The organism is Demequina subtropica, assembly GCF_000971235.1.
Classification (GTDB): Bacteria; Actinomycetota; Actinomycetes; order Actinomycetales; family Demequinaceae; genus Demequina; species Demequina subtropica.
In genome coordinates, this window is sequence record NZ_BBMB01000001.1 from 54,723 (window position 1) to 109,035 (window position 54,313).

59 protein-coding genes (2 of these 59 only partly in view) are annotated in these 54,313 nt (G+C 72.4%); 39 read left to right on the forward strand and 20 right to left on the reverse strand.

Features of this window, described 5'->3' with window-relative positions; genetic code table 11:
* On the reverse strand, window positions 1–11 hold the start of the coding sequence (locus AOM06_RS00270) for a hypothetical protein (protein ID WP_062301108.1). It extends 283 nt beyond the left edge of the window; 11 of the gene's 294 nt are visible here — the first part of the coding sequence; its start codon is at window positions 9–11; its stop codon lies beyond the left edge, outside the window.
* A gap of 58 nt (window positions 12–69) precedes the next feature.
* Window positions 70–546 carry a CoA-binding protein gene (locus AOM06_RS00275; protein ID WP_062301110.1) on the reverse strand — a complete coding sequence of 159 codons (477 nt, stop codon included), beginning with the start codon at window positions 544–546 and terminating at the stop codon, window positions 70–72.
* A gap of 383 nt (window positions 547–929) precedes the next feature.
* On the opposite strand from AOM06_RS00275, the gene AOM06_RS00280 reads away from it, so the two are divergent.
* Window positions 930–1,127 carry a hypothetical protein gene (locus tag AOM06_RS00280; protein WP_062301112.1) on the forward strand — a complete coding sequence of 66 codons (198 nt, stop codon included), beginning with the start codon at window positions 930–932 and terminating at the stop codon, window positions 1,125–1,127.
* A 96-nt stretch (window positions 1,128–1,223) separates the two neighbouring features.
* The gene (glpK, locus tag AOM06_RS00285; protein WP_062301114.1) at window positions 1,224–2,741 is read left to right on the forward strand and encodes a glycerol kinase GlpK; all 1,518 of its coding nucleotides are present in this window, start codon (window positions 1,224–1,226) and stop codon (window positions 2,739–2,741) included.
* A 7-nt stretch (window positions 2,742–2,748) separates the two neighbouring features.
* Here the strand turns inward: glpK and AOM06_RS00290 are convergent, their stop codons facing one another.
* On the reverse strand, window positions 2,749–3,324 hold the full coding sequence (locus tag AOM06_RS00290; RefSeq protein WP_062301116.1) for an LbetaH domain-containing protein: 576 nt from the start codon (window positions 3,322–3,324) through the stop codon (window positions 2,749–2,751).
* 202 nt (window positions 3,325–3,526) lie between these two features.
* Here AOM06_RS00290 and AOM06_RS00295 point away from each other — a divergent pair, with 202 nt between their 5' ends.
* The 4 genes from AOM06_RS00295 to AOM06_RS00310 are packed head-to-tail and all read left to right on the forward strand — an operon-like array spanning window position 3,527 to window position 5,754.
* On the forward strand, window positions 3,527–3,937 hold the full coding sequence (locus AOM06_RS00295; protein ID WP_156163513.1) for a hypothetical protein: 411 nt from the start codon (window positions 3,527–3,529) through the stop codon (window positions 3,935–3,937).
* A 55-nt stretch (window positions 3,938–3,992) separates the two neighbouring features.
* Window positions 3,993–4,454, forward strand: a complete 462-nt coding sequence (locus AOM06_RS00300) for a heme-degrading domain-containing protein (protein ID WP_062301120.1) — start codon at window positions 3,993–3,995, stop codon at window positions 4,452–4,454.
* Window positions 4,454–4,963: an aminoacyl-tRNA deacylase gene (locus AOM06_RS00305; RefSeq protein ID WP_062301122.1), complete on the forward strand. Its 510-nt coding sequence runs from the start codon at window positions 4,454–4,456 to the stop codon at window positions 4,961–4,963. The genes AOM06_RS00300 and AOM06_RS00305 overlap by 1 nt, the downstream gene beginning before the upstream one ends.
* A 20-nt stretch (window positions 4,964–4,983) precedes the next feature.
* On the forward strand, window positions 4,984–5,754 hold the full coding sequence (locus AOM06_RS00310) for a DUF6226 family protein (protein ID WP_156163514.1): 771 nt from the start codon (window positions 4,984–4,986) through the stop codon (window positions 5,752–5,754).
* Window positions 5,755–5,775: 21 nt separating this feature from the next.
* Here AOM06_RS00310 and AOM06_RS00315 read toward each other — a convergent pair whose 3' ends face one another.
* Window positions 5,776–6,369: a dienelactone hydrolase family protein gene (locus tag AOM06_RS00315; RefSeq protein ID WP_062301127.1), complete on the reverse strand. Its 594-nt coding sequence runs from the start codon at window positions 6,367–6,369 to the stop codon at window positions 5,776–5,778.
* Between the two features lie 120 nt (window positions 6,370–6,489).
* On the opposite strand from AOM06_RS00315, the gene AOM06_RS00320 reads away from it, so the two are divergent.
* Window positions 6,490–8,190 carry a cation:proton antiporter gene (locus tag AOM06_RS00320; protein WP_228372796.1) on the forward strand — a complete coding sequence of 567 codons (1,701 nt, stop codon included), beginning with the start codon at window positions 6,490–6,492 and terminating at the stop codon, window positions 8,188–8,190.
* A 9-nt stretch (window positions 8,191–8,199) separates the two neighbouring features.
* On the opposite strand, the gene AOM06_RS00325 is transcribed toward AOM06_RS00320, so the two are convergent.
* From AOM06_RS00325 to AOM06_RS00340, 4 genes are all read right to left on the reverse strand, one after another.
* The gene (locus tag AOM06_RS00325; protein ID WP_062301129.1) at window positions 8,200–8,955 is read right to left on the reverse strand and encodes an anti-sigma factor; all 756 of its coding nucleotides are present in this window, start codon (window positions 8,953–8,955) and stop codon (window positions 8,200–8,202) included.
* Window positions 8,952–9,590: a sigma-70 family RNA polymerase sigma factor gene (locus tag AOM06_RS00330; RefSeq protein WP_082105205.1), complete on the reverse strand. Its 639-nt coding sequence runs from the start codon at window positions 9,588–9,590 to the stop codon at window positions 8,952–8,954. Before AOM06_RS00330 ends, AOM06_RS00325 begins: the two co-directional genes overlap by 4 nt.
* Before the next feature lie 31 nt (window positions 9,591–9,621).
* Window positions 9,622–9,918: a hypothetical protein gene (locus AOM06_RS00335; RefSeq protein WP_062301132.1), complete on the reverse strand. Its 297-nt coding sequence runs from the start codon at window positions 9,916–9,918 to the stop codon at window positions 9,622–9,624.
* Between the two features lie 83 nt (window positions 9,919–10,001).
* The gene (locus tag AOM06_RS00340) at window positions 10,002–11,687 is read right to left on the reverse strand and encodes a cytochrome c biogenesis protein DipZ (protein WP_169747698.1); all 1,686 of its coding nucleotides are present in this window, start codon (window positions 11,685–11,687) and stop codon (window positions 10,002–10,004) included.
* A gap of 84 nt (window positions 11,688–11,771) precedes the next feature.
* Here AOM06_RS00340 and AOM06_RS00345 point away from each other — a divergent pair, with 84 nt between their 5' ends.
* The 6 genes from AOM06_RS00345 (at window position 11,772) to AOM06_RS00370 (ending at window position 16,347) form a co-directional block, all read left to right on the forward strand.
* Window positions 11,772–12,602, forward strand: coding sequence for a patatin-like phospholipase family protein (locus AOM06_RS00345; RefSeq protein WP_062301137.1), 831 nt, complete (start codon window positions 11,772–11,774; stop codon window positions 12,600–12,602).
* Window positions 12,599–13,726: a 1-acyl-sn-glycerol-3-phosphate acyltransferase gene (locus tag AOM06_RS00350; RefSeq protein WP_228372797.1), complete on the forward strand. Its 1,128-nt coding sequence runs from the start codon at window positions 12,599–12,601 to the stop codon at window positions 13,724–13,726. The genes AOM06_RS00345 and AOM06_RS00350 overlap by 4 nt, the downstream gene beginning before the upstream one ends.
* A gap of 9 nt (window positions 13,727–13,735) precedes the next feature.
* The gene (locus AOM06_RS00355) at window positions 13,736–14,212 is read left to right on the forward strand and encodes a methyltransferase family protein (RefSeq protein ID WP_082105155.1); all 477 of its coding nucleotides are present in this window, start codon (window positions 13,736–13,738) and stop codon (window positions 14,210–14,212) included.
* Window positions 14,213–14,428: 216 nt separating this feature from the next.
* Window positions 14,429–15,094: a DUF6318 family protein gene (locus AOM06_RS00360; RefSeq protein WP_062301140.1), complete on the forward strand. Its 666-nt coding sequence runs from the start codon at window positions 14,429–14,431 to the stop codon at window positions 15,092–15,094.
* Between the two features lie 194 nt (window positions 15,095–15,288).
* The gene (locus AOM06_RS00365) at window positions 15,289–15,927 is read left to right on the forward strand and encodes a hypothetical protein (protein WP_062301143.1); all 639 of its coding nucleotides are present in this window, start codon (window positions 15,289–15,291) and stop codon (window positions 15,925–15,927) included.
* A gap of 51 nt (window positions 15,928–15,978) precedes the next feature.
* Window positions 15,979–16,347 (forward strand): DUF952 domain-containing protein, encoded by a 369-nt coding sequence (locus AOM06_RS00370; RefSeq protein WP_062301145.1) that lies wholly within the window; start codon window positions 15,979–15,981, stop codon window positions 16,345–16,347.
* Between the two features lie 13 nt (window positions 16,348–16,360).
* Here AOM06_RS00370 and AOM06_RS00375 read toward each other — a convergent pair whose 3' ends face one another.
* The 3 genes from AOM06_RS00375 to AOM06_RS00385 form a co-directional block, all read right to left on the reverse strand.
* Window positions 16,361–17,551 (reverse strand): PQQ-dependent sugar dehydrogenase, encoded by a 1,191-nt coding sequence (locus AOM06_RS00375; RefSeq protein WP_062301147.1) that lies wholly within the window; start codon window positions 17,549–17,551, stop codon window positions 16,361–16,363.
* Between the two features lie 98 nt (window positions 17,552–17,649).
* The gene (locus AOM06_RS00380; protein WP_062301149.1) at window positions 17,650–19,287 is read right to left on the reverse strand and encodes a DUF885 domain-containing protein; all 1,638 of its coding nucleotides are present in this window, start codon (window positions 19,285–19,287) and stop codon (window positions 17,650–17,652) included.
* A 32-nt stretch (window positions 19,288–19,319) separates the two neighbouring features.
* On the reverse strand, window positions 19,320–19,718 hold the full coding sequence (locus AOM06_RS00385; RefSeq protein ID WP_062301151.1) for a VOC family protein: 399 nt from the start codon (window positions 19,716–19,718) through the stop codon (window positions 19,320–19,322).
* Between the two features lie 333 nt (window positions 19,719–20,051).
* On the opposite strand from AOM06_RS00385, the gene ileS reads away from it, so the two are divergent.
* Window positions 20,052–23,282: an isoleucine--tRNA ligase gene (gene ileS, locus AOM06_RS00390; protein WP_062301152.1), complete on the forward strand. Its 3,231-nt coding sequence runs from the start codon at window positions 20,052–20,054 to the stop codon at window positions 23,280–23,282.
* Window positions 23,283–23,411: 129 nt separating this feature from the next.
* Here ileS and AOM06_RS00395 read toward each other — a convergent pair whose 3' ends face one another.
* Window positions 23,412–24,080 (reverse strand): DUF2510 domain-containing protein, encoded by a 669-nt coding sequence (locus AOM06_RS00395; protein WP_062301154.1) that lies wholly within the window; start codon window positions 24,078–24,080, stop codon window positions 23,412–23,414.
* A gap of 182 nt (window positions 24,081–24,262) precedes the next feature.
* Here AOM06_RS00395 and AOM06_RS00400 point away from each other — a divergent pair, with 182 nt between their 5' ends.
* Entirely contained in the window at window positions 24,263–25,162 is a 900-nt protein-coding gene (locus AOM06_RS00400) for a sulfurtransferase (protein WP_062301156.1), read from the forward strand.
* Window positions 25,163–25,291: 129 nt separating this feature from the next.
* Here the strand turns inward: AOM06_RS00400 and AOM06_RS00405 are convergent, their stop codons facing one another.
* The 3 genes from AOM06_RS00405 to AOM06_RS00415 all read right to left on the reverse strand — a co-directional run bounded on the left by AOM06_RS00405 (window position 25,292) and on the right by AOM06_RS00415 (window position 27,766).
* Window positions 25,292–26,179 (reverse strand): aminotransferase class IV, encoded by an 888-nt coding sequence (locus tag AOM06_RS00405; RefSeq protein WP_082105156.1) that lies wholly within the window; start codon window positions 26,177–26,179, stop codon window positions 25,292–25,294.
* Between the two features lie 67 nt (window positions 26,180–26,246).
* Window positions 26,247–26,573, reverse strand: coding sequence for a DUF2510 domain-containing protein (locus AOM06_RS00410; protein ID WP_062301158.1), 327 nt, complete (start codon window positions 26,571–26,573; stop codon window positions 26,247–26,249).
* Between the two features lie 116 nt (window positions 26,574–26,689).
* Entirely contained in the window at window positions 26,690–27,766 is a 1,077-nt protein-coding gene (locus AOM06_RS00415) for a hypothetical protein (RefSeq protein ID WP_156163515.1), read from the reverse strand.
* Window positions 27,767–27,960: 194 nt separating this feature from the next.
* On the opposite strand from AOM06_RS00415, the gene AOM06_RS00420 reads away from it, so the two are divergent.
* Entirely contained in the window at window positions 27,961–29,475 is a 1,515-nt protein-coding gene (locus tag AOM06_RS00420) for a bifunctional folylpolyglutamate synthase/dihydrofolate synthase (RefSeq protein ID WP_169747699.1), read from the forward strand.
* Window position 29,476: 1 nt separating this feature from the next.
* Here the strand turns inward: AOM06_RS00420 and AOM06_RS00425 are convergent, their stop codons facing one another.
* Together AOM06_RS00425 and AOM06_RS00430 are read right to left on the reverse strand one after the other, a co-directional pair.
* Entirely contained in the window at window positions 29,477–30,112 is a 636-nt protein-coding gene (locus AOM06_RS00425; protein ID WP_062301162.1) for an NAD(P)H-dependent oxidoreductase, read from the reverse strand.
* Window positions 30,109–30,552, reverse strand: a complete 444-nt coding sequence (locus AOM06_RS00430; RefSeq protein ID WP_062301165.1) for a MarR family winged helix-turn-helix transcriptional regulator — start codon at window positions 30,550–30,552, stop codon at window positions 30,109–30,111. The genes AOM06_RS00425 and AOM06_RS00430 overlap by 4 nt, the downstream gene beginning before the upstream one ends.
* Window positions 30,553–30,643: 91 nt before the next feature.
* Here AOM06_RS00430 and AOM06_RS00435 point away from each other — a divergent pair, with 91 nt between their 5' ends.
* Genes AOM06_RS00435 through AOM06_RS00445 form a run of 3 tightly spaced genes read left to right on the forward strand, consistent with a single transcriptional unit; the run spans window position 30,644 to window position 32,879 of the window.
* Window positions 30,644–32,041: a bifunctional folylpolyglutamate synthase/dihydrofolate synthase gene (locus AOM06_RS00435; protein ID WP_062301167.1), complete on the forward strand. Its 1,398-nt coding sequence runs from the start codon at window positions 30,644–30,646 to the stop codon at window positions 32,039–32,041.
* Complete coding sequence (locus tag AOM06_RS00440; protein ID WP_062301169.1) at window positions 32,038–32,436, forward strand: DUF4233 domain-containing protein; 399 nt, start codon at window positions 32,038–32,040, stop codon at window positions 32,434–32,436. Before AOM06_RS00435 ends, AOM06_RS00440 begins: the two co-directional genes overlap by 4 nt.
* Window positions 32,433–32,879 carry a hypothetical protein gene (locus tag AOM06_RS00445; protein ID WP_062301170.1) on the forward strand — a complete coding sequence of 149 codons (447 nt, stop codon included), beginning with the start codon at window positions 32,433–32,435 and terminating at the stop codon, window positions 32,877–32,879. The genes AOM06_RS00440 and AOM06_RS00445 overlap by 4 nt, the downstream gene beginning before the upstream one ends.
* 4 nt (window positions 32,880–32,883) lie before the next feature.
* On the opposite strand, the gene AOM06_RS00450 is transcribed toward AOM06_RS00445, so the two are convergent.
* Window positions 32,884–33,393, reverse strand: coding sequence for an adenine phosphoribosyltransferase (locus AOM06_RS00450; protein ID WP_062301172.1), 510 nt, complete (start codon window positions 33,391–33,393; stop codon window positions 32,884–32,886).
* Between the two features lie 89 nt (window positions 33,394–33,482).
* Here AOM06_RS00450 and ndk point away from each other — a divergent pair, with 89 nt between their 5' ends.
* From ndk to AOM06_RS00540, 18 genes are all read left to right on the forward strand, one after another.
* Complete coding sequence (ndk, locus tag AOM06_RS00455; protein WP_062301175.1) at window positions 33,483–33,902, forward strand: nucleoside-diphosphate kinase; 420 nt, start codon at window positions 33,483–33,485, stop codon at window positions 33,900–33,902.
* Between the two features lie 80 nt (window positions 33,903–33,982).
* Complete coding sequence (locus AOM06_RS00460) at window positions 33,983–34,576, forward strand: TIGR00645 family protein (protein ID WP_062301177.1); 594 nt, start codon at window positions 33,983–33,985, stop codon at window positions 34,574–34,576.
* Window positions 34,577–34,636: 60 nt separating this feature from the next.
* The gene (gene smc / locus AOM06_RS00465; RefSeq protein ID WP_062301179.1) at window positions 34,637–38,194 is read left to right on the forward strand and encodes a chromosome segregation protein SMC; all 3,558 of its coding nucleotides are present in this window, start codon (window positions 34,637–34,639) and stop codon (window positions 38,192–38,194) included.
* Window positions 38,195–38,361: 167 nt separating this feature from the next.
* Window positions 38,362–38,607 (forward strand): hypothetical protein, encoded by a 246-nt coding sequence (locus tag AOM06_RS00470; RefSeq protein ID WP_156163516.1) that lies wholly within the window; start codon window positions 38,362–38,364, stop codon window positions 38,605–38,607.
* A 53-nt stretch (window positions 38,608–38,660) separates the two neighbouring features.
* The gene (gene ftsY, locus AOM06_RS00475) at window positions 38,661–39,788 is read left to right on the forward strand and encodes a signal recognition particle-docking protein FtsY (RefSeq protein ID WP_228372798.1); all 1,128 of its coding nucleotides are present in this window, start codon (window positions 38,661–38,663) and stop codon (window positions 39,786–39,788) included.
* A gap of 274 nt (window positions 39,789–40,062) precedes the next feature.
* Window positions 40,063–41,346: an ammonium transporter gene (locus AOM06_RS00480; RefSeq protein WP_062301184.1), complete on the forward strand. Its 1,284-nt coding sequence runs from the start codon at window positions 40,063–40,065 to the stop codon at window positions 41,344–41,346.
* A 2-nt stretch (window positions 41,347–41,348) separates the two neighbouring features.
* A complete protein-coding gene (locus AOM06_RS00485) occupies window positions 41,349–41,687 on the forward strand; it encodes a P-II family nitrogen regulator (RefSeq protein ID WP_042215355.1) in 339 nt (112 codons plus the stop codon).
* 17 nt (window positions 41,688–41,704) lie between these two features.
* Window positions 41,705–43,483, forward strand: a complete 1,779-nt coding sequence (locus AOM06_RS00490; protein WP_062301186.1) for a [protein-PII] uridylyltransferase family protein — start codon at window positions 41,705–41,707, stop codon at window positions 43,481–43,483.
* Window positions 43,484–43,512: 29 nt separating this feature from the next.
* Window positions 43,513–45,120, forward strand: a complete 1,608-nt coding sequence (gene ffh / locus AOM06_RS00495; protein WP_062301189.1) for a signal recognition particle protein — start codon at window positions 43,513–43,515, stop codon at window positions 45,118–45,120.
* Window position 45,121: 1 nt separating this feature from the next.
* Entirely contained in the window at window positions 45,122–46,195 is a 1,074-nt protein-coding gene (locus tag AOM06_RS00500) for an amidohydrolase family protein (RefSeq protein ID WP_062301192.1), read from the forward strand.
* 66 nt (window positions 46,196–46,261) lie between these two features.
* The gene (locus AOM06_RS00505) at window positions 46,262–46,783 is read left to right on the forward strand and encodes an FMN-binding protein (protein WP_062301194.1); all 522 of its coding nucleotides are present in this window, start codon (window positions 46,262–46,264) and stop codon (window positions 46,781–46,783) included.
* On the forward strand, window positions 46,780–48,195 hold the full coding sequence (locus tag AOM06_RS00510) for a ferredoxin reductase family protein (RefSeq protein WP_062301197.1): 1,416 nt from the start codon (window positions 46,780–46,782) through the stop codon (window positions 48,193–48,195). The genes AOM06_RS00505 and AOM06_RS00510 overlap by 4 nt, the downstream gene beginning before the upstream one ends.
* Window positions 48,196–48,377: 182 nt before the next feature.
* Entirely contained in the window at window positions 48,378–49,721 is a 1,344-nt protein-coding gene (locus AOM06_RS00515) for a ferredoxin reductase family protein (RefSeq protein WP_062301199.1), read from the forward strand.
* A 24-nt stretch (window positions 49,722–49,745) separates the two neighbouring features.
* Window positions 49,746–50,135 (forward strand): FMN-binding protein, encoded by a 390-nt coding sequence (locus tag AOM06_RS00520; protein ID WP_062301201.1) that lies wholly within the window; start codon window positions 49,746–49,748, stop codon window positions 50,133–50,135.
* A gap of 3 nt (window positions 50,136–50,138) precedes the next feature.
* Entirely contained in the window at window positions 50,139–50,786 is a 648-nt protein-coding gene (locus tag AOM06_RS00525; RefSeq protein ID WP_062301204.1) for an FMN-binding protein, read from the forward strand.
* Window positions 50,783–51,559 carry an FAD:protein FMN transferase gene (locus AOM06_RS00530; protein ID WP_062301206.1) on the forward strand — a complete coding sequence of 259 codons (777 nt, stop codon included), beginning with the start codon at window positions 50,783–50,785 and terminating at the stop codon, window positions 51,557–51,559. The genes AOM06_RS00525 and AOM06_RS00530 overlap by 4 nt, the downstream gene beginning before the upstream one ends.
* 160 nt (window positions 51,560–51,719) lie before the next feature.
* Window positions 51,720–52,178, forward strand: a complete 459-nt coding sequence (gene rpsP, locus AOM06_RS00535) for a 30S ribosomal protein S16 (RefSeq protein WP_062301208.1) — start codon at window positions 51,720–51,722, stop codon at window positions 52,176–52,178.
* Window positions 52,179–52,180: 2 nt separating this feature from the next.
* On the forward strand, window positions 52,181–52,411 hold the full coding sequence (locus AOM06_RS00540; protein ID WP_062301210.1) for a KH domain-containing protein: 231 nt from the start codon (window positions 52,181–52,183) through the stop codon (window positions 52,409–52,411).
* A gap of 77 nt (window positions 52,412–52,488) precedes the next feature.
* Here the strand turns inward: AOM06_RS00540 and AOM06_RS00545 are convergent, their stop codons facing one another.
* The gene (locus AOM06_RS00545) at window positions 52,489–52,899 is read right to left on the reverse strand and encodes a hypothetical protein (protein ID WP_062301213.1); all 411 of its coding nucleotides are present in this window, start codon (window positions 52,897–52,899) and stop codon (window positions 52,489–52,491) included.
* 38 nt (window positions 52,900–52,937) lie between these two features.
* Complete coding sequence (locus tag AOM06_RS00550) at window positions 52,938–53,345, reverse strand: hypothetical protein (RefSeq protein ID WP_062301215.1); 408 nt, start codon at window positions 53,343–53,345, stop codon at window positions 52,938–52,940.
* Window positions 53,346–53,419: 74 nt separating this feature from the next.
* On the opposite strand from AOM06_RS00550, the gene rimM reads away from it, so the two are divergent.
* A complete protein-coding gene (rimM, locus tag AOM06_RS00555) occupies window positions 53,420–53,953 on the forward strand; it encodes a ribosome maturation factor RimM (protein ID WP_062301218.1) in 534 nt (177 codons plus the stop codon).
* A gap of 2 nt (window positions 53,954–53,955) precedes the next feature.
* Window positions 53,956–54,313: the start of a tRNA (guanosine(37)-N1)-methyltransferase TrmD gene (trmD, locus tag AOM06_RS00560; protein ID WP_062301220.1), read on the forward strand. Its footprint extends 365 nt past the window's final position; the window shows 358 of its 723 coding nt (coding positions 1–358); the start codon lies at window positions 53,956–53,958; its stop codon lies beyond the right edge, outside the window.

Consider the following 54,313-nt stretch of genomic DNA (forward strand, 5'->3'; position numbering starts at 1 on the left):
GCTGCGCTCATGGAGCGAACCTATCGACGCGCCGCGCGCGGGGCATGCCCCCACTTCTGGGGACGCGGCTCACACGTTCCGCGGCACGTTCCCGGACAGCTTGAGCATCGCGCACATGAACTTGTGGCCGCCGTCGGCGGTGGGTCCGAACATGCAGGGACAGCCGCCGTCGATCACGCGGATCCCGTGCTCGCGGCCCCAGGCCGCCGCGGCATCGTCCACGCTGCCGCCGCCAGGCCCGCGGTGCATCCAGACGTCCTTGATGCCCAGCTCGGCGGCCTCCTTCATGGTGTCGAGCGCGCGCTCGGGGCGCGTGCCGATCACCACGGCCTCGACGCCGCCGGGCACGGCGGCGAGCGACGGGTACGCGGTCTCGCCCTCGATGGACTCGGCGTTCGGGTTGATGGGGAAGGCCTGGTAGCCGCGCTCGCGCAGGCGCTGGTAGACGGCGTTGGACCCGTGCGATCCGGGCGTGCGGGACACGCCGGTGACGGCGATCCGCTGATGGGCGAGGAAGGCCTCCGCGGCCTCCTTGATGGCAGGCATGATCGACTCCTTCGGAGTTTCAGCGGGGACTGCTCTTCTATGGTCCGCCCGCGCCGCGCTCGCGACAACGGGAACGATGCGCGGCCTCGCTACAGCAGCAGCGCGGCCAGCGCCGCGAGCCCGACCCCCACGAGGCCGCACCAGGCCCACACCAGGATGGCGTAGGTGGGCACAGGGCTGCGCGGGGTGGTGGTCGGAGTCATGCGAGCATCGTGGGCCGCGCCGCGTCGCCTCGCCAGACCCCATTTGTGGGGGTTCGTCCCCGGGTGCCCCCAGAAGAGGGGGCTTGGCCCTCCACGCCGCCCGCGCCAGGGTGGAACTGGAGCGGCCGATGCGTGCCGCAGCTCGTGGGGGATGCAACGCAGGGGGATGCAGTGAAGGGGATGAAGGAGACCACCCGGTCCGCGATCGACGCGACGCTCGCCGCGGTGGTCGCGATCGCGGTGGTCGCGTACTTCGTGTGGATGTTCCGCGACGGCTCGGGGTGGACCGCGTCCGCGGTCCAGGTGCTCATCGCGCTCGGCGTGATCGTGCCCCTGTGGGGCGTCGCGGTGTACCGCGCCTACCGCCCGGCGCGCTGATCGGGGGGCCAGCGCGGCGGGTGGTAGGCGCCACCGCCAGGTGACATCGTCATGCCTGGACGGGCCGCGGGCGCGTCCGCTCGCTACCGTGAGCACATGACCCGGTACGTCCTCGCCATCGATCAGGGCACCACGTCGACGCGCGCGATCGTGTTCGACCACGATGCTCGGGCGGTCGCGCAGGCCCAGCGCGAGCATCGTCAGCTGCTGCCGCGAGCCGGCTGGGTCGAGCACGATCCGCTGGAGATCTGGGCGCACACCCGCCTGGTGGTCGCGGAGGCCTTCGCGCAGGCGAACATCACGCGCCTCGACCTCGCGGCCGTGGGCATCGCCAACCAGCGCGAGACCACCATCGTGTGGGACCGCCGCACCGGCGAGCCGATCCACCCCGCGATCGTGTGGCAGGACACGCGCACGCAGGACCGTATCGACGCGCTCGCGGACGGGGACGGCGTGGACCGCTTCCGCGAGATCACGGGCCTGCCGCTCGCGACGTACTTCAGCGCCAGCAAGATCGCGTGGATCCTCGACAACGTCTCGGGCGCCCGGGACGATGCGGAGGCGGGGCATCTCGCGTTCGGCACGCCGGACACGTGGCTCGCGTGGAACCTCACGGGGGGCGTGGACGGCGGCATCCACGTCACCGACGTCACCAACGCCTCGCGCACGCTGCTCATGGACATCGGCTCCCTCGAGTGGAGCGACGAGGTGCTCGCGGCGTTCGACATCCCGCGCGCGCTGCTGCCGCAGATCCGCTCGAGCTCAGAGGTCTACGGCCACGGCTACATGAACTCCCTGCTGCGCGACGTCCCGATCGCGGGGATCCTGGGCGATCAGCAGGCCGCGATGTTCGGCCAGGCGGCCTTCTACCCGGGCGAGTCGAAGGGCACGTACGGCTCTGGCGCGTTCCTGCTGGTGAACTCCGGCGACGAGGTCATCCACAGCGAGAACGGGCTGCTCGCCACGGTCGCGTACCAGCTCGGCGACGCACCGCCGGCGTACGCGCTCGAGGGCTCGATCGCCGTCACGGGGGCGCTGGTCCAGTGGATGCGCGACAACCTCGGCATCATCGAGGAGGCCGGCGACATCGAGCAGCTCGCGGCGAGCGTCTCCGACAACGGCGGCGCCTACATCGTCCCGGCCTTCTCCGGGCTCTACGCGCCGCTGTGGCGGCCCGACGCCCGCGGGACCATCGTGGGGCTCACCCAGTACGTGACCAAGGCGCACCTCGCGCGCGCCGCGCTCGAGGCGACTGTCTTCCAGACCCGCGACGTGGTCGCCGCGGGCGAGGCCGATGCGGGGGTGCCGCTGCGGGCGCTCAACGTCGACGGCGGGATGGCCGTGGACGGCCTGCTCATGCAGTTCATGGCGGACATCCTCGGCTGCGACGTGGTGCGACCCGAGGTGACCGAGGCGACGGCGCTGGGTGCCGCGCACGCGGCGGGCCTCGCGGTGGGCTACTGGGCGGACCTCGACGAGCTCCGCGACCACTGGCACGAGGACCGGCGCTGGGGCCCTCTCATGCCCCGCGGCGAGGCCGAGCGCCTCTACCGGAACTGGCGCAAGGCCGTCGCGCGCTCGCTCGACTGGGTCGACGAGGACGTCGACGAGTAGGGGGCCCTCACCCCTCGGGGAAGCGCGGCCCCTTGTCCTGCGCCGGGTTCCCGGCGACGATGCGCCCCGCCGGGACGTCGTGCATCACCACGGTGGCGGGGGAGACCAGGCAGGACCGCCCGAGCGTGACGCCGCCGGTGACGATGCACCGCGAGGTCACCCACGCGCCGGGCTCGATCACGAGAGGCCGCGTGATGAGCGCCATGTCGCGGCGGTGCGCGTGGCTGCCGGTGGTGAGGAGCGTCTCCTGCGACACCACCGCATCGTGCCCGATGGTCACCTGATCCTGGTTGTGGATCCACACGCCCTCGCCGATCCAGCAGTGGTCGCCGACCTCGAGCTTCCACGGCAGCTTGACGCGCGTGCGCTGACGGAAGATCACGCCGTCCCCGATCCGCGCGCCGAACGCGCGCAGCGCCGAGACCCTCAGGCGTGACGAGGGCTGGAGCGCATTCGTCACCACGAGCCACTCGACGGCCATCCAGGCGGCGACCACCAGGGGGGAGCGCCCCCACGCGGCGCGCTCGCCCGGCGCCTCGCTCAACGGGATCACCGGCGGTCCGGTGCGCACGTCCTCGTCCATCCCTGAGCCCCCTCCGCTCCGCTTCCTCCGATCATGCCGCCACGGGCGGCGTCACGGGAAGGGCGGTTTCCCCTGTCGCAAGCGGTCTTTGCCCCAACGATCAGGGCGTTGGCTACGTCTTTACCTGTGATTGGAATATTCGTAACCGCGTTCCGGTTGCGGGAAGCAGGCCGAGGGGCTGGACTGTGAAAAGGGGTGAACCGTGACTGTTCCGCACATTTCCGTCAGCACCTGGAGCGCGCGTCGCGGCCGGGAGCTGTTCTCGGACGTGCGGCTCAGCGGGCTCCTGGCGCGGCCCACGCGGGCTCGCACGGCCGTCGCCTCGGGGGCCGGCATCGCATGGGTGGACGTGGTGATCCAGGTGGTCGTCGGCGCGGCGATGCTGTACGCGATGTGGTGGGTGCTCGCGGTCGGCGTGTTCGGTCACGCGGTGCAGGGCGCGGCGAGCTGGTACGTCGACACGATCATCCCCGCCTTCGACACGGGCACCCCCGCGGTCCTCACCGGCACGGACTTCACCGAGGGCTTCTTCGTCCCGGCCCCCGCGCCGCCGGCGATGCTCCAGTACGACGGCCCCGCCGCGGTCGAGTTCGAGCAGGCGATGGGCCTCTGAGCCGCCGCGCGACCGGTCGCGCTAGCGTGGGGAGCACCGGCGGGAGGGAGCCCCCATGTTCAGCGGACTGACGCCCGAGTTGTGCGCGCAGGCCTGGGAGATCGTGAAGCCTGCGATCGAGCGCGCCGCCGAGCACGGAGCGATCCGCGGCGCCGTGGGCGACCTGGTGGTGATGGACCCGGCGCGGCCGGGCACGATGCTGTGGGCGGGGTCGATCGGCGACACCGAGGACAAGACCTACGGCTACGCGGTCGCGAAGGCCAAGGTCGCGGAGCGCACGGGGCTCGACACGTCGCGCGTGCGCATGGAGGCCCCGCACCTCTACACGGCGGGCGACATCGTCTATCCCGGAGGGGTGGCGCGCCACGGGATGGTGGTCGCGTTCTCGGGGGTCGAGGGCGAGGCGGACGAGATGATCGCGGAGTGGTTCATCGCGGCGGTGCGGGGGCTCGCGCGGCTCGCCTTCGTGTCCCCGCATGGCCCGGACGCGACCGGCACGCGCTACCTGGGGGAGTGATGGACGCGCCCGACACCCCGGCGCTGCGGGCGCTCGCGGACACCGGCATCGACGTCGAGGTCACGGTCCACGGCCCGGTGCGCTCGCTCGAGGAGGCCGCCGAGGTCCGCGGCCTCGATCCCCGCCAGATCCTCAAGACGCTGGTGGTGCGTCGCGCGGAGGGCGAGTACCTCTTCGTGCTCGTGCCCGGCGATCGCGAGATCAGCTGGCCCAAGCTGCGCGCGCTGCTGGGCGTCAACCGCATCTCGATGCCCGACAAGGACGTCGCGCGCGAGGTGACCGGCTACGAGCGCGGCACCATCACGCCCTTCGGCGCCCGGCCGGATCCTGCGACCGGCCGTGCCTGGCCCGTCATCGCCGACGCGCTCATCGTCTCGCGCGAGGGCCCCGTCTCGATCGGCGGGGGTGCGCACGGCGTCGCGGCGACCGTGGACACGCAGCAGCTCGTCGAGGTCCTCGACGCGCGAATCGCCGACGTGACCGAGCCCGTCGCTCCCCGTGGAGGCTGAGCCCTTGTAGGGTGTCGCACGTGTACGAGAGGCCTGCGCTGCCGGAGCTCGTCTTCACCGACGCGGACGGCGAACCGATCCCGTACGGATCCCGATGGGGTGACGACGGGCCGCCCGAGCGTACCTACTCGCGCACGCGCCACCCCGAGCGCTTCGCGCCGCTCGTGAAGGTCGCGGACGCCCTGATCGCGCACCTCGAGGCCACGTACGACGTGGACGTGCGTCGCACCGACGGCCTGCCCGAGGACGCCCCCGAGGCGCTGAGGCGCTTCGAGCACGGCGACCTGCGCATCGTGCGCGCTACCACCCTGCTGCCGCGGCACGATGCGTCCGCGCCGCTCGTGATCGCCGAGACCAGCTTCCCGAGCATCGTGGTCGCCATGGGCGCCGCGGGCCTCGAGCGTGCGCCCGACTGCGGCTGCGACGCGTGCGACGAGTCGCTGGAGGCGAGCGCCGACGAGCTCGAGCGCCTGGTCTTCTCGGTGGTCGAGGGTCATTACCAGGAGCGGTACACCTGGACCGACGGCATCGAGATCATCATCGGTGGCGCGGACGGCGCGAGCTACAACCGTCAGCCCCGGCACGCCGCTGACAAGGAACGGGTCGACGCCCTCAAGCAGAGCCAGCGTGAGCGTCACGGCGAGCGCTGGCTGCCCTGGCCTCCCCGCCGCGACGACGAGGACGCCCCCGCGTGGGACGGCCCGCCCCGGCGCATGCGCACGCGCGCCGAGCACGAGGCCGCGATCGAGGAGGCGCTGAGCCGCATCAAGCGCCGCCTGCGCACCGCGTAGCGGCCGCAGGGCCGGAGCGGCCTACGCCATCTGGCGCGAGCGCTGGTGCTCGTCGAGGTCCGCGAGCCACGCGGTCGCACGCTCCTCGAACTGGTCAGCCGCATCGGCGTCGTAGTCGGGCAGCGACGCGTCCATGAACAGGTGCGCCTTGCCGGTGTAGCGGTAGATCCGCGCGTGGGGCGCGTGATAGAGCAGCGCGTCGATCTCGGCGGGCTCGACCCACTCGTCAGGGTCTGCCACGTGGATCTGGAGCGCGACCTCGTGGCGCCACACGCCTCCGAGGGCGGCGGGCGGGAGCGCGCCGCCGACCAGCAGGCACGCGCGGAACCGACGGCGGTCCTGCGCGAGCAGCTGCGCCTGCATGGCGCCCAGCGAGTAGCCGATCACCACATCGGCTCCGCGGTGGCGCCGGGCGGCGGAGTGCGCGGCCTCCTGAAGCGCATCGTGCCCGATGCGTTGGGCGTACGCGACGCCCTCGTCGATGTTGTCGAAGGTCGCGCCCGCGTAGCAGTCGGGGCAGTGGACCGTGTGGCCGTTCGCGCGGAGGCGGTCGGCGAAGGACAGGAGCCCCTCGGTGAGCCCCTTCGCGTGGTGGAACAGCAGAATCTCGGCCATGACTCATCCTCTCGCTGAGAGCGTGTCCGCGCGACCCCAGCGCCGCGTCGGTCGCGCATCCTGGCCCTCAGGTGGTTGGCTGAGGGCGTCGGATGCCGGTCCGTTCCAGGGAGGTCGCGCGTGGGAATCGACGAGGTCCTGCTCATCGGCGTGGTCGCGGTCATCGCGATCGTGGCGGTCCACTCCATCGCGCCGCGCGTGGGCGTCGCGGCGCCGCTGCTGCTCGTGTCGCTCGGCGTGGCGGTGAGCTTCATCCCAGGCTTCCCCGAGATCGAGGTCGAGTCCGAGTTCATCCTGCTGGGGATCATCCCGCCCCTCCTGTACTCCGCGGCGGTGAACCTGCCCTCGACGGAGTTCAGACGCGACTTCCGCTCGATCTCGGGCCTGTCGGTGGTGCTCGTGCTGCTGAGCACGATCCTCATGGGCCTGTTCTTCATGGCGGTGATCCCCGGCATCGGCTTCGCGCTCGGCGCGGCGCTGGGCGCGGTGGTGAGCCCCACCGACGCGGTCGCGGTCCAGATCATCCGCAAGATGGGGGTCTCTCCACGCATCGTCACGGTCCTGGAGGCCGAGTCGATGTTCAACGACGCGACCGCCCTGGTGACGATGCGCACGGCCGTGGCGGCCGCCGGCGCCTCCATGGGGCTAGCCGAGGCGACGTGGGACTTCGCGTCCGCCGTGGTGATCGCCGTGCTCGTCGGCCTGGTGACGGGCGAGCTCAACGTGCGGCTGCGCCGCTGGGTCCCCGGCGCCGCGAACAGCACCGCGATCAGCTTCGTGGCGCCGTTCGCGGCGGCCGTGCCCGCCGAGCTGCTGGGCGCGTCGGGCCTGGTCGCGGCGGTGGTCGCGGGCCTGGTGACGGGCTATCGCGCGCCGCTGTACCTGCGCCCGGCGGACCGGATCTCCGAACGCGCGAACTGGCGCACGGCCGAGCTGCTGCTCGAGGGCGTGGTGTTCCTGCTGCTCGGGCTCGAGCTGCTCACGCTGGTCGACGACGTCGAGGAGACGCACGGCTCGGTGTGGAAGGCCGTGGGCCTGGGCCTCGCGGCGCTCGCGCTGGTCCTGCTCATCCGCATCGCGTACGTCGCGCCGCTGGTGCTCGCCGCGGGCCGGCGTGCGCTACGCGTGCGGGCACGGCACGAGCGTGTCGAGGGGCTCGGACAGGAGGCCGAGTCCCACCCGGACCCCGCGCATCGTGAGGCCGTCGCGCGCCGCGTCGAGCAGCACTCGGCGTACGCCGACTACCTCGAGAACCGCCCGCTCGGCTGGCGCGAGGGCGGCGTGCTCGTGTGGGCGGGCATGCGCGGCGCCATCACGGTCGCCGCCGCGCAGTCCCTGCCCTCCGACACCCCGCTGCGCTCGACGCTCGTGCTCATCGCGTTCGTGGTCGCGGTCGGCTCGCTCATGTCCCAGGGCGCGACGCTGCCGTGGGTGACGCAGCGGCTGGGGATCGCGGGGGAGTCCGTGCACGACGAGCGCGAGCGGGCGGAGCTGCGCGACCTGCTGGCCGGGGTGGCGGACACGGTCCTCGCGGACGTGGCGGCGCGCGGCGCCGAGGTCGGCGACTACGAGCCGGCCGTGGTCGACGCGGTGCGCCGCGCGATGGCGCATGCGCGTGCCGAGGACGAGGAGACCGTGCACCACGGCGAGCGCTTCTACGACCTGCGGCTCGCGATCATCGAAGCGCAGCGCGCGCGGCTGCTCGAGGCACGCGCCGTCGGCACGTTCGGCTCGGAGGCGCTCGGCGACGCGTTGCGCATCCTCGACGCCGAGCAGATCTCGCTCCAGCTCCGCGCCGACCACCCCGACGGCGACGACTGACGCGGGGGCCTACAGCTCGACCGACGCGACCATGTCCGTGGTCGGCTGCTCCGAGCCGCCCATCGGCTCCTCGGTCACGACGAAGCCCGTCGCGCCCTCCATGTCCATCTCCATGAGCGTCATGAAGCTGCCGTCGGAGTCGGGCATGAACGTCGGGCCCGCGTGCTTGGAGCCGTCCGCCATCACCACCCACAGCTGGTACTCCATGCCGTCGTCCGGCTCGGGGCAGTCCTCGCCCATGGCGACCACCGACGACATCTTGTCGCTCATCACCAGGTGCGCGGAGCCCAGCCCCAGGTCCATCGAGTGCGCGTCCGGCGCGCTCGTCACCATCATGACGTCGTGCTCGAGCGCGAGCTCGTCGGTCCGGTCGTCGCGCAGCGACGATCCGACCAGGCCTCCCACCGCGAGCACCGCGGCGGCCGCGGCCGCGACGGCCATCCGGGGCCACCAGGCCCTCCGGGGGGACGATGCGGCGGTCGTGGTCGCAGCCGGTGCCCCCTCGGCGGGCACGGGTGCGTCGTCGGACGTGAGCGGCGCCGCCTGGGGCGTCCTCGCGATCTCGGTCATGACCCGCGCCTTGAGCGCGGCGGGCGGTGCGGCGTGCTCGGCGTCGCCCAGCACCGCGGCGGCCTCGCGGAGGCCGGAGAGCTCGATCCCGCAGTCCTCGCACGCGGCGAGGTGGGACTCGAAGTCCTCGCGCTCGGCGGGCGTGACGGCGTCCACCGCGTAGGCGCCGACCAGGGAGTGCACGTTCTCGTTCATCGCGTCCCCTCCCAGGCGTCCCGCAGCCGGATCATGGCATCCCTGATACGTGCCTTCGCCGTGCCGAGCGGGATGTCGAGCGACTCGGCGAGCTGACGGTTCGTGTAGCCCTTGTAGTACGTGAGCTCGAGCGCCTCGCGCTGGAGCGGGGTGAGGGTGGCGAGCCCGCGGCGCACCCGCGCCGCGCGCCACTGCGCGTCCATCGCGTCGACCACGTGCTCGGGGTGCTCGACGTCGGCGGAGTGGCGGGCCCCATGCGTGAGGAGGCGGTCCGCATGGGACTGCTCCGCCCGCACGCGGTCGACGGCGCGGCGGTGCGCGATGGTGAGCACCCATGCGCGCGCCGAGCCCTGGTCGGGGCGGTAGCGCGCCGCGACGCGCCAGACCTCGACCAGGACCTCCTGCGCGACGTCCTCCGCCAGGTGGGGGTCTCGGACGATGCGGAGGGCGAGCCCGTGGACCGCGCCGGCGAGCGCATCGTAGAGCTGCTCGAACGCCGACGCGTCGCCGCGTCCGGAGCGCACCAGCAGGTCGGCGAGCCGCTCGGCATCCCGCCCGGCGCGGGGCGCGGCGTCCGCGGGGCCGGTGCCGCCGGGCACCGCCCGGAGCCCTCCCTCGCGCCGCTGCGCGCTCATGCCGTCCTCCGCATCGTCCTTCACCGGGGCGTCAGCCCTCGTCCTCCATCATGGCGTCCTCGGACTCCATGGCGTCCGGCGACTCCGACATCATCTCGTCGTCCTCCTCCATCATGGTGTCGTCCTCCGACATCGACTCCTCCGGCTCCATCGTGGAGTCGTCCTCCATCATCGTGTCCTCGGACTCCATGGTGTCCGGGTGCATCGTCTCCTCCATCATCGTGTCGTCCGAGGACGTCGACGCGGGCTCGGTGTCCCCGCATGCCGCGAGCGTGCCGCCCGCGAGCAGGATGAGGGCCGGGACGGCCAGGGTGCGCATTCGGTACATGATTCCTCCCTGTCGCGGACCTCCCCGGGTGGGGGCCCGACGCTGGATGTTCGAGGCGGTGCGGCGACCGGATGGGTCGCGGCTCACCCGAACGTGAAGGCGTAGGCCTCGACCCCGGGGGTGAACTCGAGGATCATGACGTCCTCGTGCGGATCGCCCTCCCACAGGTCGTAGAGGTCCGCGGTGCCGTCGACCTCGACGGTCCGCTCGTACGAGTCGTCGTTCAGGAGCGTCACGCGCACCTCGCCCTCGCCCGCCATCACCAGGTGGGCGTCCGAGGCGTAGAAGTTGAGCATGAGCATCGCGCCCTCGCCGGCGAGCGCGTACTCGTCCGTGACGGTCCATTCGCCCACGTACGCGAAGTGGTCGGGCTGAGGGAACGCGTCGTGGCCGTACGCGACCGGCTCGTCGTGCACCACCTGGCCGCCGTTGTCCGCGTACTGGAGGCGCCCGTAGCCCAGGTAGGTCTCCTGCGTGCGGTCGGTCGTGTGGCCTCCTGTGTCCATGTCGACCACGTCCTGCGGCGCGGCGTCGAGCAGCTGCTGGATGAGCTCCTCGGTCTCGGCGTAGGCGCCCTCGCCGTAGTGGACCTGGCGGACCGTGCCGGTCTGGTCGATGAGGTAGTGCGCGGGCCAGAAGCGCTGGTCCCACTCGCGCCAGGTCTGGTACTCGTTGTCGATCGCGACGGGGTAGTCGATGCCGTAGCGGTCCGTCGCGTCGGCGACGTTGTCCACCACCTTCTCGAAGGCGAACTCCGGCGTGTGGACGCCGATGATGGTGAGCCCCTGGTCGCGGTAGCGCTCGTCCCATGCGGTGAGGTACGGGAAGGTGCGCTGGCAGTTGATGCAGCTGTAGGTCCAGAAGTCGACCAGGACCACCTGGCCCTCGAGGTCCGCGAGGTCGAGCGCCTGGCCGTCGTCCGTGTTGAGCCACGCGTCGATGCCGGGCAGGTCGCGGGCGGGGCCGCAGTTCTGGAGCACCGCGGTGTTGGCCTCGCACTCGTCGAAGCTGAGCGCGTCACCCGTCGCGGCCGTGTCGACCGCCTCGCGTCCGGTCAGCGAGTCGAGCTCGTCGCGCACCGTGTCGGAGTCCTCGATCTGGTTCTGGATGCTCGCGAGCTGCTCGGGCACCAGGCGCTGGAGGGGCTCGGCGACGTTGGTCGCGATGACCAGCGCGGTCGCGACCAGCACCGCACCGGAGATCGCGCGGATGAGCTGGAGCCGCTCGCGCACCAGCGTGATCCGCGAGAAGATCGCCTGCCCCGCGAAGCCGAAGCCGAGCAGCGGGATCGCGATGCCCGCGCTGAACGCGAGCGTCAGCGCGACCAGGCCCCAGCTCACGCCGTTGGTGGCCGCGAGCACCGTGATGGACGCGAGGATCGGTCCGGCGCACGGCACGAACACGAGCCCGAGCGCGAGTCCCATGACGTAGCCGTTGCCGCCGCGGTCCATCTGTACCGGGCGCACACGCTCGAACGGCCGCTGGAGCAGCTCGCCCACCTTCGGGATCATGAGGCCGACTCCCACGATCGCGAGGACCGCGATCCCGGTCCACCGCAGCAGGTCGTCCGGAAGGCCCAGGCTCGACAGCAGGATGCCGCCGAGCAGCGTGAATACCGCGAAGCTGGTGACCAGGCCGGCGACCACCACGAGCGGCCGGCGGCGGTTGCGGCCACCGTCCTGGATCGCGCTGGTGAGGATCGCGGGCAGGACGGGCAGCACGCAGGGGCTGATGGCGGTGATGATGCCGGAGATCAGTCCGACGAGCACGAGTGTGATCATGACCTGCGTTCGGGGCGACGATGCGAGGGGATGGGTGGGCGAGGTGTCCTCCCTGCAACCTAGGCTGGCACCATGACCGTCGCATTCGTGCTGGGTGGTGGGGGCGTGCGCGGCGCCACCGAGGTCGGGATGCTGCGCGCGCTGCTGGAGGCGGACATCGTCCCCGAGCTGGTGGTCGGCACCTCGATCGGGGCGATCAACGGCGCCGCCGTCGCGCAGGACCCGACGCTCGGCGTGGTCGAGCGGCTCGAGCACGCCTGGGCGTCGCCCACCGCGAACGCCGTGTACGGCGAGTCCGTGGCGCGCCAGCTCCGCCGCCTCGCGCAGTCGCGCACGCACCTCAACGACCCCGACGCGCTGCGCGGGCTCATCGCGAACATGCTCGGCGCAGACACGCAGTTCGAGGACCTCACGGTGCCGCTCGCGGTGTGCGCGGCGAGCATCGAGCGGGCCTCCGAGCACTGGTTCGACACGGGCCCCGTGGTCGATGCCGTCCTGGCGAGCGCCTCGGTCCCGGCGGCGCTGCCGCCCATGCGCATCGGCGACGAGCACTTCATCGACGGCGGGATGGTCAACTCGATCCCGCTGGGCGAGGCCGTCAAGCGCGGCGCGACCACCATCTACGTGCTCCAGGTGGGCCGCATCGAGGAGCCGCTGCACCCGCCCCGGCGCCCGACCGACGTGGCCCGCGTCGCGTTCGAGATCGCACGCCGGCATCGCTTCCAGCGCGAGCGCGCCGACGTCCCGGCCGAGGTCGCGCTGCACATCCTCCCGTACGGCGGGCATCAGCCCGGCGACGAGCGGCTGGGCGCGTACCGGCGGCTGGACCGCACGCATGCGCGGATCGAGGCGGCCCGTGCCGCGACGGCCGAGTACCTCGCCGGACTCGAGGCGCGCGGGTGAGCGCGGACGGCGGCGAGGCTCGGCGCTCGCCGCGGCGCGTGCGGTGGTGGCGCCTGCCTCCCCGCTGGGTGAGGCGCGTCGTGCTCGCGCCCGCGCTCGTGCTGCTCGCGTTCGTATGGCTGCCGATCGCGGTCTGGTACGTGGTGGTCGTGGCGGCCGTGGTGAGCTTCGCGCTGCCCGGTCGCATGCGGGTCACCCGCATCGTCTGGCTGGCGGGCTTCTACCTCCTGTGGGACGCCGCGTGCGTGGTCGCGCTCGCCGGGCTGTGGGTCTGGCAGGGCTTTGGGACGCGGCTGGGCACGGAGGCGTCCCAGCGCCGCCACCTCGCGCTCGCGAGGACGATGCTGCGGTTCCTGTTCTCGCAGGCGCGGTGGACGCTGCGGCTCGAGGTGGACCTCGAGGACGCCGACCTCGACGCGATCGGGCGGGGCCACCCGCTCATCGTGGTGAGCCGCCACGCGGGGCCGGGGGACTCGTTCATCATCGTCGACGCGCTGCTCAACACGTTCGGGCGTGCGCCCGCGATCGTGCTCAAGGACACGCTGCAGTGGGACCCGGCGATCGACATCCTGCTTCACCGGATCCCGTCGCAGTTCCTCACCCCGCGCCGGCATCGTGCGGTGGGAGCGCCCGGCGGCACCGAGGCGATCGCCGCGCTCGCGGGCGAGCTGGGGGAGACCGGCGCGCTGCTGATCTTCCCCGAGGGGGCGAACGTGACGCCCGGCCGGCGGGCCAAGCGGATCGCCGCGCTGCGCGAGGCGGGGCACGTGGAGCTCGCCGAGCGGGCCGAGGCGATGCCGCACGTGATGCCGCCGCACGCCGGGGGAGTGCTCGCGGCGATGGACGCGCGGCCCGACGCGGTGGTCGTCGTGGTGGGGCACACCGGGCTCGAGCGGCTCTCCACCGTGGCCGACGTGTGGCGGGAGCTGCCGGTCGACAAGCGCATCGTCCTCAAGGGCTGGAGCGCGGATCCGGCGGACGTCCCCGCGGGGCGGGAGGCCCGCGAGGCCTGGCTCTTCGAGTGGTGGGAGACCGTGGACGCGTGGATCGAGTCGCATCAGCCCGAGGTCTCACCTTCGGCGGAGGCGCGCGAGCCGCGCGTCGAGCGCGGAGGCGCCAGGTAACCTGACGCGATGTCACCGCCACGGAAGGGAACGTTCATGGGGCTGGTGCTCGTCGGGTTGCAGGGCCTCATCTTCCTCGCGGTCGGCACCACGGCCTTCCTCACGGAGCCGTGGATCGAGGGCTCGCTGTGGGCGGGCACCACGCTGATCCTGCTGGGGCTGCTCGGCATGTTCTGGTCGGGCAAGGACCTGGGCCGCGCGCTCACACCGATGCCCATGCCGAACGGCGAGGGCCTGGCCGCCGGCGGCATCTACGGGTACGTACGGCACCCGATGTACTCGGGGATCATCGCGATCGCCCTGGGGCTCGCGATCGGGTCGGGCCGTCTGTGGACGCTCGTGAGCGCCGTGGTGCTCGTTGCCTTCTTCGAGGTCAAGACCAGGCTCGAGGAGCGGTACCTGGTCGAGGCCTACCCGGGCTACGGCGCGTACGCGGCTCGGACCGGCAAGTTCCTTCCCGGGCTGGGCAAGCGCCGTCAGGGCTGAGCCTGCGGCGGTCTCACCGCCATCGCGACAACATGTGTGGATTGTGTTGCTCCCGTGCCGGTTGTGGGGTCAACACGTGCGGATCGTGTTGCTCGCGCCTTGGTGCTGAGCGCACACGGCACGATCCGCACCCATTGAGCCGTCCCGCCTCTGGCTGACCACACGATTCGCACATGTTGATGGCGATGAACAAGATCCGGGGCTCACGATCCCCAGATGCGCGATCAGGTCTTCTGCCAGGGCGGTTTGACCGATACGGTCTGTTTCATGCGGATCGGGGGGCTGGCTGCGGCGGCAGGCGTGCTGCTGCTGTCGGGGTGCTTCGGCGAGCCCGGGCCGATCGTCTCCGAGACGCCGTCAGTTGCCGGGACGGTTGCGGAGGCCACCTCCCCGACGCCGACGCCCAGCCCGTCTGCTGAGCTCGAGGCGCTCACCGACGAGGAGCTCATCGCGCTGCTGCCCGAGCGCGCTCTGATCCCGGACGTGCGCGGAGCGATGGCGACGGCGGAGTTCTTCCTCGAGCAGTACGCGCCCATGTTCCACACCGGCGACACCCGCATCTGGGAGGCGCTGTCGGCCGAGGGATGCGAGTACTGCGCGAGCGCGCTCGAGAACGCGGAGCGCGTCCGCGACGAGGGCTGGACCGCTCGGGGTGGTGAGATAGAAGTGATCAGGAACACCCAAGATGGGTCGCTGACCTCACCGACCTCCGCCTACTACTCAATTGAGGTGCACCGCGCGTCGGCATACCTCAAGTCCGAAGAAGGCATCGAGTCTGAGTCCGCAAGCGCCTCTCGGACGCACTTTGAGTTCGCGCTAGAACTCGTCGACGAGCATTGGATGGTGGTCGGCGTAGCCTCTGAACTGGCGCCCGAATCGTGAGAATACGTGCTGTGATGGTCCTCGCCGCCAGTCTTGCCATAAGTGCTCTGCCGCCGACACTGGATCCAGTATTCGGCGACACCGCCAACGAGGAGAGCGACCGGCTACGCGTCGATGGTGAAGCCAAGAGCGCGCAAGGCGGGCAGGCGGGTGCGAGCCAGGCAGCAACCGCCCCGGTGGTCGAGTATCTGCGCATGGCCGAGTGCACCAACGGGTCGCCCCTCGAGTCGGAGGGTGCCTGCAGCACCACCGCCGGCGACTCCGCCACCTGCCCGGACGGCATGGACCCGCTCCTGCCGCTGTGGTCCCGCACGCTCCAGGCCGACGGCACCTGGAGCGCCTGGACCATGGAGACCGGCATCGCCTGCCCCAGCGAGTCCGACCTGCTCGCCCTCATCCGCCACGAGTGGACCCAGCTCCACATCGAAGCCCCGCCGGTGAGCATCCAGCCCGGCACCGGCACCGTGGTCGCCACCCTGCCGACCGTCGCCTACACGTCCGCGGAACCCTTGACCCACGGCGCCATCCTGCTCGGCGCCGCCGTCACCATCCGCGCCACGCCCACCACCTACGTGTGGGACTGGGGCGACGGCGACACCACCACGACGACCGATCCCGGCGCCCCCTACCCGGATCACACCATCAGCCACGCCTACACCCGCGCCGCCAGCGCCGCGACGATCACGCTCCACACCACCTGGACCGGCCACTACCGCATCGGCGACGGCGCTTGGACGGCCTTCGACGCCACCCTCACCACCGACTCCACTCCCATCCCGCTGAGCATCACGCATCCCCGGACGCGGCTCGTCGAGGGGCCCCTCGCCGGCTGAACGGCTCGCAGACCAGGTGACACGGCACGAGCCCGGTGCCACGATGAGCACATGCTCGAGATTCCGCATCTCTACCACCTCGCCGTCGCCGCCGAGTGGGATCCCGCATCGACCGCGGACTACACGACGTCCACGCTCGGCCGCAGCCTCGCCGAGGAGGGCTTCATCCACCTCAGCCTCGCGCGGCAGGTCGAGGGCGTCGCGCGAGCGTTCTACGCGGACCACGACGTGGTGCTGCTCGAGGTCGATCCCGCCAAGGTGACGGCGCGCGTGGAGTTCGAGCAGGCGCCTGACATGGACGATGCGTTCCCGCACCTGTACGGTCCGATCCCGCGCGCCGCCATCGTCGCGGCCACGCCGGTGCCGCGCGACAGCGGGGGAGCGCTCGACTTCGCCGGGCTGCTGCCCGACCCGATCTGAGGAGCGCCGCCCGTCAGCCGACGGTGATGCGCAGGATGCGGTCGTCGCCCTGCGGCGCCTCGCCGTCCTCGGTGTTGCCCGTCATCACGTAGAGCATCCCGTCGAGACCGGCGGCGACGCTGCGGACGTGACCGATCCCGTCGAGGAGCACGTGAGGCTCGCTGGTCCCGTCGGCGGTGAGCGGGACACGCCAGACGCGGTCGCCGGCGACCGCGGACACGTAGACGCCCTCGTGCGTCGCCGCGATGCCGCCGGGCGTCGCCTCGGCCGGGTCCCACACCGCGACCGGCGCGGTGACGCCCTGGACCGTGGCACCGAGCTCGGTGCCCGCGGGCATCCCCGCGAGCCCGTCCGCGTCGGGCCAGCCGTAGTCGCCCCCCGCCACGATGAGGTCGAGCTCGTCCGACGTCGCGCCGCGGTCGCTCGCGTAGAGCCGTCCGTCGCCGACCCACGCGAGGCCCTCGACGTCGTGGTGGCCCAGCGACCAGACGCGGGAGCCGAACGGGTTGTCCGGGGCCTTCCGGCCGTCGTCCTCGCCGCCGTCGGCCACCACGCGCAGGATCTTGCCGGCCAGCGAGCCCTTCTTCGCGGCGAGCGCGGGCCGTCCGGCGTCGCCCGTGCCGATGTACAGGTACCCGTCGGGACCGAAGGCGAGGCGGCCGCCGTTGGACTCCTCACCGGACGGGATCCCGTCGACGATGACGATGGGCTGGCTCAGCAGCTCGTCGTGCAGCTCCATGCGCAGCACCGCGTTGTCGTGGGCGCGGGTGACGTACGCGTAGACGTAGGTCCGGTCGCCGGGCAGGACCTCGAGCCCGAGCAGGCCTCCCGTGCCGTCGGCGACGGTCGCGGCCCGCAGCGCCTCGGCGCCGGGACCGTTGAGCGGCGTCGCGACGCCCGCCCGGATCCGCTTCACGGTCCCGGTGGTCCGCTCGCTGACCAGCAGCGAGCCGTCGGGCATCGTCACCAGGGCGGACGGCGTGGTGAGCCCGGTCGCGACCACCTCGTCCGTGAGCACCGTGGCCGTGACCGGCCCGCCGATCTCGGTCGGCACGGGTGCCGGCTCGGCCGAGGCGGCGCCGCCGGTGCCGGAGACGATGCGCGAGGGGCTCGGCGCCGAGTCGTCCGCGGCCCCCGTGGAGCATGCGGCCAGGGCGAGCGGGAGCGCGCACGCGAGCGCGACGATGCGGGAGCGGGACGACATGATCGACCCAGGTTAGGCAGGCTTCTCCACGATGTAAAAGTTGACACGATGCGTAGCGTCTGGTTGCCCCCGGGGGTAAGGCCCGGGCGGGGGCGCCGTCAGCCGAGCACGAGCCTGCGCAGGGTGGTGAGCGGCACCGCGCCGTAGCCGAGCACGGCGGCGTGGAAGTCGCGGATGTCGAAGCCGGGTCGCGACTCGGCCTCCGCCCGGATCGCGAGGATCTCGAGCCTGCCGACCATGTACGCGAGCGCCTGGCCGGGCATCCCGATGTAGCGGTCCACCTCCTGCTCGATGTGGAAGCGGTCGAGCGGCGAATGCGCCAGGCAGTACTGGATCGCCTCTTCGCGGGTCCACCCGAGCGCATGGATGCCGGTGTCGACCACCAGGCGGCACGCGCGCAGCGAGTCCGCGCTCAGCATGCCCACGCGCGACAGCTCGGACGAGTACAGCCCCATCTCATCGGCGAGCCGCTCGGTGTAGAGGCCCCAGCCCTCGGCGTACGCGGTGCTGAACAGCTCGCGTTGCACCACGTGAAGCGCCTCGTTCTCGGCGTGGAGCGCGAACTGGAGGTGATGCCCGGGGATCGCCTCGTGGTACGCGATCGCCTCGAGCTCGTAGGTCGCCCACGCATGCGGGTCGGCGGTCTTGAAGTAGAAGTCGCCCTCCTTGCCGGTCGAGGGCACGGGCGCCGAGTAGTACGCCATCGCGCCGAAGTCGGTGGCGTGGCCCAGGCAGCGTGCGCGGGGCATCGTCGAGAACCAGGCGGGCGAGGCGGCCTCGGCACGCGCGAGCGCCGCCTCGGCGTCCCGCACGATGTCCTCGGCGCGCGTGTAGCGCAGCGACTCGTCGTCGCGCAGCCGGGCGTAGATCTCGGCGATGTCGTCCGTGCCGAGCAGGGGCCCGGCCACCGCGCGGTACTCGTCCTCGAGGGAGGCGACCTGGGCGAGACCGAGCGCGTGCACCTCCTCCGGCGTGATGTCGAGCTGCAGGTGCGACCACATGCGGTCGCGGTAGACCGCGGCGCCGCCGGCGAGGTGCACCAGGCCGGGCCGCTCGTCGGGAAGCCCCCGCTCGGCGAGGCGGCGCAGGCGGTCGACGAAGCGCGCGACGCCCGCATGCACGGCCTCGGTGACCACGCTGTCCCGTTCGCGCCGCCACTCGGCCTGCGCCGCCTCGTCCACGTCGGTGGGGGGAGCCTGGGTGCAGAGCCTGTCGTCGCCGCCGTGGGCGGCGTGGAGGTAGCGCTCGGCCGAGCGCGCCGTGTCGAGCAGATGCCTCTCGAGCGCGACGCGGCCCTGATCCGCCGCGTCCTCGGCCACGTCGAGGAGATCGTCGAGGAAGCGGGGGAGGTGACGGAGCTTGGTGAGGTAGTCGTCCCCGTGCGAGGCGGTCCGCAGGGGGAACGCGTCGATGAACGACAGGATGTTCTCCCACGCGCCCATCGTGGGGTTGAGGTGGAGCAGCTCGGGCTCCCATGCGAGGTGGAGCGCGGTCGAGCGCGCGTGCGACGCGATGGTGTCGCGCAGGGCGAGGGCCTGGAGGTCGTCGCCGGGGTCGATCGCCTCGGCGGCCGCGGCGAACGCCGTGAGGCGCTCGTGCGCGCGGGCGCGCCCCTCGACGGAGACGTCGTTCCATTCGGCCAGATGCTCGAGCCGCCCGTCCCACATGAGGTCCAGAGGGCTGAGCGACATGGCGTAGGCGTAGTACTCGTCGGCGAGCGCGGTGAGATCCGTCATGCCTGCGACGCTACCCGCGCGCGGGCGTCGCGTCAGTCGCCCCCGTCGCTCTCCATCACCGCGACCCAGTTCTCGCCCGGGTCCTTGAACCACGCGATCGACGGCATCATCCCGTCGACGTCGCGCGCGATCCCGTCCTCGTCGGTCCACGGCAGCCGTTCGAACCGCACGCCCTTGCCACGGAGCTCCTCGACGGCCGACTCGAAGTCGTCGGTCGCGAAGTTGAGCACGGTGTGAGTCGCGGGGACGTGGTCCTCCTTCTCGTACACGAGCGTCGAGCCGCCGCCGGGGTGAAGGATGCGGAGCATCGGCCCCATGCCTTCGTCGTCCCGGAACTCGACCTCGAGCCCGAGCGTCCCGCCGTAGAAGTCCCGCGCCTTCGCCACGGAGTCGGTGGAGAAGCTCCCGAACGCCGTGCTGTCGTTGAACATGGTTCCTCCCGCGCGCCTGAGGGGGACGTGCGGCGCCCGACGCGCGAAGCGCCGCTCGGCTTCAGTGTGCGCTCGTCCGAGGCGGCGCGCGCGGGGTCCCGCATCGGCCTCCGGTACGCTGGGACGCAAAGCGTCGACCCGGCCATCACCGGAGAGCTTGCGGAAGAACGGGCCTCGCGCCTCAGTAGAACCGCACGGGCAGCCCGTCACAGCGAAGTCGAGCGGCGACCGCACCACCCGGGGCGGCCGCAAGCGGGGTGGTACCGCGCATCGTCCCTCGGGACGGGGCGTCCTCGCATCACAGAAGATCGCCTGGACCACCAAGAGGAACGCATGACCGCGCGCTACCCCCTTCACCGCAGCTCCGAGCCCGGCTCCCACGTCGAGGTGCCGCCGTCGCCGCACTTCCCGTCGATCGAGACGGACGTGCTCGCGTACTGGGAGGCGGACAAGACGTTCCAGGCGTCGATCGACAACCGTCCCGCGCGCACCGAGGACGGCAACAACGAGTTCGTCTTCTACGACGGCCCGCCCTTCGCCAACGGCCTTCCCCACTACGGCCACCTGCTCACCGGCTACGCCAAGGACGTGGTGCCCCGCTTCGAGACGATGCGCGGCAAGCGCGTCGAGCGACGCTTCGGCTGGGACACGCACGGCCTGCCCGCGGAGCTCGAGGCCGAGCGGATCCTCGGCATCACGGACAAGTCCGAGATCGAGGAGATGGGCATCGCGGCGTTCAACGACGCGTGCCAGCAGTCGGTGCTGAAGTACACCAAGGAGTGGGAGCAGTACGTCACCCGCCAGGCCCGCTGGGTGGACTTCGAGAACGACTACAAGACGCTCGACGTCACCTTCATGGAGTCCGTCATCTGGGCGTTCAAGGAGCTCTACGACAAGGGCCTCGCGTACGAGGGCTTCCGCGTGCTGCCGTACTGCTGGCGCGACGAGACCCCGCTGTCCAACCACGAGCTGCGCATGGACGACGACGTCTACGCGATGCGCCAGGACCCCACGCTCGCGATCTTCCTGCCGCTGACCGAGGCCTCGATCGCCGCATCGTCCCTGAACGCCGACGCGAAGGCAGCCCTGACGGGCGCCTCGGTCACCGTGTGGACCACCACGCCGTGGACGCTGCCCAGCAACCTCGCCGCGGCCGTGGGCCCCGAGATCGAGTACGCCGTGGTGCGCCCGACCGAGGGCGCGTTCGCGGGCAAGGCGATGGTGCTCGCCGTCAGCCGGCTCGGCTACTACGGCCGCGAGCTGGGCGAGGGCTTCGAGACGCTCGCGACGCTCACGGGCGCACAGCTCGCGGGCCTCGAGTACGCGCCGCCGTTCCCGCACTTCGCGGGCCGCGAGAACGCGCACCGCATCCTGGTCGCCGACTACGTCACCACCGAGGACGGCACCGGCATCGTCCACCTCGCGCCGGCCTTCGGTGAGGAGGACATGAACGTCTGCCAGGAGGCCGGCATCGAGCCGGTCATCCCGATCGACTCGAAGGGCCGCTTCACGGCGGAGATCCCCGAGTACGAGGGCCTCCAGGTGTTCGACGCCAACCCCGCGGTCATCAAGGACCTCAAGGAGGCGGGCATCGTCCTGCGCCACGAGACCTACGACCACAGCTACCCGCACTGCTGGCGCTGCCGCAACCCGCTGATCTACCGCGCGGTGGGCTCGTGGTTCGTGCGCGTGACTGAGTTCCGCGACCGCATGGTCGAGCTCAACGAGGACATCACGTGGGTCCCGGAGCACATCAAGCACGGCCAGTTCGGCAAGTGGATCGAAGGCGCGCGCGACTGGTCGATCAGCCGCAACCGTTACTTCGGCACGCCGATCCCCGTGTGGGTCTCGGACGACCCTGCCTTCCCGCGCACGGACGTGTACGGCTCGCTCGAGGAGCTCGAGCGCGACTTCGGCCGGCTCCCGCTGGATGAGAAGGGCGAGCCCAACCTGCATCGTCCCTTCATCGACGACCTCACGCGCCCCAACCCCGACGACCCGTCGGGGAAGGCGACGATGCGCCGCATCAGCGACGTCTTCGACGTGTGGTTCGACTCGGGCTCGATGCCGTTCGCCCAGGTGCACTACCCGTTCGAGAACCGCGAGTGGTTCGACGGGCACAACCCGGCGGACTTCATCGTCGAGTACATCGGCCAGACCCGCGGCTGGTTCTACGTCATGCACGTCCTCGCGACGGCCCTGTTCGACCGCCCGGCCTTCAAGACGTGCGTCTCGCACGGCATCGTCCTCGGCTCGGACGGCCGCAAGATGTCCAAGTCTCTGCGCAACTACCCGGACGTCAACGAGGTGTTCCACCGCGACGGCTCCGACGCGATGCGCTGGTTCCTCATGTCCTCGCCCATCCTGCGCGGCGGCAACCTCATCGTCACGGAGGAGGGCATCCGCGAGGGCGTCCGCCAGGTGCTGCTGCCGCTGTGGTCGACGTACTACTTCTTCACGCTGTACGCCGGCGCCGCCAAGGGCGGCGAGGGCGTCCTCGGCGTCGAGGTGGACGAGCGCCAAGTCGCGTCGCTGCCGGTGATGGACAGGTACGTCCTGGCCAAGACCGCGGAGCTGGTCTCCGAGGTCACCGCGCAGATGGAGGCCTTCGACGTGCCCGGCGCGTCGGAGTCGCTGCGCCAGTTCATGGACCTGCTCACCAACTGGTACGTCCGCACGCAGCGCGACCGCTTCTGGGACGAGGACCAGGACGCGTTCGACACGCTCTACACCGTGCTGGTGACGCTGACCAGGCTGGCCGCGCCGCTGCTGCCGCTCGCGACGGAGGAGATCTTCCGCGGCCTCACGGGTGAGCGCTCGGTGCACCTCACGGACTACCCGGTCGCGCCCGCGTCCTGGGCCGACGACTCGCTCGGCGCGGTCATGGACCAGGTGCGCGAGGTCGTGTCGAGCGCCCACGCGCTGCGCAAGAAGGAGCAGATCCGTGTCCGCCAGCCGCTCACCTCGCTCGAGGTCGCGGTCGAGGACCCGGCCTCCCTCGAGGCGTACACGGCGCTCATCGCGTCCGAGCTCAACGTCAAGGGCGTCTCGCTGGTGACGGTCGAGGCCTTCACCGCCGCGAACCCGGTCGAGCGTCGCCTCACGGTGAACGCCCGCGCGGCCGGACCGCGCATCGGCAAGGACGTGCAGGCGGCGATCAAGGGCTCGAAGACCGGCGACTGGTCCGATGCCTCGGGCCAGGTCGTGTCCGGCGGGATCCCGCTGGTCGAGGGCGAGTACGAGCTCGCGACGGTGATCGGCGGGGGAGAGGACAGCGGGTCGGCGGCCTCGGTCCTGCCGAACGGCGGCTTCGTGCTCATCGACACCGAGATCACACCCGAGCTCGAGGCCGAGGGCTTCGCCCGCGACCTCATCCGCGCGATCCAGGACGAGCGCAAGAGCGCCGGCCTCAACGTCTCCGACCGCATCGTGCTCACGCTCACCGTGCCGGCGGAGCGGCTCGAGGCCATCGCCGCGCATCGTGCGCTCATCGAGGGCGAGGTGCTCGCGGTCGAGACCCACGTCTCCGAGGGCGAGCAGTCCGTGCGGGTCGCGAAGGCCTGACCCGCCGCTTCAAGGCGGACACTCCGCACGAGATCCGCGCCGACACGCCGGTGACACGGCCCCTCCGGGGGCTCGTCGCCGGCGTGTCGCTTTCGGATCCGTGCGGAGCGTCGGGGAGCGGCGGACGGGCTACCCGCAGGAGCCCTCCGCGAGGCCGTCCTGAGCGCTGTACCTGAAGGCGCCCACGGCTCCGCCCTCGACACGGACGGCCGCGCACCACGTCGCGTACGCGGGGTCGCCGGCCGCGATCTCGACGAGCTCGACCCCCTCCGAGACGGGTTCGCGCGCGTACTCGCCCTCGGGCGCGGTGAACACGTACTCGCCGCCCTCGACGGTGATGGTCGGCAGCTCGTCATGGTCGACGAGGTGCGTCGCGATCTCCTTGCCGAGGGTGGAGACGTCGGCCTTCGCGCGAGAGTCGGCCTCCTCCGCGGCGCGTTCCGCGTCGCGCTCGGCAGCCTCCTGGTCCCGGATCTCGGCGCGCGCGGCCTCCTCGGCCGAGGCCGCGTCGTCGGCACGCGTGTCGGCCATGTACAGCGCGGCGGAGACGGCGAGCAGCGCCACCGAGAGCGCCCCCAGCACGGTCGCGACGATCATGCCGACGCGCGGGGCGCGCGAGGGCTCGGGCTCGGCGAAGCCGCGGGCGAGCCCGGGCGGCGCCGACACCGCCGGGGATGCTGGCTGCGGCGGCTCCGCGGGCCTGACGTGATCGGTCCAGGCGACGCCGTCCCAGTAGCGCAGCCGACCCGGCTGCAGCGAATCCGGATGCCAGCTGGCAGCCGCCCTCGACTCGTTCATGCGATCCCCCTCGGTCGCGCGAGCCCGCGCTCGCGTGGCGCCGACGCTAGCCGTCCGGGTGCGTGCGCTCAAGGTGAGTGGGCGAACTATCCCAAATCTGCCAGGGGTGACGTGGTGGATGCACTCGCGGGTGCGCCCCGTGCCAGGATGGCGGGAGACGCTGTGCCGGGTTGGAGGAAGCCATGACCGTTCTCATCTCGCCTTCCGAGCTGGTCGACGAGCTCGCGTCGTCCGCGCCGCCGCGGCTGCTCGACGTCAGGTGGGCGCTCGCGCAGCCCGACGGGCACGCCGACTTCGAGGCGTCGCACATCCCCGGCGCGGTCTACGTCGATGTCGACACCGAGCTGGCGGACATCGGCGACCCGGCTCGGGGCCGCCACCCGCTTCCCACGCCGGAGGCGTTCCAGGCGGCCGCGCGTGCCTGGGGGCTGGACGACGGCGACGCCGTGGTGGTCTACGACGCGGGGCCGTCGTACGGCGCGGCGCGCGCGTGGTGGCTGCTGCGCCATGCGGGCGTGCACGACGTGCGGATCCTCGACGGCGGGCTTGCGGAGTGGGTCGGGGAGGGCGGGCCGGTCGAGGCGGGCGCCGTCGAGCCACGTCCCGGCGCGATCACGCTCGGCTGGGGGCACATGCCCGTCATCGACGGCGACGCCGCGGCGGCCTGGCCCGAGCACGGATTCCTCCTCGACGCGCGCGCGCCCGAGCGCTTCCGCGGCGACATCGAGCCCATGGACCCCGTCGCCGGGCACATCCCCGGGGCGGTCAACGCGCCCACCTCGGACAACCTCGCCGAGGACGGCCGCTTCTACGGGCGGGGAGGGCTCGGGGAGCGCTTCGCGGACCTCGGGATCGATGCGTCCGACCCGGTCGCGGTGTACTGCGGCTCGGGGGTGACGGCCGCGCACGAGATCGCGGCGCTCGAGATCGCCGGCTTCCGCGCGGCGCTCTACCCGGGATCGTGGTCCGAGTGGGCGAACACCCCGGGGCGCCCGGTCGGGACGGGGGAGCAGTCGGTCGGACGGATGGGTCATCCGCTCCCGCACCCCAAGGGCCACGTCGCGCGCCAGCAGGCGCACTAGCCGACAGCCGCGCCCTCGCTGGACACTGCCAACGGATCTCGCCGCGACGCGCCGGTGCCGAAGGCGAGATGCGCCAGTCGTACCGGCGTGTCGCGACCAGCTCCGTTGGTGCTGTCCGAGGGGAGGGGGTCAGCCTCCCGCGAGGATGTCCTCGTTGACCGCGGCGGTGAGCGCGACGTCCACGGGGTACGCGCGCCCGTCGAGCTCGCGGATCGGGCGCAGCAGGTTGACCGAGTCGGTGAGCCACAGCGCATCGGCGCCCTCGAGCTCCTCGATCCGCAGGTCGCGGTAGACGCAGTCGAGCCCGCGCGCGGCGAGCGCCTCGAACGCCGCGCGCTGCGCCGTGCCGTGGAGCAGGCCGCCGTCGATCGCCGGGGTCACCACCTGATGGCCGAGCCGCGCCAGCACGGTCGCTCGCGGCGCCTCGAGCACGTAGCCGTCGGTGGTGGTGAAGATGGCCTCCTCGGCGCCGCGCGCCTTGACGTGGCGCAACGCCGCCATGTTGACGGCATACGACAGCGTCTTCGCGCCCACGAGCAGCCAGGGCGCGTGCGCCCCGATGCCGTGCGGGTAGCCGCGCGTGAGCGTGAGGACCGCGATGCCCTCCGTGCGCTCCCGGGAGACGTCGGGGTAGAGGTCCGCGTAGGCGAAGCCGGTGGGCTGGGCGTCGGACGCGCCTTCGGGGCCGCGCGTGTAGACGACCTTGCACAGCGCCGTCGTCGGGACCTCGTCGAGCCCGTCGAGCAGCGTGCGCACCGCGAGCGCGATCGCGTCGCGGAACATCCCGAGGTCGGGCGCCGGAAGGTCGAGCATCGCCGCGGACTGCGCGAGCCTCTCGAGGTGCGGCTCGAGATCGTGCATCCGGCCGTGGTGGACCCCCACGGTCTCGAACACGCCGTCGCCGCGGGTGAGCCCCGCATCGGCCACGAGGATCGCCGGGTCGTCGGGCGACGCGAGCGCGCACGCGGCGCCGGGCCTTCCTGCGGCGGGCGAGCCGCAGATCACGAGAGTGGGCATGCTGACCTCCTGAACCGCCACCGTAGCGCGGCGACGCGGGCAACGGGACGCCGTGGGCGGTGGATCGCTACGAGGAGGCCGCCGGGCTCGTGTCGGCGGTGACGACCGCGGCGGGCTGAGGGGTGGCGTCCTGCTCCATCTCCTCGCGCTGCGCCACGAACGCGATCGCGACGAGCGCGACGCCGAGCAGCGCCACCGACGCGATGATGCCGAGCACCGCCGCGAGGCCCAGCCTGTGCTTGGGCTCGGCCTGCTCCTCGGTGCTCGCGACGAGCAGACGCGAGTGCTCCGTCCACGAGGCGCCGTCCCAGTAGCGCAGGAAGCCGGCGCGATCGGGGTCCGCGTACCAGCCCGCGACGGGCTGCGCGGGCGTGCTCCATTGCGGTTCGCTCACGACACCCCCTCAAGCATCCGCGTCAACCGTGCGCTCAAGGTACCGCGTGCGCCCTGTCATGTCACGGGCTCTCGCCGCGCGTCATACCTCCGTCATGCCTGTTTCACGGGGGCGTGTCAGTCCGTGAGGGAGCGGACCGCGATCGCCTCGGCCTCCTCCGGGCCGGCCTCGACGCGCGAGTCTCGCACGACGAGCTCGCCCTGGGCCGTCTCGTGCTCGATCGCGGCGCCTCGCGGCGCCGTGTTGCCCACGACCATCGCCATGGAGAGCTCGACCTCCGCGTCGGGCGACCTCACGAGCAGCCCGCCTCCCGCGACGGTCGCGGCGTTGTCCACCACCGTGGTCGCCCGCATCCGCATCGGGGCGTCCACCACCGCGAGCGCCCCGCCGAGGCCGCACGAGTTGCCCAGGAACGTCGCGCCCCGCACCTGGACGGGCTCGACCATGTCGCGCGCGAGCACCGCCCCGCCCGCGCTGACCTCGGTGTCGATGCACGTGTTCCCGGTGAAGGTCACCGCGTCGAGCGTGAGGCGTCCGCCCTCCATCGCGACGGCTCCGCCGCCCGCGAGCCCGTCATCGTCCTCGCCGGCGCGAGGCGCGGCGCCGTCCGCGAGGACCAGGCGGGACAGGACCAGGTGGGGGACCGGCCCCTCGGCGCAGTCGCCCGCGCTCGCGGTGCATCCGCGCGCCTCGATGAGCCGCGCCGACCCGGTGCCGACGAGCGTGACGGTGCCGCCGCCGTCGATCCGCACGCGGTCCACGGCCCGCTCGCCCGGTGCGCAGCCGCCGGCCGCGCACAGCTTCAGGGGCGCGGTGAGGACGATGCGGGCGGGGCCGCCGCAGTCGAAGGTCACCGTGCCGCCACGGGCGACGGCGCGCCCGAGAGCCGCGGCGGTGCACGAGTCGGCGCTGCCGTCCCCGACGACCGCGCGGCCCTCGACCACCCGCATCGTGCCGCGTCCGGGGGTGCTCGCCTCGCGCGGCAGGACCACCGTGGCGTCCTCGTATCCCCCCGTCGGGGGCGCGGCCGGTGCCGTGATGGCGGGCTCGACCGCGTGCGTGGCGGACGCCGCGAGCGGTGCGGCGGCGGTGGGGTGCGGGGCGTGGCGGCTGACGTCGGGCACCGGTGAGCAGGCGGCGGCGGTGATCATGACCGCGACCACCCATGCGTGCCTCGCCCGCCCGGTGCGCATGCCCAGAGCGTAAGGGATGAAACGGACGAAGGCGCACACGGCGGCGTGTCGCGCGTCGGCGTGTCGCAAAGGGGCGCGACGCGCTCCGGTAAAGAGACTATAATGGCTGGTATTCAACCGATTTTCGGTCGATGGGCAAGCGCTTGTCGGGTTGTGTCACGAGCACCCGATTCCGTGCCGCACAATTGCTTCTCGTGACAACGGATGTCTTCCCCGAACTGAGCCTCTCCGAGGCCGAGCGCGAGATCGACGCGCACATCTTCGCCCGTACGCCCGAGGCCGACCATGAGGCCAAGCTCCTGCGCGTGGCGCAGGCCCTCTCGCTCCTCGGCGACCCCCATCGTTCGCTCGACATCATCCATGTCACCGGCACCAACGGGAAGACCTCGACCAGCCGGATGATCGAGTCGCTGCTGCGCGCCCACGGGCTGCGCACGGGGCTCTTCACCTCGCCGCATCTCACCACGCTGCGCGAGCGCATCATGATCGACGGGGCGCCGCTCGCGCAGGACGCCCTGGTGCGCCTTTGGCAGCACGTCTCGCCCGCGATCCACGCGGTGGACCAGGCCTCGCTCCAGCGCGGCGGCCCGCGGATGAGCTTCTTCGAGGTCCTCACGGTGCTCGGCTTCGTCGCCTACGCCGACGCGAAGGTCGACGTGCTCGTGCTCGAGGTCGGCATCGGCGGCCTGCGCGACGCCACCAACGTCGCCGATGGCCGCGTCGCCGTCCTCACCCCGATGGCCCGCGACCACGACAAGTACTTCGTGGGCGGGCTGCCCGGCGTGGCGCACGAGAAGTCGGGGATCATCAAGCCCGGCGCGACCGTCGTCAGCGCGCTGCAGAAGGACGAGGCGGCGCAGATCATCGTCGCGGCCGCCGCGCAGCGCCAGGCGTCGGTGTTCTGGGAGGGCGCCCACATGTCGGTCGCATCGCGCCGCGTGGTGCCCGGCGGCCAGGTGGTCACCCTGCGCACGGCGGCGCGCAACTACGTCGACGTCTTCGTGCCGCTGCACGGCGAGTTCCAGGCGCAGAACGCGCTCATCGCGCTCGCGGCGGCGGAAGCGTTCATGGGCGACGGCGTGCCCCGCGCGCTCAGCCTCCCCGCGGTCGCGCGCGGCTTCGCCGGCGCGACCTCGCCGGGCCGCATGGAGGTCGTCTCCGCGGAGCCGACCGTCATCGTCGACGCCGCGCACAACCCGCACGGCATCGCCGCGCTCGCCGACACCCTGCGCGAGACCTTCAGCTTCGACCGGCTGGTCGGCGTGGTCGCGGTGCTCGCGGACAAGGACGCGGACGGCATCCTCACGGGCCTCGCGGGACTCATCGACGAGGTCGTCATCACGCAGACCCGCTCGCACCGCGCCGCCGACGCGGAGCAGCTCGCGGAGCGCGCGCGCGTCGTGTTCGGCGCCGATCGCGTCCGGGTCGCCGCCTCGGTGCCCGACGCCGTCCAGATGGCGACGGCGATCGCGGCCGAGGCCGACGGCGAGGCCGGCGTGCTCATCGCGGGCTCGATCACGCTCGTGGGCGAGGCGCGCCGCCACCTTCAGGCCACGCACATGCCGGTGACCGTCGACGCTCACACGGTGGTGACGGCCTCGGCCCCTGCCGACGCCCCCGTCGAGGAGGCGCCGCTGGCCGCCCGCGATCAGGGCATCGGCGACTCGCCGCTCGAGGACGCGGGCGACGCGGGCGCGGTCCCGGCCTGACTCACGCCGCCGCGCCGGCCGCCCGCGAGGGCTGCCGCGCGGCGACCCGGGCGCCGTCCGCGGCGCCGTCGCGTGCCGCCTGGGCGACCCAGCGCTCGCGGCGGGCGTCGTCGGCGAACCGAGCCTCGGGCAGGCGCCGCACGCCGATGGTCGTGACGCCCACGTAGCCGAGCGTCGCGTGCCGCATCGCCGCGATCATCGCGTCGCGGTACACGAGCGCGTTCCACCACGTGGGCGAGTCCATGGTGCACGTCAGGCGCGCCGTCTTGCCGGTCCACAGCTTGCGCGGCGCGCGGTCCTCCTTGAGATAGGCGACGCCGCTGACGAACGCGCGGTCGACGAACGCCTTGAACACGGCCGGGTAGGTGCCCCACCACTGCGGGTAGAAGAACGCGAGGTGGTCCGCCTCGCTCAGCGTGGCGACCATCCGTGCCACGGCCTCGTCCAGGTGGCCGAGGTCGCCGCCCGGGGCGCGCAGGTCGCCCGGCGTCGCGGGGTTCGGCGCGAAGCCGTGGTCCGCGAGATCGATGACGCGCACCTCGGCGTGGGCCGAGGCGGCGTCCGCGTAGGCGCGCGCGAGGCGTGACGTGAGGGTGTCGGGCAGCGGGTGGCCGATGACGACGGCGATGGTGCTCATGGCTGTTCTCCTGGGTCGGTGGGGAGCCCGAGGACGCCGGCGAGGGTCTCGAGCTGGTGGCGCAAGGCGGCTTCGTCGAGCTCCGGGTGGAGCGTGAAGAGGTCGGAGAACTCCGCCTCGAGACGGGCCCCGGCGGCGCCGATGAGCGCGTAGGCGCGGGGGGTGGGGGCGATGCGCAGCCGGCGCCCGTGATGGGGGTCCGGCTCCGCGGTGAGGTACCCGTCGCGCACGAGCGGCGGGATGCGCTTGCTCGCCGCGGCCTTCGACATGCCCGCGCCGCGCGCGAGGCTCGTGACGTCCGCGCCCGGCATCGCGGCCGCGACCGCGAGGAAGCCGAAGGTCGCGAAGGTCACGCCGTGCTCGCGCCGCACGAGCTCGTCGGCGTAGGTGTCCATCGCGACGATCACGCGGTGGAGGAGGAAGGAGGTGGGTTCGCTCACGCCCTCATGTCAACACGTTGACATTCCTATGTCAACTGGTTGACAACATTCGTGCGCCAGGCTCGCATGCCGCCGTGACAGACTTGTGCGCATGACCGACCTTGACCTCGGTGGCCTGAGCCTCGAGGAGGCCGAGCGCGAGATCTACGCGCACATCGTCTCCCGCAATCCCGAGCACGACTTCGAGCCCACCCTCGACCGCGTCCGCGAGGCGTGCGACCTGCTGGGCAGCCCGCAGCACGCCTACAAGGTGATCCACCTCACGGGCACCAACGGCAAGACCTCGACCGCACGCATGACCGAGGCGCTGGTGCGTGAGCACGGCCTGCGCACGGGCCTGTTCACGTCGCCGCACCTCACCACCGTGCGCGAGCGCATCCAGATCGACGGAGAGCCGATCGCGCAGGAGGACTTCGTCCGCCTGTGGCTCGATGTCGCGCCGATCCTCCACATGGTCGACGTGCGCTCGGCGGCGAACGGCGGCCCGCGCCTGAGCTTCTTCGAGGTCCTCGTGGTGCTCGCCTATGCGGCCTTCGCCGATGCGCCGGTCGACGTGGCCGTGATCGAGGTCGGCATGGGCGGCATCTGGGACGCGACCAACGTGGCCGACGGCGACGTCGCGGTGGTGACGCCCATCGGGCTCGACCACCAGGAATGGCTCGGCGACTCGCTCGCGGACATCGCGGCGGAGAAGGCCGGGATCATCAAGGACGGGGCGGCGGTGGTGCTCGCGCCGCAGTCGGCATCCGTCGACCCGGTGCTCGACGCGGCGATCGAGGAGCGCGGCGCCCGCGCGTACCGGGAGGACGTGGACCTCGAGGTGGTCGAGCGCCAGCCCGGCGTCGGTGGGCAGCTCATGACGCTGCGCACGCCCGCGGCCACCTACACCGACGTCTTCGTGCCGCTCTACGGTCCGTACCAGGCGCACAACGCGCTGCTCGCGCTCGCGGCCACCGAGCTGCTGCTCGCGGACGGGGGAGAGCCCTCGTCGCTCGCGGGCGAGACCGTCGAGGCGGCCTTCGCCGGCGTGAGCTCGCCGGGTCGCCTCGAGGCCGTCCGGACGGCGCCGCTCATCCTCGTGGACGCCGCGCACAACCCGCATGGCGTCGAGGCCATGGTCGAGGCGCTCGACGAGTCGTTCGCGTTCGAGACGCTCGTCGGCGTCGTCGGCATCCTCCGCGACAAGGACGCCGAGGGCATCCTCGCGGCGCTCGAGCCCGCGCTCGCGCACGTGGTGATCACCGCATCGTCCTCGCCGCGCGCCATCCCGGTGGAGGAGCTTGCTCCGCTCGCGCGCGAGATCTTCGGCGAGGACCGCGTGACCGAGACCGAGGCGCTTCCCGATGCGATCGATGCCGCGGTGCAGCGGGCCGAGCGCGACAGCGACCTCGGCGCGGGCGTCCTGGTGGTCGGCTCGATCACCCTGGTCGCCGATGCCCGCATCCTCACGGGAGCGGACCGCCGCAAGGGCACGGGACGGGCGCGATGACGATGCGCAAGAAGCGCTCCGCGCGGCTGACCTTCTGTCAGACCGTGCTCGCGCTCCAGTCGCTCGCGGCGTTCTTCGCGACCCTGGTGCTGTGGGGCCTCGACCGCGCGGGCGAGGTGTCCATCCCCGGCCCGGTGCTCTGGGGTGGCGGGCTCGGCATGGTCGTGCTGCTCGGCTACGCCGCGGGGCAGCAGAGGAGGCGCTGGGGTCTCGCGCTCGGCTGGGCGCTCCAGGTGCCGATGCTGCTCGGCGGGTTCATCGAGCCCGACATCGCGGTCATCGGCGCGATGTTCCTGATCACGTGGCTGATCGGGGTCAGGCTGGGCACCCGGATCGACCGCGAGCGCGCGGAGTACGACGCCGCCGCGGAGGCGGCCGCGGGCGAGGTGGCGTGAGCGGCTTCCTGTGGCGCATGGGCGGCGCCCTCGCGCTCGGGCTGCTGGGCCTCACGCTGGTCTTCTGGCAGCTCGAGCACGCGCAGCTCTATGCGTTCGCGGGCCTCGGGCGTCCGTCGCCGGCGGTCTACGCGCTGCTCTTCGCGGGCCTGCTCGCGCTCAACGTCGCGGTCTTCTACGCGCTGACGCGGTGGTCGCGGTTCGTGCGCGAGCACCCCGACACGCGCCAGCTCCCGCCATGGTTCCTCATCGGCATCGCCGTGGTGAGCGGCGGCGTGCTGGTGACCGGGATCGCCGTGCACGCGGGCTACCTGCGCTCGCTCGACCCGCTGCCCATGACCATCAGCCAGGGCTTCGTCGCGTTCGAGGCGGTGTTCGCGGGCCTCGCGCTCGTGCCGCTCGTGCTGCTCGCGGTGCGATGGTCGACGGGCTACCGGCGCTGAGCCGTCAGACGACGACGACCGACGTGACCTCGTAGCCCTCGAGCGCGTCGCGGCCGGGCAGCGCGCCGATCTCGATGAGGAAGCTGAAGCGCACCGAGGCGGCACCGCCGCGCTCGAGCATCTCCGCGACCGCACGGGCCGTGCCGCCCGTCGCGAGGACGTCGTCGATCACCAGCACGTGACGGCCCTCCACGGACCCGGCGCTCACCGCGAGGTCGCGCGCGCCGTACTCGATCTGCGCCGACGACTCGAGAAGGTCGGTGCCGGGCATCTTGCCCTTCTTGCGCACCATCGCCATGCCGACGTCGAGCGTCTGCGCGACCACGGGGGCGAAGATGAAGCCGCGCGCGTCCACGCCGGCCACGATGTCCACCGTGGCGTCGCTCGGCGGCATCAGCTGGATGCACGCCTCGCGGAACCGCTCGGGGCTCGCGAGGATGGGCGCGATGTCGTAGAACAGGATGCCCTCGACGGGGAAGTCGGGATACGTGTCGAAGTCGTCGAGCGTGATCACGGGGTCCATCCTGTCACGCGCGCCGGTTCCGCAGCCGCGGACCGTCGACGCCTGCGGTACCGGGGGTGTCACCCGCTAGGCTCCGTGCCATGACGGAACGCACCCTCATCCTGGTCAAGCCGGACGGAGTGAAGCGCGCGCTGTCGGGGGAGGTCCTCCGACGGATCGAGGCGAAGGGCTACACGCTCGTCGCGGTCGAGCTGCGCAAGGCGACCCCGGAGCTGCTCGCGGAGCACTACGCCGAGCACGTCGGCAAGCCCTTCTACGACCCCCTGGTCGCGTTCATGCTCACCGGCCCGGTGCTCGCGGTCGTGGCCGAGGGCGAGCGCGTCATCGAGGGCTTCCGCTCGCTCGCCGGCGCGACCGACCCGACGGTGGCGGCCCCCGGCACCATCCGCGGCGACCTCGCCCGCGCCTGGGACCTCCCGGTGATCCACAACATCGTGCATGGCTCGGACTCGCCGGAGTCCGCCGAGCGCGAGATCGGGATCTGGTTCCCGGGCCTGTAGGGTCGCGGGGTCGCGGCACGGCGGCGCGGACGATGCGCGCGCCGGGCCCCACCGCCGTCCCCCCACCCCGGAAGGTCCCCATGCGCAACACCGCCGAGCACGCCCTCGAGCGCGGCCTCTTCGCCACCCGATGGCTCCTCGCTCCCATGTACGTGGGCCTCGTCGCCGGCCTCGGCGTGGTCCTGGTGAAGTTCTGCCTCGAGCTGTGGCACCTCATCTCCGAGTTCTCGCTCGAGAGCGAGGCCGACGAGATCACGGTCGCGATCCTGTCGCTCATCGACATCGCTCTGCTCGGCAACCTCGTGGTGATCGTGATCTTCGCCGGCTACGAGAACTTCGTGTCGAAGATCGAGGCCGCGAAGGGCAACGAGGACCGCCCGTCCTGGATGGGCCACGTGGACTTCTCGGGCCTCAAGATGAAGCTCATCGGCTCGCTCGTCGCGATCTCGGTGATCCTGCTGCTCAAGGACTTCGTCGCGATCGACGGCAAGGGCGAGGACGCGGACTACACCTCCGTCGCGTGGCGCATCGGCCTGCACTTCACGTTCGTGCTGTCGGGCGTCCTGTTCGCGATCATGGACTACTGGGGCGCCAAGCGGCAGGTGCTGCTCGCGGACGCGCACGCGCACCACCCGGAGCTCGAGGACGCCGAGATGGACCGCGTCACGCCGTAGCCGCCGGGCGCCGGTCGCGCCTCGGCTGAGCGGGGGAGCGCCTGCCCTACACTCGCACCCATGCATCTCAAGACGCTGACGCTGCGAGGCTTCAAGTCCTTCGCGTCGGCGACGACCCTCGAGTTCGAGCCGGGCGTCACCTGCGTGGTCGGGCCCAACGGCTCCGGCAAGTCCAACGTGGTCGACGCGCTCGCATGGGTCATGGGAGAGCAGGGCGCGAAGACGCTGCGCGGCGGGCAGATGGCGGACGTCATCTTCGCCGGCACCTCGGGGCGCGCCCCGCTGGGCCGCGCCGAGGTGTCCCTCACCATCGACAACTCCGACGGCGCCCTCCCGATCGACTACACCGAGGTCACGATCAGCCGCACGCTGTTCCGCAGCGGCGGCTCCGAGTACGCGATCAACGGCTCCGCCTGCCGCCTGCTCGACATCCAGGACCTCCTCTCCGACAGCGGTCTGGGCCGCGAGATGCACGTGATCGTGGGCCAGGGCCAGCTCGACGCCGTGCTGCGCGCGACGCCCGAGGACCGGCGCCACTTCATCGAGGAGGCCGCGGGCATCCTCAAGCACCGCCGCCGCAAGGACAAGGCGCTGCGCAAGCTCGACTCGATGCAGGCGAACCTCACGCGAGTGCAGGACCTCACGGGCGAGATCCGCCGCCAGCTGGGCCCGCTGGGCAAGCAGGCGGAGGTCGCGCGCCAGGCGCAGCGCATCCAGATCGATGTGCGCGACGCGCGCTCGCGGCTGCTCGCCGACGACATCGCGACGCTCTCGGACTCGATGTCCAAGGACAAGGCGGACGAGACGGCGCTGCTCGAGCGCCGCGCGACCGTGGAGAAGGCGCTCGCGGAGGCGCGCGACCAGCTCGCCGAGCTCGAGCGTCACGCCGCGGAGGCCGCTCCCGCGCTCACCCGCGCGAACGACATCTTCTACCGCCTGAGCGCGATCCGGGAGCGCCTGCGCAACCTCCACACTCTCGCGGAGGAGCGTGTGCGCATGCTCGGGACGCAGACCGACGCCGCGCCTCCCACCGACCTCGTCGATCTCGACGAGCAGGTCGAGCGCGCCAAGGCGGCCCGGGCCGAGCTCGAGGCGGAGGTCGCGGCGGCCGCGGACGCGCTCGAGGTCGCGATCACGGAGCGCAAGGACGCCGAGGACACCGCTTTCCAGTCGGACCGTCACCATGCCAACCTGCTGCGCTCGGTCGCGGACCGGCGCGAGGGCGTCGCACGCCTGGCGGGCCAGGTCGCGGCGAAGCGCTCTCGCGTCGAGTCCGCGGAGGCGGAGATCGGGCGCCTCGAGGAGCAGCTCGCGGCGGCGGAGCGGCGCGCGCACGATGCGACGGCGGAGTTCCAGCACGTCGAGACCTCGGTCGCCGCGGTCGAGCCGGGGGAGCAGGACCTGGACGTCCAGCACGAGGCGGCGACGCAGGAGTGGGAGTCGGCGAAGGCGGCCGTCGCCGAGCTCAAGGACGCGGTCCACCACGCGCGGCGCGAGCGCGACACGTGGGCGGCCCGCGGCGAGGCCCTCGAGCTGTCGCTGGTGCGCAAGGACGGCGCGGGCGCCCTGCTCGCGAGCGGCACGCGCGCGGTCATGGGCACGGTCGCCTCGCTCATCGAGGTCGGCGGCGACGCGGAGGACGCGATCGCCGCGGCGCTGGGCCCGCTCGCGGACGCCCTCGCGGTCGCGACGGTCGAGGACGCCGTCGACGCGATCCGCTGGCTGCGCGACGAGGACGCGGGCCGCGCCCGCTTCCTGGTCGCCGACCCCGCCGCGCGCGCCGAGGATCCGGCTGTCGAGCTCCCCGAGGGAGCGGCCTGGGCGACGGGGCTCGTCTCGGGCCCGGCGGGCCTGGTCGACACGGTCCGCGCGCTCGTCGCGGGCGTCGCCGTGGTCGAGGACCTCGCCGCGGCGCGTGCGCTCGTCTCCGCGCATCGCGAGGTCACCGCGGTGACCCGCCGCGGGGACGTCCTTGGCGGACGAACCGCCTCGGGTGGCGCCGGCGATGCGCCGAGCGTCATCCACATGCAGGCCGCGTACGACGACGCGCGCGACAAGCGCGACGCCGCGGCCGCCGAGCTCGAGAAGGCCCAGGAACGCCTGGCCGATGCGGAGGTCGCGGAGGCGGAGGCCCGTGGGCTGCACGAGCGCACGCTCGCGCGCCTCACCGAGGCCGACGCGAAGGTGGCCGCGGTCGCCGACCAGCTGAGCCGCCTGGGCGCCGAGGCGCGTGCCGCCAAGGCCGAGGTCGAGCGCTTCACCGTCCAGCTCGAGCAGGCGCGCGAGCGCCTCGCGACCGACGAGGACGAGCTCGCGAGCCTCACCGAGCGCCTCGCAGCCGCACAGGCCGAGCCGGAGCAGTTCGAGGCCGACACGCGCGAGGCGCAGGAGCGCCGCGACGCCGACGAGGCCGCGGCGCGCGACGCGCGAGCCAAGGAGACCGAGGCGCGACTCGCCCTGCGCACCTCGGAGGAGCGCGCCCGCGCGCTCGCGAGCCGCGCCGAGAGCCTCGAGCGCGCGGCGGTCGCCGAGCGCGAGGCCCGCGCCCGTGCCGAGGCCGCCGCGGCGAGGCGCGAGCTCCAGGCGCAGGCCGCACGCGAGGTGATCGCGGGGAGCCGGGACGCGCTCGGCCTCATCGACGTCTCGGTGCAGCACGCGGACGACAACCGTGCGGCCGTGGAGGCCCAGCGCGCCGAGCGCACGGGCACGCTCGCGCAGGTCCGCCGCGCGGTCGACGATCTCTCGACCGAGCACGCGCGCCTCACGGACGACGCGCATCGTGACGAGGTCGCGCGCGCCGAGCAGAACGTGCGCCTCGAGCAGATGCGCCAGCGCGCGGTCGACGAGCTGGGGATGGACCCGGACCGCCTGGTCGAGGAGTTCGGGCCGCACCTCGGCGTGCCCGTGGTCGACGCCGACGCGGACCCCGAGGCGGAGCCGGAGACCACGCCGTACGTGCGCGAGCAGCAGGAGAAGCGCCTGCGGCAGGCCGAGCGCGCGATGAACCAGCTCGGGCGCGTCAACCCGCTCGCGCTCGAGGAGTTCGCGGCGCTCGAGGAGCGCCACAAGTTCCTCACCGACCAGCTCGCGGACATCAAGCGCTCGCGCGAGGACCTCCTCACCATCGTCAAGGAGATCGACGAGCGCGTCGAGGTGATCTTCGCGGAGGCCTTCGCGGACACCGCGGCGCAGTTCGACCGCGTGTTCCCGCGCCTGTTCCCCGGGGGCGAGGGCCGCCTGGTCCTCACGGACCCCGCGAACATGCTGACCACGGGCATCGAGGTCGAGGCCCGCCCGGCCGGCAAGAAGGTCAAGCGCCTGTCCCTGCTGTCCGGAGGCGAGCGCTCCCTCACCGCGGTCGCGCTGCTCGTGTCGATCTTCAAGGCCCGTCCCAGCCCGTTCTACGTCATGGACGAGGTCGAGGCCGCGCTCGACGACGTCAACCTGGGGCGCCTGCTCGAGATCTTCCGCGAGCTCCAGGAGGACTCGCAGCTCATCGTCATCACGCACCAGAAGCGCACCATGGAGATCGCCGACGCGCTCTACGGCGTCACGATGCGCGGCGACGGCGTCACCACGGTCATCAGCCAGCGCCTCCGGGACGACGCCTCGGTCTGACGCCCCTGCTATCCCGCTGATGTGCGGGTGTCGGGAAACTTCCGCGCCCGTCGCACGTTAATCAGCCGGACGCCGATGAGCATTCGTCGGACTTGTCCGATCTGTACGGATGCGGCACCATGCTCACGCACGGGACCGGCGACGGAGGGAGCGGGATGTTCAGCCACATGGAGGGGACCCTCGTGGTCGCCGGGATCATCGCGCTCATCGTCTTCGCCGCAGCGTTCGCCGCCGAGGGGCGCGGTCGCCGCGTGGTCCGGCTCATGCTGGGCGTCGAGGAGCGTCGGTCCGTGACGGAGCACCTGTACGACGAGCTCGACCGCCCCGCCGCGACGCTCGACGTCGTGGGCGAGCTCGGCCGCGAGACCGCGTCGATCCCTGTGATCGCACCGAACGCGCGACACCGCCACTGAGCCCTCGGCGGGGCCGGGACGGGTGCCCGCCGCCGACCTGAGAGACTGTGCCCGTGGACGTCTCATGGATTCCTGGTGACAGCGACCTCCTGGTGACCGTGGTCGCCGGGCTCGTGGTGCTCGGCGGCGTCGGCGCCGCCCTCGTCGGCAAGACGCGCAAGGCGCCCCCGCGCGAGGCCCCGCCCGCGAGGGACGATGCGCCGGTCGCCGCCCCGCCGGCGCCGACGGAGGCTCCCGAGGCCCCTGCGCAGGCGACCGTGGAGTCTCCCGAGGCCGTCGACCATCGCTTCGGAAGGCTCCGGGGGCGCGTCGGCACGGGCCTAGGCCAGTCCCTGCTCGCGATCTTCCGCCGCGGCGGGCTGTCGCAGGACGACTGGGACGAGCTCGAGGAGACACTGCTGATGGCCGACGTCGGCGCGGCGGCGACCGACGAGCTCATGGCGGACCTCAAGGCGCGGCTCAAGGCCGCACCCGACGGGGACCCGCGCGAGCTGCTGCGCGCCGCGCTGCTCGACGTGGTCGACCCGGCGCTCGACCGCTCCCTCGCGCTCGGCGAGGCCGGCGACGGCGCGCTGCACTCGGCGATCGTCGTGGGCGTCAACGGCGTGGGCAAGACCACGACGGTCGGCAAGCTCGCGCGTGTGCTCGTGGCCGAGGACCGCTCGGTGGTGCTGGGCGCCGCCGACACGTTCCGTGCGGCGGCCGCCGATCAGCTCGAGACCTGGGGCTCGCGCGTCGGCGTTCCGGTGGTGCGCTCGCACCAGGACGGCGCCGATCCGGCCTCCGTGGCGTTCGAGGCCGCCGACCGCGCGCGTGCCGAGCAGGCCGAGGTGCTGCTGGTCGACACCGCGGGCCGCCTGCAGAACAAGCAGGGCCTCATGGACGAGCTCGGGAAGATCGTGCGCGTGGTCTCCAAGGTGGCTCCGCCCTCCGAGGTGCTGCTCGTGCTCGATGCCACCACGGGCCAGAACGGGCTCACCCAGGCACGGGTCTTCGGCCAGGTCGCGCCCCTGACGGGAATCGTCCTCACCAAGCTCGACGGGACCGCCAAGGGAGGCATCGTGCTCGCGGTCCAGCGCGAGCTGGGGGTGCCCGTGAAGTTCGTGGGCCTGGGTGAGGGCGCGGACGACCTCGCGCCGTTCGACGCCGCAGGCTTCGTCGACTCGCTCCTGGGCGAGTAGCCGCGCGAGCGGGGGGCCGCTCGACTGACGGGTTCAGCGCGCCCACGGTGGCGCAGGTCCGCCGCCACCGCCGAGACGCCCGCGTACCAGGGACGAGCCGACGCTCAACGGGCGAGGGCCGCGGGGTGTTCCGATTCGTGCGCCTGCGCAACGCACCTTTTACCTGCGCAAGGCTGATGTAACCGTCCTGAAACACGCGGGTCGTTCAGGCGTAACGGCACTGCGAAAGTCTGTCCTCACTGCTGGCCGAGCGGCTGGCGGAGGGAGATAAACAATGGAAGAGTTCACGCTGGACTCCGGTAATACCGCGTGGATGATCGTTGCGACTGCTCTTGTCCTCCTCATGACGCCCGGTCTGGCGTTCTTCTACGGAGGCATGGTTCGCGCGAAGTCCGTGCTCAACATGATGATGATGAGCTTCATCAGCATCGCGACCGTCGCGGTCATCTGGGTCCTGTACGGCTACGGCCTCACCTTCGGCTCGGGCGACCTCATCGGCAACCCGTCCGGGTTCTTCGGCCTCAACGACTTCGACGACGCTGGCAGCCTCGCTGCAGGGTCGGGTGTCCCGGCGCTCGTCATGGCGGCCTTCCAGGCCACCTTCGCGATCATCACCGTCGCCCTGATCTCCGGCTCCATCGCCGACCGCATGAAGTTCGGCGCGTGGACCGTGTTCACCGTGGTCTGGGCCACGCTGGTCTACTTCCCGGTCGCTCACGCGGTCTGGGGTGGCGGCCTCCTGGGTTGGGACAACCCGATCACGAGCTCCTCGCCGATCGACTTCGCCGGTGGAACCGTCGTCCACATCAACGCCGGTGCGGCGGGCCTCGCGCTCGCGCTGCTGCTGGGCACGCGCAAGGGCTTCGGCAAGGAGCCGATGCGTCCCCACAACCTCCCGTTCGTCATGCTCGGTGCCGCGCTCCTGTGGTTCGGCTGGTTCGGCTTCAACGCCGGTTCGGAGTTCGCCGCTGACGCGACCTCGGGCCGCGCCTTCCTCAACACCGTGGTCGCCCCGGCGATCGCGATCCTCGGCTGGCTGCTCGTCGAGAAGATCCGTGACGGCAAGCCCACCTCGCTGGGTGCCGCTTCCGGCATCGTCGCCGGTCTGGTCGCGATCACCCCGGCCGCGGCGTCGGTCGACACCTGGGGTGCCCTCGCGATCGGCTTCATCGCCGGTGTGCTCTGCGCGCTCGCCGTGGGCCTCAAGTACAAGTTCGGCTACGACGACTCGCTCGACGTGGTGGGCGTCCACCTGGTCGGCGGTCTCGTCGGCACCATCCTGATCGGCTTCTTCGCCAACCTCGGCGAGGTCACCACCTGGGCCGGTGAGGGCGAGGACCTCGTGCCCATGGACGGCCTGTTCTACGGTGGCGGTGTCACGCAGCTCGTCACCCAGACCGTCGTCGCGCTCATCGCCGTGGTGTTCTCGTTCGTCATGACCTACCTCATCGGTCTCGCGATCAAGTACACGATCGGCCTGCGCGTGAGCGAGGATGTCGAGGTGTCGGGTATCGACCTCGCCGAGCACGGCGAGACGGCTTACGAGGAGGCGAAGTAACCATGAAGCTGGTCACCGCGATCATCCAGCCCCACCGCGTCGACGAGGTCCGTGCGGCCCTCGAGGCCGCGGGCGTCAAGGGCGTCACGGTCTCCGAGGCTGCCGGTTACGGCCGCCAGAAGGGCCACACCGAGGTCTACCGCGGCGCTGAGTACACGGTCGACCTGGTGCCGAAGACGCGCCTCGAGGTCCTCGTGGACGACGCCGACGCCGCCACCGTGACCGAGGCCATCGTCTCGGCCGCGCAGACCGGCAAGATCGGCGACGGCAAGGTCTGGGTCGTCCCCGTCGACGACGTGGCCCGGGTCCGTACCGGCGAGCACGGCGCGGACGCCCTGTAAGGGTCACCGCATCACGCATGGGCAGCCACGACGGCTCCCGCGCTGAGGTCCCGCACCCCCGTGGGGTGCGGGACCTCAAGCGTGTGAGGAGAGAGCACGCGGAGATGCTGGCCGCGAGCGCGCTCAGCGGGCGCGAGCGCCGCCAGTCCATGAGCGACCTGGTGTTCGCGCACCTCAAGGAGCACTGGGACGAGCACTCGGAGGGGATGCGCGACGGGATCGCGTTCGGCGCGGTGGGATCCGTGGGACGCGGTGACGCCGGACCCCTGTCCGATCTGGACCTCGTCATCCTCCACGACGGTTCGACCCACAAGAAGGAGGCCGTCGCGGAGCTCGCGCAGCGCCTCTGGTACCCCATCTGGGACGCGGGGCTCGAGCTCGACTACTCGACCCGCACCCTCACCGAGTGCCGCCAGGTGGCCTCGAAGGACCTCGCCGCAGCCGCCGGCCTGCTCGACCTGCACCTCATCGCGGGCGACGAGCAGCTGCTGAAGCAGGCGCGCACCCACATCTACCAGGACTGGCGCGCGGCCTCGCGGAAGCGCCTGCCGGACCTGCTCGCCGCGTCGCGCGCCCGCGCGGAGCGCCACGGCGAGCTCGCCTACCTCATCGAGCCGCACCTCAAGGAGGCGCGAGGCGGGCTGCGCGACTACGTGAGCCTCACCGCGCTCTCGGCGACCTGGCTCACCGACCGCCCCCACGGCGCGGTCGACGATGCGGGCGAGCTCCTCATGGACGTGCGGGACGCCCTTCAGCTGGAGTCGGGGCGTGCCGTGAACGTGCTCGGCCGCCACGTCGCGACCGAGGTGGGGGAGCGGCTCGGCTACGACGATCCGGACGACCTGCTGGCCGCGATCGCCGAGGCGGGGCGCACCATCGCGTATGCGCTCGACACCACCGAGCGGGGCGCGCGCCGCTCGCTCGAGCGTTCGGGCGTCGGCTCCCGCGCGTTCCTCGCGCGCCGCCGCGCCGCGGCCCCGCGTCACGTGAAGGTGGCGGAGGGCCTCATCGATGTCGACGGCGAGCTCGCGCTCGCGCCGGGGTACAGGTCGGAGGACGATGCGCTGCTGCCGCTGAGGGCGGCCGCCACCGCCGCGTCGACCGGGCTGACGTTCACGCCCACGCTGCTCGAGGCGCTCCAGCGCTGTCCCGACCTCCCCGTGCCGTGGCCCGCCGAGGCCCGCACCTACCTGCGCGACCTGCTGCGCTCGAGCACCCATCTGGTGCCGGTGTGGGAGGCGCTCGACCTCCACGGCGTGGTGGTGCGGTGGATCCCGCAGTGGGAGGGCGTGCGCAACCGCCCTCAGCGCAGCCCCATCCACGTCTACACCGTCGACAGGCACATGCTCGAGGCGGTGACGCTCGCCGCGCGGCACCGCCGCGGCTCGCACCGCTCGGACCTGCTGCACCTGGCCGCGCTCCTGCACGACATCGGCAAGCGAGCGGGATCGACGGACCACTCGGTGGACGGCGCGGCGCTCATCCCCGCCATCGCGGCGCACCTGGGGCTCTCGGAGGGAACGGCGCACGATCTCGAGCTGCTGGTCCGCGAGCACCTCACGCTCGCGGCCCTCGCGACCACGCGCGATCCCGAGGACCCTGCCACGGTGGCGGCGCTGCTCGACGCCGTCGAGCATCGTGCCGACCTTCTCGACATCCTCCGTGCGCTCACTGAGGCGGATGCCAAGGCGGCCGGGCCCAAGGTGTGGACGGCGTGGCGCGCGCAGCTCGTCGACACGCTGACCGAGCGTGCTCGCAAGGCGTTGGCCTCCGGAGGGACGCCGGCGGGACGGTAGTCTGGTGGGCACGTTGTGAAGGGATATCCGTGTTCGCCAACCTCTCCGATCGCCTGACAGAGACGTTCCGCAACCTGCGGGGCAAGGGCCGCCTGACCGAGGCGGACATCGACGGCACCATCCGCGAGATCCGTCGCGCCCTGCTCGACGCCGATGTCGCGGTCCCCGTGGTCCGCACGTTCACCGGCAACATCCGTGAGCGCGCGCTCGGCGCCGAGGTGTCCGGCGCGCTCAACCCGGGCCAGCAGGTCGTCAAGATCGTCAACGAGGAGCTCATCGCGATCCTGGGCGGCGAGACGCGGCCCATGCGCTTCGCGAAGCACGGCCCGACCGTGATCATGCTCGCGGGTCTCCAGGGCGCGGGAAAGACCACGCTCGCGGGCAAGCTCGCGCACCACCTCAAGGGCCAGGGGCACACCCCCCTCCTGGTCGCGGCGGACCTCCAGCGACCCAACGCGGTGACGCAGCTCAAGGTCGTGGGCGAGCGCGCCGGCGTGCCGGTGTTCGCGCCCGAGGCCGGCGTGACGCGCGAGGACGAGCGCCCGCGCGGCAACCCGGTCAAGGTCGCCAAGAAGGGCCTCAAGGAGGCCGAGCAGCGCCAGCACTCCGTGGTCATCATCGATACCGCGGGCCGCCTGGGCATCGACCAGGAGCTCATGCGCCAGGCCTCGGACATCCGCAAGGCCACAGAGCCCGACGAGGTCCTGTTCGTCATCGACGCGATGATCGGTCAGGACGCCGTCGCCACCGCGACCGCCTTCCAGGAGGGCGTCGACTTCACGGGTGTGGTCCTCACCAAGCTCGACGGCGACGCGCGCGGCGGTGCCGCGCTGTCCGTGGCCGAGGTCACGGGCCGCCCGATCATGTTCGCGTCCACGGGCGAGAAGCTCGACGACTTCGAGGTGTTCCACCCCGACCGCATGGCGTCGCGCATCCTCGACATGGGCGACATCCTCACGCTGATCGAGCAGGCCGAGCGCACGTTCGACCAGGCCGAGGCCGAGCGCATGGCGGAGAAGGTCACCAAGGGCGAGGACTTCACGCTCGCGGACTTCCTCAGCCAGATGCAGCAGCTCAAGAACATGGGCTCGATGAAGAAGATGCTGACGATGCTCCCGGGCATGGGTCAGATCCGGGACCAGATCGAGAACTTCGACGAGCGCGAGCTGGTCCGCACCGAGGCGATCATCCAGTCGATGACCCCGGCCGAGCGCGACAACCCCAAGATCCTCAACGGCTCGCGCCGCTCGCGCATCGCGGCGGGCTCGGGCATGCAGGTCTCGGACGTGAACTCGCTGGTCAAGCGGTTCGAGCAGGCGCAGCAGATGATGCGCGCGATGTCGCGCGGCGGCGGCATGCCGGGGATGCCGGGCATGCCCGGCGCGGGCGGCGCCCCGGGGGCCTTCGGGGGCCTCCCCGGCGGCAAGAAGTCCAAGGGCAAGCAGGCGCCGCAGCGCAAGGTCAAGGGCAAGTCGGGCAACCCGGCGAAGCGGGCGCAGCAGGAGGCCGATGCTCGGGCCGGGCGTCCCGCGCAGGCGCCGGCGCAGGGCTCCGCCTTCGGGCTCGGCGCCCAGCAGCCCCAGGACCTCGACCGGGACGCGCTGAACGCGGACCTCTCGAAGTACCTGGGTCGGTGACGTGAGCCTCCACCTCACGGGCCCGGTGCTCGTCGGCGATGCCGACGTGCGCGACGAGGCCTGGGTGGTGGACGGCAGCATCACGTACGACCGTCCCGAGGAGGCGGCCCGGCACACGATCGACGGCATCGTGCTGCCCGGGCTCGTCGACGTCCACTGCCACATCGGTCTCGACAGCGGCGGCGCCGTCGACGCGGAGCTCGCGCTCAAGCAGGCGATGGTCGACCGCGACGCCGGCACGCTGCTGATCCGGGACGCGGGATCGCCGACGGACACGCGGTTCATCGACGAGGTCCCGACGGCGCCGCGGCTCATCCGGGCGGGCCGCTTCATCGCGCGCCCCATGCGGTACCTGCGCCACTACGCGCGCGAGATCGAGGTCGCGGACCTCCCGCGCGTCATGGCCGAGGAGGCGCGCGCGGGCGACGGCTGGGTCAAGATCATCGCGGACTGGATCGACCGCGAGGCGGGCGACCTCACGCCGCTGTGGCCGGCCGATGTCCTCGCGGAGGGCATCGCCGCGGCGCACGAGGCCGGCGCGCGCGTCACGGCCCACACGTTCGCGACCGAGTCGATGGATGCGCTGCTCGACGGCGGCATCGACTGCATCGAGCACGGCACGGGCATGACCGCGGAGCACATGCAGGAGGCGGCGCGGCGCGGGATCCCCGTGGTGCCCACGCTGCTCCAGGTCGCGAACTTCGAGGGCTACGCGGCGCAGGGGGAGGAGCGCTTCCCCGCGTACGCCGCGCGCATGCGGCCGATGCACGAGCGCCGGCTCGCCCACGCGCTCGCGCTGCATGAGGCGGGCGTCCCGCTGCTCATCGGGACCGATGCGGGCGGCACCATCGGGCACGGCGCGCTTCCCGCCGAGGCCGCGCATCTGGTCGCGGCCGGCATCCCCGCATCCGACGTGGTCGCGATGGCCTCGTGGAGGGCGCGCGAGTTCCTCGGCGCTCCCGGGCTCGAGGAGGGTGCGCCCGCGGACCTCGTGGTGTACGCCCAGGACCCGCGGGAGGACATCTCGGCGCTCGCGCGTCCGCGTCACGTGGTGCTGCGCGGCGCGGTCGTCTAGCGACTCTCAGCCAACTCCGAGGATCGGCACCAGCCGCTCCCAGGTTCGCGCGCTGATATGGGCGTTATGAAGCGCTCCTCAGGCATCATCGTGACCGGCATCTCCGCCACGCTCCTCTCCGCCGGCGCGGTGATGGGGTCGGGCTTCCTCGACACCGGGACCTCCACCTCCACGGCGGCGTCGAGCGACTCCACGACCGCGCTGGACGCCCCGTCGGACACCCCGGCGAGCTCGTCGACCGACACGTCGACCGACACGTCGACCTCGACGGAATCCGCGACGCCCGACACGAGCGGCTCGTCCGGCTCCTCGGGCACGTACGACGGCGAGGCGGTGAGCTCGCGCTACGGCACCTTCCAGGCGGAGATCACGGTCGAGGACGGGGTGATGACCGAGATCGCGTGGCTCCAGTCGGGCGAGGCGGACCATCATTCCCAGGCCATCAACGACTACGCGATCCCGGTCCTCGAGGACGCGATCCTGCAGGCGCAGAGCACCGACGTCGGCTACGTCTCGGGCGCGAGCTACACCTCCGACGCGGTCGAGCAGGCGATCGAGAGCGCGATGCAGGTTGCGGGGATCGCATGACCGCCGTCGCGCCCGGCCGGCCGGGCCGCCGGACCGCGCCCCGCATCGTCCCCGATGCGCGCGTGATGGCGCGGGGGCAGCGAGGGCCGCGCCTCAGCCGCCGTCGCGACATCCTCGAGGCCGCCGCGTGGCTCGTGGGCGTGCTCGGGGTCTCCTTCATGCTCGCCTCGGGCAGCGTCGACGTCACGTCCCTCGCCGGGCTGCTCGTCACGCTCGGCCGCGTCGCCGGGATGGCCGCATCGACCATGATCATGGCGCAGCTCATCCTCATCGCCCGGATCCCGTTGGTCGAGCGCGCGATCGGCCATGACCGCGCCGCGCAGCTGCACGGGCGGCTGGGCCGGCTCGGGTTCCTCGTGATCCTCGCGCACATCGCGCTGCTCGTGGTCGGCTACGCGATGCCGACGCAGTCGGGGATCCTCGCACAGGCGTGGGACTTCGCGATCGGCTGGGGCGGGCCGATGTTCATGGCGAGCGCGGGCTTCATCGTCCTCGTCGCGGTCGTCGTGACGTCGTATGCGATCGTGCGGCGCCGGTGGCGCTACGAGTCGTGGCACGCCGTCCATGTGTTCAGCTACCTCGCGATCGGGCTCTCGATCCCTCACCAGCTCACGGACGGCGAGACGTTCATGTCCATGGGCGTCGCGTGGTGGTACTGGGTGGTGCTGTGGGCGGTCGCGGTCGGCGGGCTGCTCGCCTTCCGCGTGGTGCGCCCGCTCGCGCGGTTCTGGCGCCACCGCGTCCGGGTCGCCGCCGTGGGCACGCTCGCGGACGGCTCCACGGTCATCGCGATGCATGGGCGGCACCTCACGCGGCTCGGGGCGAAGGGCGGACAGTTCTTCCTGTTCCGCTTCCTCCAGCGGGACATGTGGGGTCAGGCCCACCCGTACTCGACCTCGCGGACCGTGCGCGACGGATGGATGCGGATCACCGTCAAGCCGCTGGGCGACGGCTCCGCGGCGCTTCGCGGCCTCAAGCCCGGCACGCGCGTCATGCTCGAGGGGCCGCTCGGCATCTTCACCGACGATCAGCGCACGGGCGAGCGGCTGGTGCTCGTGGGCGCGGGCGTCGGCATCACCCCGATCCTCGCCCTCCTCGAGGATGCGGACGTCCGGCCGGGGGAGTGCACCGTGATCGTCCGCGCGCACACCCCGGCGGAGATCCCGCACCTCGACGAGCTCCGCGAGCTCGCGGCGGCGCGCGGCGCGACGCTCCACGTGCTCACCGGCGCGCGCGGCGGCGGATGGTCGCCCGCGGCCACGCCTGTCACGCTCGCCGACCTGGTGCCCGGGCTCTCCCGGGCGGACGTCTACGCATGCGGTCCGGCCCCCTGGATCGAGGCCGTGATGGACGATGCGGCGCGCGCCGGGGTACCGAAGGAGAGGCAGCACCTGGAGGAGTTCGCCTGGTAGCACGCGCCATGCACGGGCGCGAAGCGCCTCGCCTCGTGGCAGTGTCGCAACCTTCAGGGAATCCTCAGGTCTCGCACGGCCGAGGCCGCGCCCCCAGCACGTACGATGCACATGCGCGGCCCGGGACGCCTCCCGAGCCGCGCACGTCGCAGGTCCGCCGTCCCCGATCTCCTGGAGGCCACGTGAGCACGCTCGAGGCGTATGCGCGCCGCACCCGGGCGCGCGGCTGGTGGCGCGACGGGCTCGAGGCCTCGATCTACCTCATCGCAGCCGTCGGCGTCGCTTTCATGATCGCCGGGGGCGGGCTGCTCGCGACCGCGCCGCGCGACTACGCGTACGGGCTGGGCCGCATGGTGGGCATCGTGGCCGCCGTGCTGGTGCTCGCGCAGATCACCCTGATCTCGCGAGCGCCCTTCGTCGAGCGGGCGTTCGGTCACGACCGCGCCGCCGCGGTCCACACGCGGATGGGCAAGGTCGCCTTCATCCTCATGCTCGTCCACGTCGCGCTGATCCTGGTGGTGTCCGCGCAGTACGACGGCCGCTCGATCCTCGCCCAGACCGCCGCGTTCTGGGACCTGGGCTGGTTCATGGTCGCGGCGCAGGTGGGGCTCGCGCTGTTCACGGTGGTGGTCGCGACGTCGCTCGTCGCGATCCGCTCCCGGTGGCGCTACGAGCGCTGGCACGCCGTCCATCTGCTCGTCTACCTCGCGATCGCCGCCGTGGTGCCGCACCAGTTCCTCGAGGGGGCGACCTTCCGCGGCGCCGGGGCGGCCTGGTGGTTCTGGCTCGCGCTCTACGTTCTCGCGATCGGCTCGTTCGTCGTCTACCGGATCGTGCGACCGCTCGTGCTGCTCGCGCGTCACGACCTCCGGGTCGCGGAGGTCGAGGCGCTCCCCGACGGTTCCACGAGCATCGTCATGTCGGGACGCGGCCTCGACCGCCTCGGCGCGCGCCCCGGGCAGTTCCTGCTGTGGCGCTTCCTCGACCGTGAGCGGTGGACCCAGGCGCACCCGTGGTCCCTGTCGCGCGCGCCGCGCGCCGACTCGCTGAGGATCACGGTCAAGCCCTCGGGCGACGCGTCCGCCGCGGTGCGCGACCTCCGCGTGGGCACCCGTGTGCTCGCCGAGGGTCCGCTCGGCATCTTCACCGACGTGGCCCGCACCAGCCCGGGTGCGGTGCTCGTCGCCTCGGGGATCGGGGTCACGCCCATCCGCGCGCTGCTCGAGGAGGCCGACGGGCCGTGCACGGTGGTCTACCGGGTACGCTCGCGCACCGAGGCGCCGCTGCTCGACGAGGTCGAGGCGCTGGCCGCAGGGCGCGGTGCGGAGCTCGTGGTGGTCGCCGGACCGCGCGGGACGGGTTGGGGCACCGCGGCGGGGGAGAGCCTCGCGGGGCTCGTGCCCGACGTCGCGGACCGTGACGTGTACATCTGCGGCCCGCAGCGGTGGGCCGATGCCGTGGAGGCGGAGGCGCGCGCCGCGGGCGTGCGGGCCGCCGCGATCCACCGCGAGCGTTTCGAGCTGTAGGGAGAGGGAGACACGATGAGGACCATGACCAGGACCGCGGGCGCGCTCGCCTTCGCCGGGGCCGCAAGCACCCTGCTCGCCGGGTGCGGGGGAGACGCGGAGGCCGAGGCGCCGGTCGCCGGGGCGACGAGCTACACGGACGGGACGTACGACGGGGCCCGCGTGGTCAACGAGAAGGGCGGCTTCCAGGCCCAGGTCACCATCGAGGGCGGCGAGATCACGGCGGTCGCCGCGATCGAGGCGGGCACCCAGGACCCGCAGTCGACCACGATCAACGCGACGGCGATCCCGGAGCTCGCGGAGAAGGTCGTCGCGGCGCAGAGCGCCGACGTCGACGCGGTCTCGGGCGCCTCGTTCACGTCGCCCGGCTTCCTCGAGTCGGTCGCGGACGCGCTCGCGCAGGCGGCGGGGTAGGCGATGCGCGCGTCCCGTGCCGCGATGGTCGCCGGCGGCTGCGCCGCGATCGTCGGCGCGGGCTGGGCGGCCTCGCCGAAGGAGCTGCCCACGCTCGACCTGGTCGCGGCGTCGACGCCCGAGGAGTCCGCGAGCCCGAGCGTCGCCGTCACGCCCGACGCCGGCGCCTCGCCGTCGCCGTCCGCGGTGGACGAGGTCGACGAGGACGACGACGAGTACGACGACCACGACGATGACGACGCCGGCGACGACAAGGGCGGCGAGCGCGACGACGACGAGAGCGACGACGTGGCGACGCCGGCGCCGGCCGCGACCACCGCGCAGCCCGATCCCGTGGTGACGCCCCCGCCGGCGGAGGAGCCGGCCACGCCGGTCGCGCAGACGTTCGACGGGCCCGTGGTGACCAACGCGCGCGGCGACTTCCAGGCCCGCATCACCGTCGAGGGTGGCGTGGTGACCAACGTGCAGGCCGTGGCGGCCGGCACGCAGGACGCCCAGTCCGTGCAGATCAACGCGAACGCGATCCCGATCCTCCGCGACGAGATGCTCGCCGCCCAGAGCTGGGACGTCGCGGCGGTGAGCGGAGCATCGTTCACCTCGCCCGGCTTCATCGAGTCCGCTCGCGGCGCGTTCGGCCAGGCGGGCCTGTGACGGCTTCCTTCCGCACCACCGTCCATGCGATGGCCATGCCGTTCGTGGTCGAGCTCGACGAGCCCGACCCAGTCGAGGTCGAGCCCGCCATCGCCGAGTTCCACGCGAGCCTCGTGTGGGCGGACGAGGTGTTCTCGCTGTGGAAGGACGATTCCTACCTGAGCGCATACCTGCGCGGCGATGTCGCGCTCGACGAGGCGCCGCCCGAGCTGCGCGAGGTGCTCGAGGCCTGCGAGTGGTACCGCGAGGCGACGGGCGGCGGCTTCGACGCGCGCCGTGCGGACGGGGTCCTGGACCCGACGGGCCTGGTCAAGGGCTGGGCCGTCGTGCGTGCGAGCGCCCACCTCCGCGCCGCACGCGCGACCGGGTGGATGGTCGGGGCATCGGGAGACATCCTGGTGTCCGCGGGCTCCCCGCGACGCATCGGGATCGCGGACCCGAGGGTGCAGGGCGACCCGGAGGGGACCCCGGTGGTCGACGTGGTCGAGCTGGGCGGGGACTTCACGGCGCTCGCGACGTCGGGCGGCGCACAGGTGGTCGACCACATCTGGGACCCCGTGACAGGCCAGGTGGCGCGCCACTACATGCAGGTCTCGGTCGCGGGTCGGGACCTCACCGCGTGCGATGCCTGGGCGACGGCGATCGCCGGCGGGGGTCCCCGCATCGTGCCCCTGGCCCTCGCGAGCGGCCTCGAGGTGCTCCTCATCACGGGCGGCCGCTACGACGGCACCTACGACGCCCAGACCAGCCCGGGATGGCCCAGCGTGAGGTGACGCGCGCGGCGTTTGGCCGTGCCTGGCCCGTTCTGGCACAATGGGTCGCTGGCACGCGCGGCCCTCTACCCGCGCATGCCGATTCGTCTTGCCAGTGCGCGACACCGTGTTTCCCCGCGGCGAGCGCACCGGCTCACACCGAATTCAGAAGGAGACAGCCATGGCTGTGAAGATCCGCCTCAAGCGCTTCGGCAAGAAGCGCGCCCCGTTCTACCGCGTCGTCGTCATGGACTCGCGCACCAAGCGCGACGGCCGTGCGATCGAGGAGATCGGCAAGTACCACCCCACCGAGGAGCCCTCGGTCATCGAGATCGACTCGGAGCGCGCGCAGTACTGGCTCTCCGTGGGCGCGCAGCCCACCGAGCAGGTCACCGCGCTGCTCAAGCTCACCGGCGACTGGGGCACCTTCAAGGGTGAGAAGGACGCCAAGAACACCGTGAAGGGTGCCGCCGCCAAGGCCGACGCCGCCGACGCCATCAAGGCCCACGCGGACGCCGCGGAGAAGGCCAAGGCCGACGCCGCCGCCAAGAAGGAGGCCGCCAAGGCTGAGGAGGCTGCCGCCGCCGACGCCGACGAGGCCACCGACGAGGCCGCCGAGGCCCCTGCCGAGGAGAACTGACGATGGTCGTCGACGCTCTCGAGTTCCTGGTCCGCAGCATCGTCCGCAACCCGGACGACGTCCGCGTGACCGAGCGCTCCGGGCGTCGCGGCACCACCCTCAACGTGGTGGTGCACCCTGACGACCTCCCCCGGGTCATCGGTCGCCGCGGTCGCACCGCGACGGCGATCCGGACGGTCGTCGAGGCCGTCGCGCGGGACGACGTCCGCGTCAACATCGTGGACGTCGCCTAGCCTCAGGCATCGAGCAGTCGAGAACGCCCCTCCCCACCGGGAGGGGCGTTCTTGCGTCTCAGGGGACGATGCGCCGGTCAGGTGGCGGGCGCGCCGCGGAACCACGCCGAGGCGCGACGTGTCGACAGCAGCCCGATGACGACGAGCGCGAGCGGGATCTCGATCGCCGCCTGCAGCGCGAAGGTGCCGCCGATCTTCCCGAGCCCGTAGGCCGCGGCGGCGATCCGCACGACCATCACCAGGATGACCAGCACGCGCGCGCCCTGGGATCCCATCGCGAGCCCCGCGGCGACGGCGGCGGTGAACACCGCGACCGCGAGCGTGGTGAGGCCGTACCAGAGCAGGTTGCCGGCCTCGATCTCGTCGCTGAGGTCCTCGGGGTGGTAGTAGAGCCAGATGAGCGCGACTCCCGCGATGAGGTCCATCGCGGCGGCGAGCCACGTGAGCGCCGAGACGAGAGTGACGGATCCTGGTCGGTCCTGTGCCATGGCCTGCTCCTTCGTAGCGGCGCGCCCCGCGCCTGCTCTCAGGATGACCGGAAGTACGCGAAAGCGCGCGGCGTCGCGAGCGCGACGATCACCAGCACCGAGCCGAGCATCTGCCCCGGGACCTGCCAGCGCACGAGCTCGCCCAGGACGCTCGTCGCGTACACCGCGGCGACGATGCGGCCCGCCATGAGGAGCATCACCAGCACGCGCGAGAGCTGGGAGCCCGCGGCGATGCCGAGCGCGAAGGCCGCCGCGAGGAGCCCGCTCGCGAGCAGCGCGAAGCCGTAGCCGCGCGTCTCGGACTCGGTCAGCGGGATCGTCGCGCGCTGCATGTGCAGGCTGAGCCACACGAAGGCCGCGCCCGTCACCAGGTCGGTGACGGCAGCCACCCACGTGAGGATCACGGCGAACGTGACGCCCGCCGGGCGCCCCACGGTCTCGGCCATCGTGCTCCTCTCCGGATTCGGGTCCACGCTAGCGTGCGGCGGGGTCCGTTCCGGGGTGAAAGTACGCTGGTGTCATGAGATTGACCGTCGCCCGCATCGGCCGTGCCCATGGGCTCAAGGGGGAGGTGTCCGTCGAGCTGCGGACCGACATCCCCGAGGAGCGCCTGGTTCCCGGCGAGGTGTTCGAGACCGAGCCCCCGTCCGCCGGCCCCCTCACCGTCGCGCGCGCGCGCGTCCAGGCGGGGCGCTGGTACGTCCAGTTCGAGGAGCTGGGCGACCGCAACGCCGCCGAGGCCGCGCGAGGCGTCGCCCTCACCATCGACGGCGCCGAGTCCGACGAGGAGGACGCCTGGTACGTCCACGAGCTCGTGGGCCTTGCGGCGGTGCGTCCGGACGGCAGCGCCGTGGGTGAGGTGGTGGACCTGGTGACGATGCCCGCGCAGGACCTCCTGGTGGTCAAGCAGGCCGGGGGCCACCGCGCGATGATCCCGTTCGTCGAGGAGTTCGTGCCCGAGGTCGACCTCGAGGGCCGGCGCGTCGTGCTGACGCCGCCGTACGGGCTCCTGGCGGGCGAGGAGCCGGAGTCGACAGGGGAGACCGTGTCATGAGGATGCGGATCGACGTCGTCACGATCTTCCCCGAGTTCTTCGGGGTGCTCGACGTGTCGCTCCTGGGCAAGGCGCGCCAGAGCGAGCTCGTGGAGACGCATGTCCACGACCTCCGCGACTACGCGGCGTTCAAGGCGGACGGGTCGCCCGACGTGCACCGCACGGTGGACGACGCCCCGTTCGGCGGCGGCGCCGGCATGGTGATGAAGCCCGACGTGTGGGGCAAGGCGCTCGACGACGTCCTCAAGCCCACCGGCGTGCTCGTGATCCCGTCGCCCGCCGGCGTCCCCTTCACGCAGGCCCTCGCGGCCGAGCTCTCCGAGGCGCCGCAGCTGGTCTTCGCGTGCGGTCGCTACGAGG

Excerpts from the sequence above, each read along its gene's own strand:
- AOM06_RS00275 (WP_062301110.1), bottom strand. The coding sequence starts at position 546 with ATGCCTGCCATCAAGGAGGCCGCGGAGGCCTTCCTCGCCCATCAGCGG.
- AOM06_RS00280 (WP_062301112.1), top strand. The coding sequence starts at position 930 with ATGAAGGAGACCACCCGGTCCGCGATCGACGCGACGCTCGCCGCGGTG.
- glpK (WP_062301114.1), top strand. The coding sequence starts at position 1,224 with ATGACCCGGTACGTCCTCGCCATCGATCAGGGCACCACGTCGACGCGC.
- AOM06_RS00290 (WP_062301116.1), bottom strand. The coding sequence starts at position 3,324 with ATGGACGAGGACGTGCGCACCGGACCGCCGGTGATCCCGTTGAGCGAG.
- AOM06_RS00300 (WP_062301120.1), top strand. The coding sequence starts at position 3,993 with ATGTTCAGCGGACTGACGCCCGAGTTGTGCGCGCAGGCCTGGGAGATC.
- AOM06_RS00305 (WP_062301122.1), top strand. The coding sequence starts at position 4,454 with ATGGACGCGCCCGACACCCCGGCGCTGCGGGCGCTCGCGGACACCGGC.
- AOM06_RS00315 (WP_062301127.1), bottom strand. The coding sequence starts at position 6,369 with ATGGCCGAGATTCTGCTGTTCCACCACGCGAAGGGGCTCACCGAGGGG.
- AOM06_RS00325 (WP_062301129.1), bottom strand. The coding sequence starts at position 8,955 with ATGAACGAGAACGTGCACTCCCTGGTCGGCGCCTACGCGGTGGACGCC.
- AOM06_RS00330 (WP_082105205.1), bottom strand. The coding sequence starts at position 9,590 with ATGAGCGCGCAGCGGCGCGAGGGAGGGCTCCGGGCGGTGCCCGGCGGC.
- AOM06_RS00335 (WP_062301132.1), bottom strand. The coding sequence starts at position 9,918 with ATGTACCGAATGCGCACCCTGGCCGTCCCGGCCCTCATCCTGCTCGCG.
- AOM06_RS00345 (WP_062301137.1), top strand. The coding sequence starts at position 11,772 with ATGACCGTCGCATTCGTGCTGGGTGGTGGGGGCGTGCGCGGCGCCACC.
- AOM06_RS00355 (WP_082105155.1), top strand. The coding sequence starts at position 13,736 with ATGTCACCGCCACGGAAGGGAACGTTCATGGGGCTGGTGCTCGTCGGG.
- AOM06_RS00360 (WP_062301140.1), top strand. The coding sequence starts at position 14,429 with ATGCGCGATCAGGTCTTCTGCCAGGGCGGTTTGACCGATACGGTCTGT.
- AOM06_RS00365 (WP_062301143.1), top strand. The coding sequence starts at position 15,289 with ATGGCCGAGTGCACCAACGGGTCGCCCCTCGAGTCGGAGGGTGCCTGC.
- AOM06_RS00370 (WP_062301145.1), top strand. The coding sequence starts at position 15,979 with ATGCTCGAGATTCCGCATCTCTACCACCTCGCCGTCGCCGCCGAGTGG.
- AOM06_RS00375 (WP_062301147.1), bottom strand. The coding sequence starts at position 17,551 with ATGTCGTCCCGCTCCCGCATCGTCGCGCTCGCGTGCGCGCTCCCGCTC.
- AOM06_RS00380 (WP_062301149.1), bottom strand. The coding sequence starts at position 19,287 with ATGACGGATCTCACCGCGCTCGCCGACGAGTACTACGCCTACGCCATG.
- AOM06_RS00385 (WP_062301151.1), bottom strand. The coding sequence starts at position 19,718 with ATGTTCAACGACAGCACGGCGTTCGGGAGCTTCTCCACCGACTCCGTG.
- ileS (WP_062301152.1), top strand. The coding sequence starts at position 20,052 with ATGACCGCGCGCTACCCCCTTCACCGCAGCTCCGAGCCCGGCTCCCAC.
- AOM06_RS00395 (WP_062301154.1), bottom strand. The coding sequence starts at position 24,080 with ATGAACGAGTCGAGGGCGGCTGCCAGCTGGCATCCGGATTCGCTGCAG.
- AOM06_RS00400 (WP_062301156.1), top strand. The coding sequence starts at position 24,263 with ATGACCGTTCTCATCTCGCCTTCCGAGCTGGTCGACGAGCTCGCGTCG.
- AOM06_RS00405 (WP_082105156.1), bottom strand. The coding sequence starts at position 26,179 with ATGCCCACTCTCGTGATCTGCGGCTCGCCCGCCGCAGGAAGGCCCGGC.
- AOM06_RS00415 (WP_156163515.1), bottom strand. The coding sequence starts at position 27,766 with ATGCGCACCGGGCGGGCGAGGCACGCATGGGTGGTCGCGGTCATGATC.
- AOM06_RS00425 (WP_062301162.1), bottom strand. The coding sequence starts at position 30,112 with ATGAGCACCATCGCCGTCGTCATCGGCCACCCGCTGCCCGACACCCTC.
- AOM06_RS00435 (WP_062301167.1), top strand. The coding sequence starts at position 30,644 with ATGACCGACCTTGACCTCGGTGGCCTGAGCCTCGAGGAGGCCGAGCGC.
- AOM06_RS00440 (WP_062301169.1), top strand. The coding sequence starts at position 32,038 with ATGACGATGCGCAAGAAGCGCTCCGCGCGGCTGACCTTCTGTCAGACC.
- ndk (WP_062301175.1), top strand. The coding sequence starts at position 33,483 with ATGACGGAACGCACCCTCATCCTGGTCAAGCCGGACGGAGTGAAGCGC.
- AOM06_RS00460 (WP_062301177.1), top strand. The coding sequence starts at position 33,983 with ATGCGCAACACCGCCGAGCACGCCCTCGAGCGCGGCCTCTTCGCCACC.
- smc (WP_062301179.1), top strand. The coding sequence starts at position 34,637 with ATGCATCTCAAGACGCTGACGCTGCGAGGCTTCAAGTCCTTCGCGTCG.
- AOM06_RS00470 (WP_156163516.1), top strand. The coding sequence starts at position 38,362 with ATGGAGGGGACCCTCGTGGTCGCCGGGATCATCGCGCTCATCGTCTTC.
- AOM06_RS00480 (WP_062301184.1), top strand. The coding sequence starts at position 40,063 with ATGGAAGAGTTCACGCTGGACTCCGGTAATACCGCGTGGATGATCGTT.
- AOM06_RS00485 (WP_042215355.1), top strand. The coding sequence starts at position 41,349 with ATGAAGCTGGTCACCGCGATCATCCAGCCCCACCGCGTCGACGAGGTC.
- AOM06_RS00490 (WP_062301186.1), top strand. The coding sequence starts at position 41,705 with ATGGGCAGCCACGACGGCTCCCGCGCTGAGGTCCCGCACCCCCGTGGG.
- AOM06_RS00505 (WP_062301194.1), top strand. The coding sequence starts at position 46,262 with ATGAAGCGCTCCTCAGGCATCATCGTGACCGGCATCTCCGCCACGCTC.
- AOM06_RS00510 (WP_062301197.1), top strand. The coding sequence starts at position 46,780 with ATGACCGCCGTCGCGCCCGGCCGGCCGGGCCGCCGGACCGCGCCCCGC.
- AOM06_RS00520 (WP_062301201.1), top strand. The coding sequence starts at position 49,746 with ATGACCAGGACCGCGGGCGCGCTCGCCTTCGCCGGGGCCGCAAGCACC.
- AOM06_RS00525 (WP_062301204.1), top strand. The coding sequence starts at position 50,139 with ATGCGCGCGTCCCGTGCCGCGATGGTCGCCGGCGGCTGCGCCGCGATC.
- rpsP (WP_062301208.1), top strand. The coding sequence starts at position 51,720 with ATGGCTGTGAAGATCCGCCTCAAGCGCTTCGGCAAGAAGCGCGCCCCG.
- AOM06_RS00540 (WP_062301210.1), top strand. The coding sequence starts at position 52,181 with ATGGTCGTCGACGCTCTCGAGTTCCTGGTCCGCAGCATCGTCCGCAAC.
- AOM06_RS00545 (WP_062301213.1), bottom strand. The coding sequence starts at position 52,899 with ATGGCACAGGACCGACCAGGATCCGTCACTCTCGTCTCGGCGCTCACG.
- AOM06_RS00550 (WP_062301215.1), bottom strand. The coding sequence starts at position 53,345 with ATGGCCGAGACCGTGGGGCGCCCGGCGGGCGTCACGTTCGCCGTGATC.
- rimM (WP_062301218.1), top strand. The coding sequence starts at position 53,420 with ATGAGATTGACCGTCGCCCGCATCGGCCGTGCCCATGGGCTCAAGGGG.